The sequence below is a fragment of the Paraburkholderia sp. genome, from assembly GCF_047605525.1.
In the GTDB taxonomy this organism is placed as follows: Bacteria; Pseudomonadota; Gammaproteobacteria; order Burkholderiales; family Burkholderiaceae; genus Paraburkholderia.
The window spans coordinates 1-57,671 of record NZ_JASGFN010000036.1 but is presented as its reverse complement, the minus strand read 5'-3'; the positions used below and the strand labels follow the sequence as shown (position 1 = coordinate 57,671).

Below are 57,671 nucleotides of genomic sequence, written 5' to 3'. Positions count from 1 at the left end.
TCCAACAGGATTAAAGCTGATGCGGCGCCGCGCGCGATGCCGGACCCGCTGGCCCGGTTCCCGGCAAAGCGCCGCCTGAATCGGTTACGTCAACCGCCGCGGCATGCCGCGGCTCATCCGTGAACAGGCCACGACTGATTTCCGCGATTTACCGCGGCGGCTTACCGCGGCGATTTACTTCGGCTTGACCACTTCGGTCTGCTTGCCCGACGAACCGATCACGTCGTTCTTCCAGCGCGTGGTCCAGTCGGCCTTCTTCGCCATCACCTGATTCCAGTCGACCGGAATCAGCTTGACGCCGCTGATCGCCTGCTTGACGGTTTCGCCGTTCTTGCCGGCAAGCGGCACGTCGCTGCGGCCCGGAATGCCGAAGATGTCCGGCACCCTCGACTGCACTTCCGTCGACATCAGATAGTCGATCAGCTTCTTGCCCTCGGCCTGGTTCGGGCCGTTCTTGATCAGCGCGATCGCGTACGGCAACTGGAACGTGGTCGGCTGGCCGCCCGCCTCGGCGGCGAGGAACACCGGCTTCAGCGACAGGCCGCCGTTGGCCGCGTCGTCGAGATCCATCTGCAGGTCGCCGTTGGCGACCGCGATTTCGTTACGCGAGAGCAGCACGTCGAGATAGCCCGTGCCCTTGGTGTGGAACTTGGCGCTCTGCTCGAGCTTCTTCAGATAGTCGAACGCCTTGTCCTCGCCCATCAGCGACGAGGTCAGGATGATCACGGCCATGCCGTCGCCGGCGGTTGCCGGATTCGAGTAGGCGACCTTGCCGCTGAAATCCGGATGCAGCAGATCGGCGAAGGTCTTCGGCTGGGTCTTCGTGACTTCCGGGTTGATCGCAAACGAGAAGTAGTTGTTCACGAAGGTCGCCCACGCGCCGTTCGACGCCTTCGCGATGGCCGGCACGTTCTTGTAGTTGGCGCTCTGGTACGCCTGCAGCAGCCCGCTCTGATCAGCCTGCTGGATGAACGGCGGCAGCGTGACGAGCACGTCGGCCTTCGGCTGATCCTTCTCGATGGTCGCGCGGTTCACGACTTCGCCGCTGCCCGCCGTGACGATATTGACCTTCACGCCTTCCTTCTTCTCGAAGCCCGGCAGCACGTCCTTGTAGAGATTTTCGAGGCCGTCGGCGGTGTACAGCACCACCGCGTCGGCCGCGTGGGCTTGCATCGCGACACCGCCGAATGCGGCGGCGGCGACCAGCGTGGGCAGCAGTTTGCGCGCGAGACCGGCCGCGGCGTGAAGGGAATTCGTCTTTTTCATGTCGCTCTCTCCGAAAGGCAAAAAACCAGACGGTCGGGATAACCCATACCTGTAGTGATTGAACGGCGGCTCGCGCCGCGCCGCTTGCGTGTCGCCCGCGGCCGTTGCCGCGCCGGTCTGTCGTGAATTGCAGATTGCCAACAACTTCGCCGCTTCTCGTCCAGCCTGACTGACGGCGCGGCCTGCGAGACTCGCGCTGCCTGCCGCGCCTGAACGGGCACGGCAAGAATCACAGGTTTCGATGACAACGCCATGACTATTCTGTCGAATTCCAAAAAACGACACAATTCGCCAAATTAAGCCAACCCATGCGAGCGGCGTCGCGACCGGAATGCGCAGGCCGCGCGCCGATCCCATCTGGATCGTACATGGCGAAAATGACGATGTATGCAGGATGCGTCGGGGAAACTGCGTTGCATGCGGCGCGGGCAGTGGCGGGTGTCGGTGCTCGTGTGCACCGCCTCCTCAGGCGATCAGAATTTCCAGCCCGTGCGCGGTGAGCGCCTTGCCGAGCGCGCGCTCCGGCGCCAGCTCGGTCACCAGATAACGCGCCGACTCGATGCCGTTGATACGCACCGGCGTCACGCGTCCGAACTTCGAATGGTCGGCGACGATCACCACCATGTCGGCCGCGGCGATCATCCGGCTGCGCACCTCGGCGGCCATGCGGCTGTAGTCGCTCAGATAGCCGTCGGGCGAAATGCCGCCCGCGCCGATAAACGCGAAGTCCGCGTGGTACTGCGTGAGCTGGTGGACCGTGTCGAGGCCGAAGGTCGCGTCCTCGATATCCGACAGCTCGCCGCCGAGCAGCGTCACGCGGTTGTCGTTGCGCCGGCCGAGCAGCAGTGCGATGCGCCAGTCGTTCGTATAGACCGTCAGCCGGTGCCGGTCGAGCAGCGCCCGCGCGACCGCCTGCGTGGTGCTGCCCGAATCGACGATCAACGACGCGCCGTCCGGCACGAACTCGGCCGCGCGCTCGCCGATCGCGCGCTTGGCGCCGGCGTTCTCGGTTTCGCGCGTATCGAGATCGGGCTCGCGCCGGTCGTTCGACAACGCGCCGCCGTGCGTCGTCACGAGCAGGCCGCGGCCGGCGAGTGCGTTGAGGTCGCGGCGGATCGTCTCGCGCGATACGTTCAGTTCGCGCACCAGTTCGGCAACCGAGAGCGCGCCGTTCTTGGCGACTTGCGCGAGGATGTATTGATGACGTTGTTCTGCGAGCATCTGTGAAGGCCGGAAGCCGGCACGCTGGGGTTTCGCCGTGATTGAGGAAGGCCGGGCGTATTGTATTACGCGTCGTTGGTGTTGGTAGTGGCCCGCCCGCCGACCTGCTAACCTTGACGGTCCGGGTCCGCCGGCCTGGCCGCCGCCTCGCCACGCACACCGTCTCGCCCGTCAACCGAATTGCCGATGCCGCCACTGTTTCGCCGTCTACTGCTGCTGTTCCATGCGCTGCGTTACGGCGCGCGCCTGATCTGGCTCGCCGCCCCGCCCGACCACAAACTGCACTGGATGATCGAGCTGATCGGCCGCGTGCATGCGTCGGAACGCAGCGGCGCGCAGTTGCAGCGCGTGCTGCCGGCGCTCGGGCCGCTCGCGAGCCGCTTCGCGCAGACGCTCGCCGAGCGCCCCGAACTCGCCACCAGCACGCTGCACGACGCGATCGACGCGATCGATCACATGGAAGCGCCGCTGCCGCCGGCCGAGTCGGAAGAAGCGTTGACGCGCGCGTTCGGCAAACCGCTCGCCGAGCTGTTCAGCGCGGTCGACCTGGTCCCGGTGCGCAACGGCTTTGCCGAGCAGACGCATTTCGCGCGGCTCGCGACGCCGCTCAAAGGCCATCGCGAAGTGGCGATCAAACTCGTGCGCGCGCAGCAGCTACAACAGATCGGCGACGAACTCGCGCTGCTGCGCTGGGTCGCGCGCTGGCTCGAAAAGCTGTCACGCACCGCGCGCCGCCTGCAACTGCGCGCGCTCGCGCAAACCTTCACCGACGACATCCTGCGTCGCTTCGACCTGCGCGCCGAAGCCGCGAACCTGAGCCAGACCGGCCACCATTTCGACGGCGACAGACGCATCGTCGTACCGGACGTGATCTGGGAACTCTGCACCGACCACACGCTGACGACGCAGCGCGTCAATACGCTGCCGGCGAGCGACCTGCCGGGCCTGCACGCGCATCGGGTCAAGCTCGCGCCGCTCGCCGCGCATATCGTCGAGGTGGTCACCGAGCAGGCGTTCGAGCACGGCTTCTTCCACGCGACGCTCGATGCACGCCGGGTGCGTGTGAGCATCGAACCGGACACGCTCGGGTGTCTCGTGCTCGCGGAATTTTCGATCATGTCGACGCTATCGGGCGACGAGCGCGAGTTCTTCGTGCACGGTGCGACCGCCCTGTTCGACCAGGACTACGGTCGGCTGGCCGAGATGCATCGCGAGGCCGGCCACGTGCCGCACGACACCCGCGCCGAAATGCTCGAAGCCGAGCTGCGCACGCGCGCCGAAGCGCACTTCGCGGCCGACCCGGAAGACCGCTCGGCGGGTTCGCTGTTTCATCATCTGCTGCACGGCGTGCTGCCGTTCGACGGCCACGTGCCCGGCCGCCTCGCCACCGCGCAGCGCTCGTTCCAGCAGGCGGAGATGCTCGCGCGGGCACTGCATCCGGGCGTCGATACATGGAACATCGCGCGCGGCGTGCTCGCGGATATCGCGCGCCGCGACCTCGATCATCGCGGCTGGCTCAAGCGCCTGTCGCACGAACTGCCGCATCTCGCGCACATGCTGCCGCGCGTGCCGCAACTGGCGGTGCGTTATCTTCAGCAGCAGCACGATCGTGCGCGCACGCCGCAGCAGAACGCGCAACTGCTCGCCGATCTCGCGCGCGAATACCGGCGCACCCGCTGGCTGCTGTGGGGTTGCGTGGTGTGCGGCGGTGCGCTGGGAGCGGGGGCGATATTGCTGATGTGGTGGTGAAAGCTCCGCGCGTTGCCGTTGCTGTTGCCGGGCGACGCAAGCGCCACGGCTAACACTCATGGCCACTCGAACGCCGCGCCGATTGCAGATTCAAACAAGACGCGCGCCGTATCTACGGCCAGGATGGCGGCTTTGCTACGCCATACGTTTCAATGCTCGCTTCCTTTATCGCCGCCGTTTTCGTCGTGCTGTGGTCGACCGGCTTCGTGGTCGCCCGCGCGATCACGCCTTACGCCGATCCCAATCTCTTTCTGCTCGCCCGCTTCGGCGGCACCGCGCTGGTCTTCACGCTGGCCGCGCTGGTCGCGCGCGCGGCATGGCCGGCAAGCCGCGACTTCGGCAAGCATCTGGCCGCGGGCGCGCTGCTGCAAGGCGTGTATCTCGGCGCCGGCTACTGGGCGGTCGCGCAAGGCCTGAGCGCCGGTGTGATGGCGTTGCTCGGCGCGCTGCAACCGCTCGCGACGGCCGCCGTCGCCGCGCCGCTGTTCGGCGAACGGCTTTCGCGGCGCGGCTGGAGCGGAATGGCGCTCGGCCTTGCCGGCGTCGTGCTGGTGCTCACGCCGAAACTCGCCGCCGCGACACCGCCGACGCACGGCAACGCACCCGCATGGCTCGTCGTGCTGGTGTCGATCGCCGCGGTGGCGGCGATCACGGCGGGCACGCTGTTTCAGAAGACTTCGCTCGCGAAGGCCGACATCCGCAGCGCGAGCGCCGTGCAGAACGTCGGCGCGGCAATCGTCGCGGGCGTGCTGGCGCTCGCGCTCGGCGAGCATCGCTGGATCGCGTCGCCGACGCTGTGGGCATCGCTCGCGTGGGGCGTCGTGATGCTGTCCGGCATCAGCGTCACGCTGCTCGTCTGGATGGTCCGGCGCGGCGATGCGGCGCGCGCGACCGCGCTGATGTTCCTCGCGCCTCCGCTGGCCGCGCTCGCGGGGTACGTGGGATTCGGCGAAACGCTGCTGCCGGTGCAGATCGCGGGGTTTGCCGTGGCGTTAGCCGGGGTGTTGCTGGCGCGCTCGTGAGGCGCGCCAGGCGGCGCCGCTCATCCGCCGCTCATCCGCCGCTCATCCGCTGCTCAGTCCGCCGTATCCGCATGGGCCGGCATCCTCGCGCGCGCGACGCTGCCCGGCGCAGGCGACCACCCCGGACGCACCTTGCGCTGTGAATCGACGACGACGATAAAACGTCCCGCCCACGGCATGATCTGCCGATCGCTCTTCAGAACCCACAGCGATTTGCCCGAATCGACGAGCGCCGCGTATTCGGCGTCGAGAATGCCGTAATGGTCGAGAAACGTATTGAGCGACGCGGGAATCCGCACGCAGCCCTTCGAATGACGAATGCCGAGCAGCGGTTCGAGCCGCTCGGGATCGGTCGCGTGCATCTGGAAGCGCATCTGCGACATGCCGCCCTTGCCCCAGCCGCGTTCGCCCTGCGCCCAGCCGAGGTCGAAGATGCGCATGTCGCGCCGGCCGTAGCCGCGAATATGGTTTTCGTTCTGCGTGCCCTCGGAGCGGAAATCCATGTTCTCGGGCGTGTGTTCGAACACGCCTAACGGCGTGATGAAATGGTCGTACTCGCCGGGCCGTCCGGTCGACACCGGCGATGCGCCGATCATCTCCCAGGCGTCGGCCGGCACCGCCCGGAAATAGATGAAGAGTGCCTGCACGTTGGCGTTGCGATCCACGAGCACGACGTACTCGCCCGACAGATTGCCGAGCACGTGCGCGTCGAGCGCGGCCTCCAGACGGTCGGCGTAGGCGCGCTGCTCCGCGGCCGGCACCTTGAGCCGGCGGGTCACATCCTGCGCGAACACGTCACGCAGCAGGAAAGCGCGGCGCGGATCGACGACGCCGGCCGCATCGGGCGCGGCGACGGCCAGCGCGTTGATCGTGGGCAGCGGCCGGCTTGCGCGATCCACTGCGTACGGCGACGACGTCGGCGCCTTCGCTGTCCCTTGCGCCAACTCCATGGGCTCAACCTGCACCGCGAGCGCGCCCGCGCACCACGATGCGTAAAACGATACGCAAACCCATGCCCACACAGCCGCGCGAAGTGAGCGTGTCAGACGCAGCGCGCGGCGAGGCAACGCCTGCGTGCCGCGCCCCGCGCGCGGCGTCATGCATGAAAGCAGTATCCCCATCATCTCGCGCCGACGAACTACCGGGACGGAAATCAGACGGGCCAATCCAGGCTGGCCAGGCCTATCCGGGTAGTTCATCGCGTATCAGAGCAAACATGATTATTATTGATTGCCCGCGGGTTTTCCGCGGTGCTCGGAACGACGATATTACTCAGCGCATTGCGGCGTGTCGATGAAAATACGTCAGCCGTTGAATCCGTCTTAATAACAGACGATTTGCGACAATCCGCGCCTCGTCTAAAAATCCGGTTAATACGCGATTTAAAGCGGATACCGTCGATTAAAACGCCGTATAAGATCATCGGTTCATCCGGCAAAAAGTTTCGATGGGCCGCCGCCGCGCGGCCCGATTTTCAACCTGCTTGCGCGAGGAGACAGAAAAATCATGGCCCACCCCGATCCAGCCGTCCGTCAGGCAAGCATTGCAGCGGAGATGCACGTCGCCGCGGAATTCGACGCAAAACGCGAAATCGAGCGCCGGGTCGATTTTCTGGCCAGCTATCTGCGCGACGCCGGCCTGAAAACCTATGTGCTCGGCATTAGCGGCGGCGTCGATTCGACAACGGCAGGCCGTCTCGCGCAACTCGCGGTCGAACGTTTGCGCGCGAATAATTACAACGCACAGTTCGTCGCAATACGATTGCCTTACGGTGAACAACGCGACGAAGCGGATGCGCAGCAGGCATTGCATTTCATTCGCGCCGACGAAAATCTGACGATCGATATCAAACCCGCCGCAGACGCAATGCTCGCGTGGCTCGATAAAAGCGGCGTGTTATTCAAGGACGAAGCGCACCAGGATTTCGTGCACGGCAATATCAAGGCGCGCCAGCGCATGATCGCGCAATACGCGGTGGCCGGCGCGCGCGCGGGCGTCGTGATCGGCACCGACCACGCGGCCGAATCGGTGATGGGCTTCTTCACGAAGTTCGGCGACGGCGGCGCCGACGTGCTGCCGCTCGCCGGACTGAGCAAACGCCGCGTGCGCGCGGTTGCGAAGGCGTTGGGCGCGCCCGAAGCATTGGCGCACAAGGTGCCGACCGCCGACCTCGAAATGCTGCGCCCGCTTCGCCCCGACGAAGACGCGTACGGCATCCCGTACGACGCCATCGACGATTTCCTCGAAGGCAAGCCGGTCAGCGATGCCGCGCGCGACGTGATCCTGCAGTTCCATGAAGCGACGCGTCACAAGCGGGCGCTGCCATACACGCCGTTCGACTGGCCGGCGCGGACAGACGGAGAATGAAAAACCTCGAAAGAATCCTGCGAAAGCGTGAGTGAGCCGAAGCCGGCTAGCGCCCGGCGGGTGGTTCGTCGCTAAACAGATCGGCGCTCGCTTCGAGCGGCTGGCCGCCGAGGTGCTTGCCCTGAATCTGCCGGGCGATCACGTCGCCGACATACGGCACATTGGCGTCCAGTTGGACCGTCGCGTAGGCGCCAGGTTTGCCGGCGTCCACCACCTCGACGTTTTTCGCGTAATGCCCGAGTTCGCGCATCAGAAACTCCCGCACTTCCTGCTCGCTGCACGACTCGGCGATATTGCGCACGGTCAGGTTCATGTGGCCTACCCTTGCCGCGCGTCGCGGCCTGTCCGACGATGCGCGCTTTCGATACGCACCGGTCGCAACGCGGCGCGCTGCTTCGCCCGAGCGGCGGCGAGTTCGCGAATCGCGATCGCGCCGGCCGCGCCCAACGCGAGCAATGACAGATAGAACGCCATCATTCGAATCTCCTGTGCGAATTTCGTCCTGTTGTCAGGATAGCTCTCTCGACATCGGAAGCACTGTGACACGATGTCGTGGGGAAACGGCGAAACGTCGCCGTCAAGGCACTGTACCTGAACAAGCCGCGTCGACAATAGCAAAACATCGGCTCATTCAGCACGCTGCATGCCCAGCCGGCGCGCTGGCTGCCGATCGTGCGGATCAGTCCGCCGCCTGCACGTTCGCCGCGTTCACCCACCACGCGTTCTTGCCGTGCGGCAGCCGGATCAGCACCGCGGACGGATCGTCGACGCCGTCGTCGGCGATCTGGCATACCGGCAGGCCGTCGCGCAGATGCTTCACTTCGCCTGCCGCCTGAAACAGCGCGATGCGCTGCGCGTTCAGCGGACGCAGTTGCCGGTACACGTCGAAGCTGATCGCCGCGGGCACGTCGCCGCGGATCACGAGCGAATCGGCACTGGCGCAATGCGCGGACGCCGGCGTCGACGCAAGCGCGGCGGCGCTGCCGCACAGGCAGCCGATCGTGAGCGCCAGGGTGGCAAGAGGGGGATGGGTCATGCGTGTTTCTCCGAAAAAATGAGGGCGGCGGACTGCGAACTACCGATCGCGGACAACGCGCATCGCAGGTTCGAATGACTGCGCGCGCAACGAGCCGATGCGCGCCGCCAGCAACAACGCGCCGGACCGGCGCAGCCCACGTGGCTGCGCACGACGCCGCGTTCAATGCGCGCGCTCGTGCTCCCCGACGCGCCGATTGTCGTCGCTATTGTCGCTGTCGTCACTATCGACTGCGCCGCCGTCGCCGGTCGCGACGTCGAGCGGCCCGACGTCGCAGGACGTCTGGCCGAAGCCCGAATAGACGGTGGACCAGTTGCCGAGGATCGTGGCTTGCGCTTGCGCGAGACTCAGCTTGCCGTCGCACACGCAGCGCTTGAGCATCACCGCCGCGCGCGCCTTGCGGCGTTCGCCCCGCGGGCCTGCCCACGGCAGAAGATCGAGATTGGCGGGCGCGTCCGGCGAACCGCCGAGCACGATCGGCACGTGCCGGTCGAGCGCGAACGCGACGCCATTCCCCGCATCGATGCCGCGCGCGGCGAGCAGGCGATCCTTGTGCGCCATCAGTGCGTCGAACGGCGGCGCGACCGTGTCCGCGTATCCGGGACGGCAAATCGTTTCACCGATCGATTGCTGCGTGACCCGTTCATCGAGCATCCCGCTGTCCTGCGCGGCGGCGTCGCCGATGCGCAACGCCAGCAGCCCAGTCGCGCAGAGCAGAAGCGCACGGCGTGCGTTGCGCGCGGGGCGGGCGAAGCCCTCTTCGCGCGCGAGCGGCGGCGTACGGGTCTCGTCGGTGCTGCGGATTGTGTCGCTGGAAAGACGGGTGCGACGCGTGTCTGCGATGCCTGCGTTCATTCGTCGGCGCGCCGGCGGCGGCGCGCGGTAGTTCAATTCGCAGGGCAATTAAAACACATTCAATATGCGTGGGTACAAAAGCCGGGCATCGCGCAAAGCGCGGGAGACGGCCGGGAACGCCGAGCCCAACGCCGCGCGCGCGGCGTTGCGAGGGCGCTGGCGCCCTGCGCACCGGCCCTCTTCGCCTCTTCAAAGCGAGCGTTGCCAGCCTCGCCCCAACTTCCGTCGCGTCGCGGTCGTATCGACGCCCGCCGCTATTTCGCGACGCGCGCCTGCAACGCGCGAATCCGGCCGAGCGCCTGCGTGTTGGATACCGTCTCGTCGTACATATGCGCGAGATCGGCCTTCAGCGCGGTGCGCGATCCGCCGTCGAGATAGACCATATGCCCCGACGGATAGAACCGCGCGGACAGGTTCTGCCGCACCTGCTGGCTGAGCAGCGGCATCTGCTGAAGATCGAGCACGGTCTGATAGAACGGCGTGACGAAATCGTAGAAGCCGTTCGCCGACAACACCTTGAGGTCCGGATTGAGCGCCATCACCGCGGCGAGATCGCCAGCCGTATACAGAATGATGTTGCCTTTCGAGTCGATGCCTTTCTGCGCGCCGGTCGGATCGATATGGCTGAAATCCCAGTACTTGAATGCCTGGTCGTTGAGGTCCGTGAACGACGAATTCGACGTGTACTTCAACTGCTCGTTCAGATACACGTTCCACATCGTCGTGTAGACGCCGGTGACTGCCGTCATCGTCGGGTCGTTGCCGCCGGAGTTCGGATCGATCTTGCCGGCGATGCCCGTGCCGATCGCCGTCACGCGGCCGTCATATTCGCCGAGCGCGAGGCCCTGCGACTTCAGCAGCGTGGTCAGGAAAAGCGAATTGCCGCGGCTGTCGTAGCCGGCGATATCGAGGCTCCACGCGAGCAGCGTGGTCTTGTCGATGCCGGTGTATTCGCTGAGCTTTTCGACGGTTGCCGAATCGGTGGCCGGAAATTTCCGCAGCGCGGCCAGATAGTCGGTGCGCGCGAACTGCGCGACCTCCTCGGCGAACGTGCCGAGATCCGTCGGTCGCGGCGCGACACCGAGCTTCTTGTGATACCAGGCGTCCGCGGCCGCCGTGGGTAGCGCGCCGACCGGATTGCCGGCCTGCGTGTAGTCGAGAATCGACGATTGCAGTGTGACGCCGTTCAGATCGACGCCGTCCTCATGCAGCCGATACGCGAGCACGCAACTGCGCGCCGTGCCGTAAGACTCGCCGTACAGGTATTTCGGCGAATTCCAGCGGTTGTTCTTCGTCAGGAAACGTTTGATGAACTGCTTGAGCGAATCCGCGTCCTGATCGACGCCCCAGAAGTCGCGATTCTTCTTCGGCGCGATCGCCGCCGAGTAGCCTGTGCCGACCGGGTTGATGAAAACGAGGTCGCTTCTGTCGAGCAGACTGTCCGGATTGTCTTCCATCGAATACGGCGCGGGCGGCGTGAAGCCGGGCATCGACGTCTTGATACGGCGCGGCGCGAACGAGCCGAGCAGCACGAACACCGACGACGACCCCGGCCCGCCGTTATAGAAGAACGTGACCGGCCGCGTTTCCTCCTTCTGGTTGTCCTGCGTAAACGCGACGTAGAACATCCGTGCTTCGGGTTGAGAACTGCTCGGATCGACGATCACGAGGTGACCCACCGTCGCCGTGTAATTGATCTTGCGCCCGCCGATCGTGATGGCGTGATGCGTGATCGCGGCGCTCTCGTCGGTTGCGGTCACCGAGTCGTCCGGTCCGTTGCCGTAGGCGACCGGATCGAAGAACGGCTGGTCGCCGGCCTTGTGCGGCGTGCTCGTGGTGGTGGCTGCGCCCGCCGTGGCCGCGGCAGGTGCGTCGTGCGACGAATGCTGATTACCGGAAGCTGATTCTGTGTTCGTCATGATCGCTCCAAGGGTTCGTTTTTACGTGCCGTGCTTCCTCGTTCCTACATCCTCTGCATGCAGTGCCGCGTCTGTGCCATGTGTTGCAGACGTGTGTTGCTGACTATAGTGCGGCCGCCACCTTCGCGCCATCGGGACTGCCGAGTCCCGTGCAGGCGTCCCACCCCTTCGACGCCGCGAAGCTGCCATTGTTGCCCTGCGTGATGTCGTTGCACACGCCCGGCGCCTTGTAGAGCTTCGGATTGACGAAGCCGGCCGGCTGACCCTTCGCCGCGTTGATCCGCGCGATCAGCCCGGCCCATAGCGGCGCGACCGCGCTGGTGCCGCCGACCACCGTCTGCGTGCCGTCGATCAGCACGCTGTAGCCGGTGATGGGCGACGCATCGCCCGCGACGTCCGGTACGCCGCGCCCGCTGAGCGCCTTGCTGCCGCCGCCCGTCGACGTGGCCGACAGGCCCTTCTGCCACACGGGCACCGGAAACGCGCCGCTGACGCCGCCGCCGCTCGCGCCGCCCTGCTCGCCATCGTTCCACACCACCTCGCGTGAAATCGACGAGCCGGACGCGCTCAGGCTCGTGCCGCCGCACGCGAGCACATACGGGCTCGACGCCGGAAAGTCGACCTGATCGCCGCCGCCCGAACCGTCGCTGGAACCGCTGTCGCCGGACGCCGCGCAGATCGTCACGCCGAGCGCCGCGGCCGACTGCAGCACGCTGTTGAACGCCTGCATCGACTGGCTGGTCCAGACCGATTCCGGCGCGCCCCAACTGATCGAGATCACCGAGGGCTTGTTGGTCGTGTCGTGTACCGCGCGGTTGACCGCGTCGAGAAAGCCCGCGTCGCTGTTCTGCGTAAAGTACACCGCGATGGTCGCGCGCGGCACGAGCGCGCCGACGATCTCGACGTCGAGCGTGACTTCGCCGTCCGGCCCGTTCGGGTCGCCGCTCGGGCGGTTGCCGCTCTGATCGACACCGACCGCTTTCACTGTCGGCGCGGCCACGCCGAGGTTCGCGAAATAGGTCTTCAGATCGGACGTGTTGTAGCCGCCGCCGAGCTCGATGATGCCGACGCACTGGCCGTTGCCGTCGCTTTGCGGAAACTGGTACAGCGACGCGAGTTGCGGCGGCGTGAATGACTCCTGATGCGCGCGCGCCGCCGCGAACGGCGGCCGGATGCGGAAATGCGGCCGTGCCTGCGGCCGGTTGTCGAGCCCGAGCACCGCCTGGACGACGCCGTGCAGATCGTCCGGCACGCTGATCGTGCCGGTGCGGCCGCGAAACTGCCCCGCCGTGTGGTGCTGATAGTGCTCCAGCTTGACCTCGAACGCGTTCTGGAACTGCGCGATCGTGCCGCTCAGCAGCACCGAGCGCTCCGCCGCGTCTACGCGCGCGACCGTGAGTCCATGCGCGGCGGCGAACGCCTCGACCTTCGCGATGTCGTCCGCGGCGGCGCCATAGTCTTTGGCCAAGTCCTCGCGCGACAGCGGCTTCACGTTCGGGTCGCCCGCTTCGATCCGGCTCATCAACGCATCGAACTGCGCCTGCCGCTGGCGGCGCAGCATCACGAAAACGTCGATCCGCTCCGCCGGGTCGCATTGCCCGATAACCTTCGTGCCTTTCTCGATCGTTCGCTCGCTGCCTGGCAATGGGTGCTTGGTGATCATGGTGTCGACTCTCCTGTTAGCGTGGCGGCGCGCGATCATGCGCGACGACGCGCGATTCCCGCGGCGCGTGGGCTCGCCCGCCCACCCCGCGCCTGCACTCGCGCGTTGCGTGGCAATGCGCGGCAGGGTGCTGTTCAAGGACTTCGTCAACCGTCCGACCAGAGCATTCAAACACAGTTCCGGCGCGCGCGGCAGTCATCCGAATGGCTAATGCGCGACGCGCGCGCGGCGCGCTATGATGCTGGAGCGGCATTCCTGCCGTTTCATTGCCTCGCGCGCCGCCTGCGCGCACGATCGAGAAATCAGAGGAACCCATGTCAATTTCGATGTATCAAGCATCACTGCCTGTGCTGATTCGCGGCCTCACGAACCTGCAGGCCATTCTGGGCAAAGCCGAGGCGCATGCCGCCGCGAAGCAGATCGAGCCGTCGGTGTTCACGAATGCCCGGCTCGCGCCGGACATGCTGCCGCTCGTGCGCCAGGTCTATATCGCGAGCGATACCGCGAAGGGTTGCGCGGCGCGGCTGGCCGACGTCGAGCCGCCGAAGTTCGAAGACGTCGAGCAGACTTTCGACGAATTGCAGGCCCGCATTCAAAAGACGATCGATTATCTGAAGGAATTCAACGCGGCGCAGATCGACGGTTCGGAGAGCCGCGCGATCACGCTGAAATTGCGGCCGGGTCCGATCGAGTTTACCGGGCTGTCGTATCTGTTCGGTTTCGTGCTGCCGAACTTCTATTTCCACATCACGACCGCGTACGACATCCTGCGTCATAACGGTGTCGAACTCGGCAAGCTCGACTATCTGGGCGGCATGAAGTAAGGGGAACGGCCTGCCCGGTGGACGTCGGGTCGACCGGTTTTACCGTCGGCGATCCGCACCGCGCTGCTATACGTGGATGCGCGGCTGGAACGCGATCACCGCCATGCCGGCCAGCGTCAGCGTGACGCCCGCCGCATCCCACAGCGTGGGCCGTACCTTGTCCACGCCCCACAGCCACGCAATCGCCACCGCCACGTACACGCCGCCGTAAGCCGCATATACGCGGCCCGCGGCGGTGCCGTGCAGCGTCAGCAGCCATGCGAACAGCGCGAGACTGAGCGCGCCGGGCAGCAGCAGCCACGCGGAGCCGTCCTCCTTCAGCCAGCGCCACGGCAGGTAGCAACCCAGAATTTCGGCAATGGCGGTCACGACATACAGCAGGAAGGTTTTCATCGACGGATGGAAGAAAGTGGTTGTGGCGCCGCGCGCGGACATGGCGGCCTGTTCGGCTTTATTAACACAATCACCTGGCGCCGCGGATTACGCGACGATGGCCGCGGCAGGCCGGCGCACGCCTCCCCGCCAAACCCACTTCAATCCAGCGAAAGCCGCAACGCGAATCCGATCAGCGCGGCCGAAAACGTCCACCGCTGCAAGGTCTGCGCGAGCGGATGAGCGCGCATCCAGTCGGCGATGCGCGCGGCGCCGAGCGTGTACATCGCGTCGAAGCCCACGCCGATCGCGAGCAGCACGACACCGAGTTCGACCATCTGCAACGCGACCGGTCCCGCTGAAGGCCGCACGAATTGCGGCAGCAACACCGAACAGAACAGCAGCGCCTTCGGGTTGAGCAGATTCGTCAGCAAGCCTTTGACGAACGCGGCCCGCAACGGACGCGCCGCACCGGCCGCCTCGCCGCTCGCCGCGTTCGTCACCTTCGCCGTCACGGCCGCGCGCTGGTCGCGCGCATCGCCCGGCAACGCGAACCCCGGCGAGCGAAAGATCTGAATCCCGACCCACGCAAGATATACCGCGCCGACGTACCGCACCGCGTCATACAACCACGGTGCGTTGCGCAGCAGCGCCGCCATGCCGCACGCCGACAGCGTCACGTGCGTGGCGCGCGACAGCCCGAGGCCGGCGGCGGCCGCGAAGCCGCTGCGCACGCCGCGCGTAATACTGGTTTGCAGGATCAGCGCCATGTCCGGCCCCGGCACCGCATACACGACGACCAGCGCCGCCACGTAGACGGCCAGCAGGTGAGCGGAAATCATCGTAGCCTCCTTGTTTTTGGAGGATCCATCTTGCGCCAGAGCATGGAGCGTTTGCTGGCGAATTACTGACTATCCGATGCTATCGATAGGGGAATATGCTAATATTTTCACATTCAGAAGCGCTTTCCCCCAACCCCTAAATCACCACCTCAATCATGCCCGTGGACGACCTCGACAAAACCGACCGCGCGATCCTCTCCGCGCTGCAACACGATGGCCGCATGTCGAACGCACGACTCGCCGAAACGGTCGGCCTCAGCGAGACGCCGTGCGCGCGGCGTCTGAAGCGCCTCGAAAACGACGGCTATATCGACCAGTACCGCGCGGTACTGTCGCGCGCCGCGCTCGGCCTTGGGGTGATCGCGTTCGTGCTCGTGCGCTTCGCGGTGCATGACCGCGCGGTCGCGACCCGCTTCGAGCGCGAGGTGCAGGCGATCCCGCGCATCCTGTCGTGCCACAACGTGTCGGGCAGCGCCGATTACATCCTGCAGATCGTCGCGCGCGATCTCGACGACTACGGCGCCTTCATGCGCGACGAGCTACGCAGCCTGCCCGGCGTGACGTCGGTGGAGTCGGCGTTATCGTTGCGCGAAGTGAAGGCGTTCGGCGGCCTGCCGCTCTCCTGAGCCGGGCGCGAACGTGGCATAGTCACCCCTTGACGCGGCGCGAACCGCTCTGAAGAAACCCAGACGAACCCGGAGTTTTCATGGACCACGACAAGGCGCGAGCCGAAGAAGCCGCCGCGATGGAACGCGTGTTGAGCGCGACCCGACGCGTGCAGACGGCGTTTGCGTCGCTGCAATCGCAGTTCCCGCCCGCGGGCAGCGGCCAACCCTCGCAGTTTGCGCTGCAGACTTTCGACGCCGCGCTGCAGGAACTCGAAGACGCGCAGGCGGCGTTCGACGAAATGCTCGGCGACCTGCTCGACGGCAAACGTTGAACGACGGCCGGCGAACGCGCGTCAGCGAGCGTCCGTTTCGATCAGCGGCTCGCAGAGAATGGGAAAGTTGACCGAGTTCGCGATGTAGCACTTCTCGTGTGCCACGTGATGCAGATGCGCGGCCAGTTCGACATCGCCGCCCGCGCGGATCACGACGCGCGGCCGCAGCACGATCCGCGAGAAGCGGCCCGGCTGGGCGCTGTCGAGCAGCGTGCCTTCGGCGTCGTCGTGATAGTCGAGCACGACGATGCCCGCGTCGGAACACAGATGCAGATACCAGAGCTTGTGGCACGCGCTCGCCGATGCGACCAGCAGGTCCTCGGGATTCCAGCGCCGCGCGTCGCCGAGAAACGCCGGATCCGACGAGCCCGGAATAGCGGGCTTGCCGCCCGCGGAGATCACATGATCGCGGCCGTAATCGCGATACCCCGAAGTGCCGCTGCCACGGTTGCCGGTCCATTGCACCGATACGTGGTACTTGTGCTCGCCGTGCGCCATCCCCTTCTCCCTGTTGTCGGACCGGATCTGCATTCTATATACGGCATGCGGCGCGTCATACGCGAGTGGCACGCTAGCGGGACGGCGGCGCCCTGCCGGTCACATTCGGCGCGCGCGGATCGACGGGCATATAGAGGGCCGTGCCGTTGGCCCGCATGGTGTTGAGGGCCGGGCCCGAGCCGACCGAGCCCGCCGCGCCGGTGCCGTACACCGTGCCCGCGGACGTCCCCGCGCCCGGTAACGAACTGGACCCGCCGCCGGTCCCCGCCCCCACAGTCGAGCCTGCACTGCCGCCGCCCCCGCCCGACTGCACGCCGCCCACACCACCGGGATTGCCCAACTGCTGTGCCTCGACCCCACCCGTGGCGCCCACCGTCAGCACCGTCACAATCAGCGCCGACCGCGCGACGCCGCCCATTACGCTCCGCATGACTCACTCCCGACTCGATCGACCCACTCCCGCGTGACACCGGCTCAGCGCCGACGCCCATCACCCGCGCTACCGCCTATTCTGAGCCGATCGCCCGCCCGGTGCAGCGCCGCGCCGCACGGCGAGGCCCCCGCTTGCCCCGCTTCGCACCGGAGCGCGCCCGCGCGCGCTATGATCGATCGCTATACCAGAACGCCAGAACGCCAGAACGGCCGGTCGCGCACGATGGAGCACGCCTACATCCACCTTTTGCATCTGCTCGCCGGCCACTCGACGTGGATGCTCGCGATCGTGTTCCTCGCGGCGTTCCTCGAAGCCGTCGCGGTGATCGGCACCTTCATCCCCGGCAGCACCGCGATGTTCCTCGCCGGCGCGCTGACCGGCACGGGCGCGCTGAGCCTCGGCTGGGTCTTCGCATGGGCGATCCTCGGCGCGATCGCCGGCGACGGCATGAGCTTCTGGCTCGGCGAGCGCTACAAGGAGCGCATCGTCCATCTGTGGCCGTTCCGCACCCATCCCGAGGTGCTCGACGCCGGCCAGCGCTTCTTTATCAGGCACGGCGCGAAGAGCGTCGTGCTCGCGCGCTTCATCGGCCCGTTGCGGGCCATCGTGCCGGTCGTCGCCGGCATGATGGGCATGCGGCCGGTGCGCTTCTACGCGATCAACGTGCTGTCGGCGCTGATATGGGCGCCCGCGCACATCCTGCCGGGCGTCGTGTTCGGCGCGTCGGTGCTGCTCGCCGGCGCGGTCTCGTTCCGCCTCGTCGTCATCATCGCGATGCTCGTGTGCATAGTCTGGCTGAGCTTTCGCGGCGCGAGCTTTCTCGTGTCGCACGCGAACGCATGGTCGAGCGCGGCGGGCCGCCATCTCGGCAACTGGGCATGCCGCCATCCCGGACCGCTCGGCCGCATCGCGCGCAAGCTGCTCGATCCCGACACGCCGGACGCGACCCATATCCTCGGCACGTCGCTGGTCGTGCTGGTGGCGGGCGCCCTCTTTTTCGGGGTGCTCGAGGACGTCGTCAGCGGCGATCCGCTCACCACCGTCGACCTGTCGGTCTATCACTTCCTGCAATCGGTGCGCACGCCGTGGGGCGACACCGTGCTTGCCCATCTCGCGACGCTCGGCAGCGGCCTCACGCTGACCGCGCTGATCGTCACGGTCACGCTATGGATGCTGTGGGAGCGACGCTGGCGCACGATCAGCTACTGGCTCGCGGCGGTCGCGTTTTCGCAGTTGCTGATTCTCGGCCTGCAATTCGCGATGCGCCGCGCGCCGCCCAACGAGCTGATGAGCAGTCACTATGTGTTTCCGAGCAATCACGTCGCGGCGACGGTCATCGTCTACGGCTTCCTCGCGTTCCTGCTCGCGCGCCGCGTCGGCAAGCTCGAGGGCGTGCTGGTCGCGGGCGCGAGCATCATCGTCGTAATCGTGGTCGCGCTCGCGGGCGTCTACTTCGGCCGCTACTGGCTGTCCGACGCGATCGGCGGCGCGGCGCTCGCGTACGGGTGGGTGGCGATCGTCGCGCTGACCGCGATGTGGCGGCATCCGCGGCCGCCGGCGCGGCGCCGGTTCATGCCGTTCGTCGTGCTCGCGGTCGTGCTGGTCTGCGTGGCCATGCAACTCGGCGTCAGCACGCCCGCGCCGGCGGACAACGCGCTGCAGCCGCCGCCCGTGCTGTTCACGCAGGCCGCGTGGAAGCAGTCCGGGTGGCAACGCCTGCCGTGCTACCGCTCCGACATGGGCGGCGATCACAAGGAGCCGCTCACGCTGCAATGGGTCTCGGCGCCGGGTTCGATTCGCGACCAGTTGCGCGCGCAGGGCTGGGTCGAGGGCACCGACATGTCCGCGCACAGCCTGCTGTCGCTCGCGTCGCCCGACGTCGCGGCGGTGTCGCTGCCGGTCCTGCCGAAGCTGAACAACGGCGTGCCGTCGTCGCTGGTGTTCATGCGGCCGGGCGAATCGCGCAACGAACGCTACGTGCTGCGCTTCTGGCCGAGCGGTTATGCGGTGGACAACGGCACGTCCACCGCGCCGCTATGGGTCGGGGCGTTCGCGCACGAGCGGCTGTCCCGGCCATCGTGGCCGCTCAACATCCTGCGGATCGACAAGGAAACGGGTCCGTCCGGCACGCGCGCGAAATGGCGCAGCGAACTGGGCGCGACGATCGTCGCGGAAGTCGATTGTCATGGCGTGCCGGTGTCATTGCTGGTATCGCCGATGGAGTGAGCGGCACGTTCATCTGCTTGCCGGCGCCCCCGTCCAACGAAACGACCCGATGAAGGAGACAACCGTGACACGCTTCCCGAGCGCACGACTCGATGAATTCGCAACGGCATTCGAACGCGACGGCATGGTGGTTCTGCGCGGCCACTTTCCGAAAGCGACGCTGCTCGCATGGCGCGACGCTTTCGCGCCGTTGCTGCAACAGCGGATCGCGTCGAATGCGACCGCCGTGCGCGGCGAGAACCGGCACTACATCACGCTGCCGTTCACGGGCCTGTTCGCCGATCAGAGCATCTTCTGCGATCCGGACATCCTCGGCATCGTCGAACGGGTGGCCGGCGACGACCCGGTGATGTGCCAGCTCGCCACCGACACGCCATTAAAAGGCTCCGCCTACCAGGACGTTCATCGCGACACGCCCGCGCTCTTCGACGGCGAAGCGGAAACGCCGTCGTTCCAGTTGGCCGTCAACTTTCCGCTGTGCGACGTCACGCCCGACAACGGCCCGTTCGAAACGACGCTCGGCACGCACCGGATGCGCGCGGAAGACGCCCTCGCCGCATGGCGCGACGGCCGTCTGCCGTTGCATGCGATCACGATGGAGCTCGGCGACGTGATGATCCGCGACGTGCGCGCGCTGCATCGCGGCACGCCGAACCGCACCGATGTGCCGCGTCCGATGGTGGTGATCGGCTATAGCCGAAGCTGGTATTTCAGACCGGAGGTGCGCATCGACGTACCCATGGCCGTCCATGAACGGCTGACTCCGCGCGCGAAGCGGCTGCTGCGCTATATGCCGCGTGTGAGCGAACTCGAAAGCACGGCGGTGCCGGAGCAATATCAGAAGTTCGCGTATTGAAAAAGGGTTTTTCAATTGCCGTGAAATGTGAACTACGGGATGCGAAATGTGAATTGTGAATGCGGACGACGAACCGCAACGCATTGACGAATCCCGGGATTTACCTATGACACTGCCGCTATACACCGACCGCGGGAATCGCGCGTTGCGCAAATGCAACGGCAAGAATCCGATATCCGTTCTTTAAACGCTGGTTCTCCCTGGTACGGCTAATTCTTTTCCGCTCGCGCAATTCGTAACATGGCGGGCAGAATAGCCCAATCGAATAGCGGGACCCGCCACGTATTGGCGCTCCGGCAATGAAACACATGACCCTGATTTTTTACCCAATTACACGCTTTAACGTTATCTTCTCGTTGCGACCTGAATTCGTAGATCAATAGGAGTCCCGTGTGCGGAATCAATTGATGCTTCGCGTGGAGAAAGACGCTCAGTCCGCCGTACCCAGCCACCGCTCGCGTGTTTCCAGCCTGTCCTTCAGCCTGTTCCCCGGTTCGTTTCCCAACCCGTTTTCCAGTTCATTTGCCAGCGCATTTGCCGGCTCATTTGCCAGACTTCCTTCCCGGCTCTCCCTATGCATGAGCCTGCTGGTCGTCGGCGCCAGCTACTCGACCTATAGCGTCGCCGGCGTATCGGTATTGCGTCCGCCGCGCGAAGCGTTATCGAGCAGTCCGCTCGAAGTGACGATCGTCTATTCGGGCGATCAGCCCGGCGGCACCGAAGTGAACATTCCGCCGCAGTTGAACATCGCGATCAGCAACACGGACGTGATACCGAAGCCATTGGCGCTGACGCGCGAAAGCGGCGCGCCGGATCATCTGAAGCTCGCTCCGGGCGAACTGAAGGCGGTCCGCTATTTCGGCACGTGGCCCGAGTGGGCGCGCGGCGCGATGAAGATCGACGTGCCGGAACTCGACGTCTCACCGTCGTTCGTGCTGCTCACCCGTCCGCCGCACTCCGGCAAGGACACGGCGATCGCATCCGCCGACGGCAAGCCGGCGGATGCGACCGCCGCCACCGCGAACACAGCCGCGACCGAACCATCCTCGACCAGCCTGATCGCATCTTCACCGCCGCCGTCGCGGCCGGATGCGCCGGTGCCGGAAGTGAACAGCTTCCTGAGCCGCTTCTCCGCCTACGAGCCGATGTACTTCGCCGATGGCTCGAACGGCGAGAACCTTGCCAAATTCCAGTTGAGCTTCAAGTTCCGTCTCGTCGTACCGGACGACCCGCGCTCGCGAGGCTTCGGCGACAATATGTACTTCGCCTATACGCAAACCTCGCTATGGGATCTCGGCGAATACTCGGCGCCGTTTCGCGACACGAGCTATATGCCGTCACTGTTCTACTACCTCGAAGATACCGGGTGGAAGAGCAAGTGGTGGAGCAAGATGGGTTTGATGGCCGGCTACGAACACGAATCGAACGGGCGTGACGGCCCCGAATCGCGCGGTATCGACATCTTCTTCGTGAAGCCGATCTGGGATTTCGGCGACCTCAACGGCAACCATCTGACCGTCGAGCCGAAGGTGTACTACTATGCGCACATTGCCGGAGAGAACCACGATATCGCCGACTATCGCGGCTATATGGATCTGCGGCTCAAGTACGGCAGCACCGATAGCTGGCAACTGGCCACGACGCTGCGCAAAGGGATGAAGGGCGGCAAAGGCAGTATCGATACGCAATTTACCTATCCGTTGGCGAAGCTGATCAATAACCGCTGGGGCGGTTTTCTGTGGGTCGGCTTCTTCACCGGCTATGGGGAAGACATTCTCGACTACAACCAGCACCGCTGGATTGCGCGAATCGGCTACAGCATCACGCGATAGCACGGCGTTACCGAAGCACGCCAACGAAGGGCCGCGGGATCCGGCAAAAGATCCGCCCGGGCGGCCCTTCTCACCATCGATGACTGCGTGATTACCCGCATGAGCGCATCGTTGGCTTCTTCCGGATCCCTCGCCGGAATTCGCCCAAAGTTAATTCCAACTGCCGGGTGCGCCAGAGCGTTAAATAGCTTGTAAATTCTGTGTGCACGAACAGACGGGCACAACGGCGCGGATTTCTCTAGAGTTGAAGGGTCGCCGGTGGATCCGGGCTGACCACGCCGCGCGCTGACTTTTCTGGCGTTAATTCAAATCCAAAAGGGAAAATTCAATGAAAACCTCTCTCCTTAAAGACGTGTCGACCATTTCCAATGAGCAAAGCGGCCTTCTTTTGCATCGGAATAGTGCACCGCTGACGCTCAAGCACGAAATTCACCCGGAACAAATCCGGGACAGCCTGCCGGCCCGCCAGGGTGGGGTCGGCTTTCTGTTTCACGCGACGGACTGGGAAACCCTTTCATTTTCTTTTCACAACGTTCGCCATCGAAGCGAATCGTTTGAGGAAGAACTGTGGAATACCCGGCCTTTCATCGCGTCGCCGATCTATTCGGGATCGCAGGTGATCGGCGCCAATATCGCCTGCCCGGTGCCGCTCGAAATGTGGCTCGGCAGCCCGCGCGGCATCAAGCGTTTCCGCGAGACGCAATTTTTCCCGGCGCTGGAACTCGCAAGGCAGGCCGGGCTGAACATGGTCGCGATGGGCGCGTCCACGCCGTATGCGTGCAACTACGGCGCGCTGCCCCGTCCAATCAAGCCGCCTCACATCACGACCGGCCACGCGGCCACCGCGGCGATGCTGAAGGACTGGGCGATGCACTGCTGCGACCAGCTCGACCTCGAATTCGGCAACACGAAGCTCGCGCTGTTCGGCGCGGCCGGCCGGCTCGGCACGACGGTTTCCAAGTACCTGCTGTACAAGGATGCGCCGAAGGAACTCGTGCTGATCGACCTGCCGGACAAGATCAACCTGCTGATCGACCAGGCGAAGGAACTGCTCGCGTCGGACCTGCTCGGCAAATCGAAAGTGTCGGTGCATACGTTCAGCCCGGACACCCCGCTGCCGGATTTCGACGGCGCGATTCTCGCGAGCAGCACCAGCGTGCCCTACCTCACGGCCGCCGACCTCAAGCGCGCGCAATTCTGGATCGACGATTCCCACCCGCGCGCGGCAAGCGTGGAGGCGGAACTCGCGTCACGCGGTCATACGCTCTATATTGAATGCTTCGCCCGCGGCCCCGCTGGACTCGACACAGCCTTCCCGTTCCGGCTGCCGTCCACCCGCGACTGCTACACCTGCTTCGCCGAAGGCTATTCGGCCTGGCAGGAAGGCATCGCATCCGATTTCATCATCGGCAGCCCGCCCGTGTGGTCCGTCTCTTATACTCATGGTCTCCTGAAGAAATACGGTTTTTCGGTCGGACCGTTCCACGGCAAGAACGGCGATTCGATCGGCCTCGAAGGACTGGAAACTCAAAAATTCAATACGCATGAATTGATGGGTTCGTAACGACAATGGAGGCCCGATGGCACAACCGCGCGAAAGTATGCGGGACATGCTGGAAAGAAGCAGGTTTGCAATTCGATGGGGAGGCGCGCTTGGCCTCCTGTGTCACCCCATCTATTACGTCGTGTGGACCTACATCCTTCCGCAGCCCTACGACAACCTGCTGCTTCGGCTGAGCGCGGCGGCCGTCTGCGTGCCGCTGCTGTTCCAGTCGCGCTGGCCGAAACGCTACAACCAGTACCTGCTGATCTACTGGCATTGCTGCCTGATCTACGTGCTGCCGTTCGTCTGCACGTTCCTCACCGTCAGAAACGACTTCTCCACGATGTGGATGATGACCGAAGTCATGATGATCTTCATTCTGGCGCTGTGTATCGACAACCCGCTGCTGCTGATGACCTGCATCGGCATCGGCGTCTTCACCGGCGGCTTCGCCGCCGTCGTCAGTTCGCCCACGCCGGTCATCCTCAGCGCGGAAGACAAATCGAATATCGCGCTGCTGCCGGTGGTCGTCCTGTGCAGCATGGCGTTCAGTCATGCGATCAGCAAGGGGCGCATCTTCGTCGAAAAGAATCGCGCGCTGCAGGCGCTCGCGGGATCCATTGCGCATGAAATGCGCAATCCGCTGAGCCAGTTGCGGCACGTGCTCGACCGCGTGGAAGAAGCGCTGCCCGCGGTCACGGAGCCGGGCGAGGCGCCGACGCTGACGGACGGCACCGCCTCGGTGCTCTACAACCATCTCGCCCAGGGGCAATTGTCGATCGAGCGCGGCCTGCGCATCATCGCGATGACGCTCGACGAAGTCGGCGCGAAATCGATCCGCTCCGACAGCCTCAGCTATCTGCACGCGGCGGCCACCACCCGCAAGGCGCTCGAGGAATACGGCTTCGACAGCGACAAGGAACGCGCGAAGGTGAGGCTCGTCGTCAAGGAAGACTTCGTCTTCAAGGTCGACGAGACGGTCTATCTGTTCACGCTGTTCAACCTGATCAAGAACGCGCTCTATCACATCGCCCCGTATCCGCAGGCGACCCTCACGCTGACGATCGACCACGACGCGGTGATCGTGCGCGATACCGGCGCGGGCATCGCGCCCGAAATCGTCCAGCATCTGTTCGAGCCGTTTCGCACGGCCGGCAATTCGAGCGGCACCGGGCTCGGGCTCGCATACTGCCAGCGCGCGATGCGCGCGTTCGGCGGCAGCATCGAGTGCCAGTCGGAAGTCGGCAAGTTCACGGAGTTCACGCTGCGCTTTCCGCCCGTGTCGGCCGGCGAAGTCGCGGATCACGAGCGCCGGCTCTTCGAGCGAGCGATGCCCGCGTTCAAAGGCAAGCGCATTCTCGTGGTCGACGACGACAACACGCTGCGCGCCCGCACCCGCAGCGTGCTGACGAAGGCGGGCGCCTACGTCAGCGAGGCGGAAAGCGGAGAAATCGCGCTCGCGACGCTGCGGCGCGCGTCCCCCTACGACCTCGTGCTGATGGACATCAGCATGCCGGTGATGGACGGCTATGCGACCACCGAGCGGATCCGCGCCGAGCGCGAATGTCCGAACCGCAACGTGCTGATCGCCGCGTATACCGCCGAGCCCGGCAACGCGGTGCGGTTGCGCGCGCGCCGCGCCGGCATGGACGAGATCATCAGCAAGTCGTCGAGCGTGCAGGAGCTGATCACCGCGCTGCAGGCGCTGTTCGAAAACGGCGCGCGGCATCATTCGGGCGAGCAACCCGACGGCTTCATCGGCAAAACGATCGTCGTCGCCGACGACGACACCTATAGCCGGCTCGTCGCGAAGACGTATCTGGAGCGCTGCGGGGCAAACGTCATCGAGGCCGAGCATGGCCAGGCGGTGCTGACCCGACTGCAGGAAGACGGCTTTATCGATGCGATCCTGATGGATATGAACATGCCGGGCACGAGCGGCATCGACACGACGAAGTCGATCCGCGCGCGCACCGATGCGTATGCGACGGTGCCCGTGATCGCGCTCACCAGTCACTCGGACGTCGAATCGGTGCAGGCCTGCCTCGCCGCAGGCATGAACGAGGTAATGATCAAGCCGGTGCAGGCGGGTTCGCTCTACGCGTGTCTCGCGCGGCAATTCGGCACGCGGGGCGTGCCGGTCGTGGACGGTGCACAGGGGACGATGGGCGCGGCGGTCGTTGCCGCGCCGCCGGCGGCCCCAGCCCCGGCTTTGAGCCCGCTCGCGGCCATCGCCCAGGAAAGCCTGCTCGACGAGGAACATCTGGAGGAACTGGCCGCGCTCGATCTGCTCGACGAATCGTTCGTGAACGGTATCGAGCAGATCCGTTCGCTCGTGATGCGGCTCGCGGCGAGCACGGCGGCCGTCGACATCAAGGAGACCCACGTGGTGTTGCACGCGCTGCTCGGCGTCAGCGGCAACATCGGCGCAAAGGCGCTGCACCGCTTCGCGCGGCAGATCTATCCGCGCGTGATCGCCGGCGAATGGCCGCTGGAAACCGACTGGCTCACGCAGATCCGCGCGTTGAGCGCGCGCTCGACCGACGCGCTGCAGCGCTACTACGCGTCGGCGAAAGCGCGGCACGATCACCGGGATGCGCTAAGCGATTGAGGGGCGCGTTGGCGGCGCCCCTCTGCCGGCAATCTCCGCGCTACTACACGCGGCCTTTCAGATTCGGAAAGCCCATCGTGACCGTGGTGCCCTCCCCAACCGTCGATTCGATGCCGAGGCTGCCGCCGAACGACTGCATGATACGGTTGCAGAAGATCATCCCCATGCCGTGACCGCCCGCGCCCGCGTGCGTCGTAACGGGGTCCTGCAACAGCCGCGCCTTGACGTCGGGCGCGATGCCCGGACCGTTGTCGCGAATCCGGATCTCCGGATCGGGGCCGTCCACCACCTCGAGCCACAGCGACGGCGCGGGCATGTCGCCGAGCGCGCGCAGCGCATTGGACAGCAGCGACGACAGCACGAGCGCAACGCAATTGGGCATCGCGCGCACGACGAAATCGCCCTGCACGTCGACCCGGATCCAGTCGCGCTGCGCGCCGACGAACGGATAGGTGTCGAGCAGCGACGCAATCAGCCGCGTCGCCTTGATCTCGCGGGCACCCGCCTCCGCCACCGACTGCTGGCCGCCGCTCTTGTGCACGGTCGCCCAGAACGACGAGATCAGCGTCAGGCAATACTGCGCGTTGTTCAGCATCGAGCGCGCCGCGTCGCCGATCTCCTTCTGCCGCTCCGGATCGTACTGTTCGGCGACGTCGTTCTCGACAGAACGCGCGAACAGCGAGATCGCCGCGAGCGGCGTATTGAGCTCGTGCGCGAGGAAGGCGAGCGTTTCGTCCATCGCCAGCAGGCGCTGCTGACGCGTTTCGCGCTCGGCGTAGCGCGCGATCGCGAGTTGCAGCACCTCGCGCACCTTGTCCGTGCGCAACGGCTTTTCGAGTATGCGGAACACATCGCCGGTATTGACGGTTTGCAGCAGCATGTCCTTGTCGGCATAGGCGGTCACGAGGATGCGCACGATCTGCGGATACTCGTGCGCGACCTGGCGCAGCAGATCGTCGCCGTCGCGGCCCGGCATGCGGTAGTCGGTCACGAGCACGGCGATCTCGGAGCCATACTGGCCGAGCACCTCGATGGCTTCGTCCGCGCTCTGCGCGACGTGCACGCAGTAATCGGCGCGAATCGCGCGGGCGAAATGGTTGCGCGACATCTCCTCATCGTCGACGAACAGAACGGAAAACGGTGGCTGCGTTGTGTCACTCATGGCATTCCAGACGGATAACGGTTTTGCCCGCGATAAAAAGCGGCGTTCGCGACGATCATATACAAAGCGGCGGCAAGGCGGGGGTTCGCGTTCCGCGTTTTCCCGGCGCGCATCGGCGGCGTCCGCATGTCGATGAGGCCGCTGACCGTGCTCCTTGCTCACCGCGCGGACCATTTCCACGCGGGAATATCAAGTTCGTCGGCACCCACGATGCGAGTCGCGCCAAGCTGTTTTTCCAGCACGATCGACTGGCTCACGGCCTCACGCTCGAGCGCCGCGATGAGTCGTGTCGCATGTGACACGACGATGACCTGCGAACGTGTCGACGCATCGGCGATGAGCCGTGCCAGTGCGGGCAGCAGATCGGGATGCAGGCTCGTCTCGGGCTCGTTCAGCACAAGCAACCCGGGCGGGCGCGGCGTGAGCAGTGCGGCTACCAGCAGCAGATAACGCAGCGTGCCATCGGAGAGTTCACGAGCCTTCAGCGGTCGCAGCAGCCCGTGCTGCCGCATCGTTACTTCGAAGTGCCCGTCGCGATTCGCAACTGCAATCCGGCAGCCGGGGAATGCATCTTCAATAGCCGCGTCGAGCGCCACCGGATTGCCGATTTCCCGGATCGTCTGCAGCGCGGCCGCGAAATCCGCGCCGTCGTTGGACAGCACGGGCGTATGCGTGCCGATCTGGGGGCGGCGCGACGGCGCGTCGGTGTCGGTACGAAAGTGATCGTAGAAGCGCCACGAGCGGATCTGCTCGCGTACGGCGATCATCTCGGGTGCCGTTTTCGGGTCGGCAAACTCGGTCACCATGCTGTCGAAGCTCGCGATGGGCTGAGCGACCGGTGTCCACTTGCCTTCGTCGTCGCGCGTGCGCAGCGCTGCTCCCTGCCGGTCCACCAGCAATGCGGACGGCCGCAGCACGGGGCCGCTCCAGATGCACTCGCGTTTGACGACCGGGTCGAGCTGAAACTGCGAAGTGCTGTCCGGCGGCGGCAGGCCCAGGTCGATTGCGTAGCCCAATGCGTCACCGGCGAAACCAAGCCGCAGGCTCACCGGATCCTTGCGCACCGTTCCGTGCACCGGTTGCTCGCCCGCGAGCATGTCGCGCGAAAAACGCTCCGGACCGGCCCATAGCGTCGACTGCAGACCGCCTTCGCGGGCCAGCGACGGGATCAGCTCGCCACGCGCCGTTTCCGCGAGCAGACGCAGGGCGCGATACAGGTTCGATTTACCGCTGCCGTTGGGTCCCGTCACGATGTTGAGCGTCGTGAGCGGCACGATCAACTCGCGCAGTGAACGATAGCCGGCAATCGCGAGTGTGGTCAGCATTTCAGGCTCGGGTGCAAATCGCGAAATAGTCGAGGAAGCTGATTTTGACAGAATGATCTATTGAGCCGAAGGGTTGCATTGCAGACGGTCGGCGTCGTAGTGAGCGGAAAAAATCCGTACCCCTCGTATAGTGGACAAACTTGCGCAACCGCATACAGCTCGTATACTTAACATATAACTTCAGTGAGATCGCGTGAATACTAATTCCACCTCCAGTCCCGAGAAACTCGGCGAACTAGCCTATCAGACACTTCGCCGGATGATTCTGGACAAGGCGCTACGCAGCGGTGGCCCGGTGGTCGAAGGACGGCTTGCCGACGAACTCAGAATCTCCCGCACCCCTATGCGCGAAGCCCTGTTGCGGCTGGAGGGCGAAGGCCTGCTGGTACGCGCGGGCGCGCGCTCGTATTCCGTACGCTCCGTGAGCGCGCAGGAATACTTTCAGGCCATGAAAGTGCGCGAACTGCTCGAAGCGGAGGCCATCGGACTCGCTATCGGCAAGATCGACAAGAAGCTGGTTCGGCAACTGGTCAAGAAGATCAAGGCATTGAGCAGCGGCCAGCAGGAACAGGCTCACTGGCAGATCGACGATCAGGTCCACACGATGATGGCGCGCGCGAGCGGCAACGATGTGCTCGCGCGTATGATCGACCTGGTGCGCACGAACAGCCGGCTGTTCGAACTGGTCACGCCATTCAACCGCATCGAGGAAGATCGCGCGGAACATCTGGCGATTCTCGAAGCGTATCTGGCGGACGATACGGAAGCGGCGCGCACCGCCGTGCGCTCCCATCTGCAGAACCTGCGCCGCTTTGTGCTCGACCGGCTCGTCGAAGGCACTTACAGTTGATCGCTAACGCATCGCCCGCCGCGCGCGCCACACGTATTTGCCTACGCGCCGGCCAGCAGGTCGCTGAGCGCAAGTGCGACGGTCTTCGTCGCGACGCGCAGATCTTCGAGCGCGACGCGCTCGTCCGCGCGGTGTCCATTTGCTTCGAGCAGCGTACGCGGACCGGCGCCGTAAATGACGGTTGGTACACCCGCTTCGCAATAGAGTCGTGCATCGGTATAGAGCGGCACGCCTTCGGTCGGAATGTCCCGTTGCAGCGTGATCTTCGCGGCGCGCTGCAGGGCGGACGACAGACGCTGCGCGCCGTCGATCGCACGCAGCGGCGAAGTCACCAGCACCTCCCGTATCTCGACGCTGATGCCAAGCTGATTCGTCACGGACGCCTCGATCAGTTGCCTGAGTTGCATCAGCACCGCCTGCGGACTTTCTTCGGGCACGACACGCCGGTCCAGACGCAACGTCACTTTGTCCGGTACGACATTCGTATTGATTCCCCCTTCGATTAATCCCACGACGAGCGTCGGATGCTCGATACCGTTGGTTGCCGAGCGGATCTCCCGCAGCGCCGCCCGATGTTCATACAGTGCGTTCAGCACCGCCACCGCGCCTTCGAGCGCATCGTGCCCGGTATCCGGCCGCGCCGCGTGGGCAGACTTGCCGCGCACCGTCACTTCCAGGTGAATCGCGCCGTTGTGCGCCGTCGTGATGGCATAGGAAAAGCCCGCGCAAATCGCGTAGTCGGGTTTTACGATGCCCTGCTTCAGCAACCACGCCGGCCCGATCAGACCGCCGCTTTCCTCGTCGTAAGTGAGGTGCAGTTCGACGGTGCCCGAAAGCGGCGCCCGGGTGTCGATCAATGCCTTGAGTGCGAACGCGTAGGTCGCGAAATCGGATTTCGAAACAGCCACGCCACGTCCGTACATCCAGCCGTCGCGCACTTCGGCACCATAGGGGTCGAAGGACCAGCCGTCGCCCGGCGGCACGACATCGCCATGCGCGTTCAACGCGATGGTCGGTCCATCACCGAAACGATGCCGCACGACCAGATTCGTCACGCTGATCATTCCGGCCCGCGTGACGTCGTCGACAGGCACCGGATGGCGCTCCACCGTGAAGCCCAGCGCTTCGAGCGCAAGCGCGACCATCCCGGCATGCGCGGCGCAATCGCCGGGAGGATTATCCGATGGCGTGCGCACAAGCGCCGCGAGAAAATCGACTTCCGACGCGAAGCTCCGGTCGATTGCGTCGAACAACGCCGAGGTAGAAACAGGGGTAGTCATGCAGGCAAGCCTCAAGGTTTGAGAGGGGGTGAAACCGGTCTGACCCACAACAATGTCACGCTGCAGGTAATGACGATCGCCGCGCCAATCCAGGTCGTCAGTGCCGGCGCCCGCTGGAACAGAAACGCATCGGCTGCGCTGGCCCAGACGATCTGTACGTAGAGAAACGGCGCGATCCATGAAGCGCGCGCACCGCGCAGCGCGTTCACCAGAAGAAAGTGACCCGCCGCGCTACCGAGCCCCATCAGCGCCATCAACGCGATCTGGCGCGCGCCGAGCGCGGGCTGCCAGAACAGCCAGGCGAAGCTTGCAACCGCCAGACCGACGAGATTCGCGCAGAACAGGCTGACAAGCGGCGTGTCGCGCGACGCGACGTGGCGCGTCAGCAACTGATACGCGGCGTAGCAGAATGCCGAGACGAGCGGCAGAAATATCGCATAGCCGAATGCGGCGATATCGGGCCTCACGATCGTGAGAACGCCACAGAAGGCGATTGCCATCAGACCGATCTGCGTACGCCGCGGGCGTTCGCGCAAGAACGCGACGGACAGCACACCCACCAGCATCGGCGACGTGTATTGCACCGCGTAAGCGTCTGTCAGCGGCAGATAACGGACCGACATGAACATGAAGCCGGTCGTCCCCAACAGGCTCGCGCCTCGCAGAAGTTGCAGCGCGGGCGCATGGGTACCCCACAACGCGCGCGGGCCGTATCCGGGCAACAGCGCGAGCAGCACGACGACGCTCGATGCGTAGCGCCCCCATACCACGATGCCGGTCGGCAACTCGCTCACCAGCAGCTTGCCGATGCCGTCCACGCCGACGAACAGCAGCGTCGCGCAGACGACCTGCAGCGCGCTTCTGACAGGCGCGTCGCGCAGGCCGCCGCGGGTCGCCACGAACGTCGCCATCAGTGCCGCAGGATCTTGCCGACGAACTCCCGCGTGCGTACTTCCCGCGGTGCATCGAATACCTGCTGCGGCGTCCCCGTCTCGACCACGTGGCCGCTCGCCATGAACACGACCTTCGACGACACCTCGCGCACGAAGCTCATTTCGTGCGACACGATGAACATCGTGATGCCATCGGACGCAAGCTCGCGGATCGTGTCGAGTACTTCATTGACGAGTTCCGGATCGAGCGCGGCCGTCACTTCATCGAGAAACAGCAGCTTCGGTTTCAACGCAAGCGCGCGGGCGATCGCGACGCGCTGCTGCTGGCCGCCCGACAGCTCGTCGGGGTACGCATGCAAGCGGTGCGCGAGCCCGACGCGCGTCAGCAGACCGATCGCGTTCTGTTCGACCTCCTCGCGCGGCCAGCCCTTGATCCTGGTGGGCGTGATCATCACGTTGTCGATCACGGTCATGTTCTGGAACAGGTTGTACTGCTGGAACACGATGGCGATATCCGAGCGCAGCGCGCGCACGGCCGCCTTGTCGGCGTAGTTCACCACGCTGCCGTTCAGGCGAACGCTGCCGTGTTCGGGCGGCAGCAGACCCATCAGGACGCGCAGCAACGTGCTCTTGCCCGATCCCGACGGCCCGATCAGGCTGACGATTTCACCCTTCTCGACGGACAGGTTGATACGTTCCAATACCGTGTGCGGCCCGTAGGATGCTTTCAGATCAATGATTTCGAGTTGTGGCAAGCTTTTTCTCCACGCGCTTACCGAAGCGCGACAACGGATACGACATCAGGAAATACAGCGCCAGAATCGTCCCATATACCAACGTTGCGGAAAAACCCTTGTTGCTCAGCACCTTTCCCGCCGACGTGAGTTCCATCACGCCGATCTGCGACGCCAGCGCGGTGTCCTTGATAAACATCACGAAAAACCCGAAGGTAGGCGGCAGGATCACGCGCCATGCCTGCGGCACGATCACGTAGCGCAGCGTTTCCAGATAGCTGAAGTTCAGCGTGCTGGCGGCCTCCCACTGGTTGATGTGGATTGACTCGAGGCCGCTGCGCACGATCTCCCCGAGATACGCGGCGGCAATCAGGCATACGCTGATCAGCGCGACGGCAAACGTCGACAGGTTGGCGTTGATCGACTGGCTCGCGAAAAACACCAGCATCAACGTGACGAGAAACGGCACGCGCCGGAACAGCAGGCAGTACGCGAACATGAGCGCGCGCACCGGCGCCATCGCGCGTGAGCGGGTCACGCGCAGGATCGCGACCACGAAGCCCGAAACGAAACCCGCGAGGCAACCGATCGCCGAAAGCACGAAGGTCGCGACGAGTCCTTCGAGCAGCAACAAAGCGTTGTAGTACGAGAACAGGTGGGTGATTTGTGTCATCGTCGAGCCGGCCATCAGAACACCTTTATCTTCGCGCGGCACACCTTGCGGCCGAACATCGCCAGCGCGAAGGTCGCCAGCAGCGTGATCGCGATATACATGACCGCCGCCACGCTGAACGCCTCGACTGACAGATACGTCTGCGAACTCAGGTTGTAGGTGCGACCGGTCAGCTCCTCGACCCCGAAAATCGATGCCATCGAGGTACCCAGCGTCATCACGATGAACTGGTTCGACAGCGGTGGAAACATCACTTTCATCACGTGCGGAAAAATCACGTGTCGCACGATCTGCGGCGTCGAAAAGCCGAGTACCTCGGCGGCCTCGATCTCCGCCCAGCGCACCGACGCGAAACCGGCGCGCTGGATCTCGCACAAATAGGCGCCCGCATTGAAGGTGGCGCCGAGCAGAACCGCCGTGTACGGTGAGAGCGTGATGCCGATCGCGGGCAGCGCGAAGAACAGAAAGAAGATCTGCACGAGCTGCGGCGTGTTGGTCGCGAAGGACACATATGCGGTCACGAGCCGACGCATGAAAGCCGGCCCATAGCGCAGGAGCGACGCGCACAGCAGCCCGATCAGCATGCCGAAGGCAAACGCGAGCACCGCGATCTGGAGGCTGAGCCACGCGCCGCCGAGCAGATACGGCCATTGCTCGAGGATCGGCCCGAACTGAAGCGTCATTGAATCAGTACTCCCTGCAGCGAAATGATGCGGCGTACGTTGCCACGGGCTGCGACGCGCGCCGCCGGTGGCAAGGCCGGGTTACTGCGCGGGCAGCACGGGCGGCGCGGCGGTCGGATCGTACAGCATCGAGCTGCCGAACCATTTCTTCCAGCTTGCCGCGACGAAACCGCTCTTTTGCAGCGTGCCGATTTCCTTGTTCAGGCGCTCGGTCAACGCGGTATTGCCTTTCTTGATACCGATACAGTCGTAATCCACTTCAATGGGCGCGTCGACGACACGCCACTTCGTCGGATAGTTCTTCGTATAGCTCAGCATGAAGTCGAGCACGTCGATCAGCGCGTCGGAGCGCCCCTGGGCAATCGAGCGTACCGCGTCGGGATAATTGTCCAGCAACAACAGTTGCGCCTTGGGCAGCTTGTCCTGGATCAGCTTGACCGGCGTCGTGCCGCGCACCTGTACGAGGCGCACCGATGGGTCGTTCAGTTGCATCCAGTTCTTGTAGGGCTTGTCCTGCGTGGTCAACACACCGAGCACCTCGGTGTTCACCGGATCCGTAAAGTCGATCACTTTCATCCGGTCGGCATTACGCGTCATGCCGCCCATCGACGCGTCGATCTTGTCGGTCATCAGAAACGGCACCCGGTCATTCGACCCGACCGGCACGATTTCCAGCTTCACGCCCAGCGAGTCCGCAATCTTTTGCGCGATGCTCACATCGAACCCGTCGATATTGTTTTTCGCGTCGTACGTGCCGAGCGGCGGCAGGTTCGGGTTAATCCCGAACACGATCTTCTTCGACGCGAGAATTTCGTCCAGCGTGCGCGCGCTTGCACTGACTGAACCAAGCAGCGCGCATGCCGCGAGACCGACGGCAAGCATGCGACTCAGGATGATCGACGGTTTCATGCTGTAGCTCCGTGAGAGGACGTGAAAGTGCGGAAGTATTCGCACTCGCGTGAGGCATTCGCAGCGCCGTTTTTTTGTCGGCTTTGCGTATACGTATCGTATACGTTACTATCAAAACATCGCCTAAATTACTTGTCAAGCGAGGGTTGCGCCGATGTCTTCAGAGCATGCGATGCGTATCCACGATTCGGACCAGATCGTTGCCGTCGAGCTGTTTTTCGATGGCCGACGGTTTGCGGCGCGCACCGGTGAAAGCGTGGCAGCCGCGTTATTCGCATCCGGTGTCAAGACCTTGCGCGCGAGTCCGCGCCTGCACGAGGCGCGTGGCATGTTCTGTCTGATGGGCTCGTGCCAGGAGTGCCTGGTGATGGTCGATGGCCGCCGCACGCTCGCCTGCCAGACATCCGTCACCGCGGGCATGCGTGTCGAAACCGTGGCGGAGACTGGCGGCGATGTCTGAATTCGACGTAGTGGTGCTCGGCGGCGGTCCCGCTGGTGCGAATGCCGCGCTCGCGGCAGCATCGGCCGGGTTGAATGTCGCGCTGTTCGATGAAAATCGGAGCGCCGGCGGACAGGTTTATCGTGCGCCGATCCATCCCACGGCGGTTGGACACAGTGCCGACCAGCGCACGGGCGACGCGTTGCGGCGCGATCTCGCCGCCAGCAGCGTCACCACGTTCTTTGCGCATCCCGTGTGGGCGGTGACGGGAGACTACCGTGTCGACGCCATCGGCCCGAACGGCCCCGTCCATTGCACGGCGCGGGCGCTGATCGTTGCGTCCGGCACCACTGAACGGGTGGTTCCGTTCGAAGGGTGGACCACGCCGGGGGTCATCGGACTGGCCGCCGCGACGATTCTGCTGAAATCGCAGGGTATGTTGCCGGGCCGCTCGACGCTCGTCGCCGGTTGTGGCCCGTTGCTCGCGGCCGTGGCGGCAAAGACGATCGAAGGCGGCGGCAAGGTCGAGGCGATCGTCGATCTCGCCGGCACCGCCGACTGGGCCCGCGCGCTGCCCACGATGCTCGCGCGCCCCGACCTGCTGCGCCAGGGCTTGAACTGGTGGAACACGATTCGACGCGCGGGCACGCCACGTTATGCACGCCACACGCTGATCGGCGTCAAACCGGTGGACGATCGGCTAGCCGTGACGCTCGCCCGCTGCGACGCTGCCGGCCGCCCTGTCGGCGGCGAACGAAAAACGATACTGGCGGATTGCGTCGCAGTCGGTCACGGGCTCACACCTTCCACTGACGTTACCCGTCTGTTGCGCGCGAAGCACCGTTATTCGCGGGCGGCGGGAGGATGGATCGCTGTCGCCGATCAGGATGGGCGCACCTCGCGGCCACGCCTCTATGTCGCGGGGGACGGCGCCGGAATCGCCGGCGCCGCGGCGGCTGCCGCGTATGGCACGCTGGCTGGACTCGCGTGCGCGTTCGATCTCGGCGCATCCTGTGTTTCACGCCTGCAGCGCCGCATTGAGCCTGCACGCGACGAGCAGCGGCGCGCGGCACGCTTCGGACACGCGATGGCAAATCTGATGGCGCTGCGCCCCGGTCATGTCGACAGCATCTCACCGGACACCATCGTCTGCCGCTGCGAGGACGTGACCCGCGCCGAGATCGACGCAGCGGTCAATGCCGGCGCTCGCGATGTCAACCAGCTCAAGGCGTGGACGCGCTGCGGCATGGGACCATGCCAGGGCCGCACCTGCGGCGACGTCGTCGGCGAACTCCTGATGCGGCGCACCGGTGTCACGCGTGAGGCGGTCGGCTGCTTCTCCGCGCGCACGCCTTTGCGACCGGTAACGGTCGAAGCGCTCACGGGTAGCTTTACGTACGACGAGATCCCCATTCCGACGGCGGCTCCGCTATGAGCGCGGCGATCGAAGTGGAATACGGGCCATTCGACGTCCTCGTGGTCGGCGGCGGCGTGATGGGTTGCACGACCGCATTGTTCCTTGCCCGCGCCGGGATGCGCGTGGCGGTGATGGAGCGTGACGCGCTGTGCCGCGCGGCATCCGGCGTCAACGCCGGCACACTGACGCTGCATATGACGCGAGCCGCACTGGTTCCGTACGCAATCCGGGCGTGGCGGATGTGGATGGAGACCGACCGATGGCTCGGTGAAAGCGTCCTCGCGACCGCGGCGCCCGGCCTTTCGCTCGCCTTCACCGAGGCCGAACGCGATCTGCTGCGCACGCGCGCCGCCGCGCGACGCGAATACGGCGCGCGGATCGACCTGCTCGACCGCGATGCGGCGCTGGCCGTCGAGCCGGGGCTCAACCCCACGATGCTCGAGGCCGCGTTCTGCACGACCGACGGATTCGCCAGCGCCTATCTGACCGGCCGCGCGTATCGCGCGGCACTCCTTGCGGCGGGGGTGCAGATCTTCGAGCAAACGCCGGCCACGCGCATCGAACGGACGAACGGACATTACCGCGTGCACGGTACGCTGGACTCAGGCGGCGCCGCGGCATCCATTCGCATCAACGCGACGCGACTGGTGATGGCGGGTGGTGTCTGGCTCGAACCGTTGCTCGCGATGCTCGATATCCGCATCCCGGTGAAGACGCTCGTCAATCAATTGATCGTCACCGAGCGGATGCCGCCCGTGATGCGCTCGGTACTGAGCATCGCGAACGGGCTGCTTTCGATGAAGCAGTTCTCCAACGGCACGGTGCTGATCGGCGGTGGCTGGCAGGGCGTCGGCGACCGGGCGCTCGGCCCCGTCGAAACCATTCCGCAAAACCTCATCGGCAACTTGCGGCTTGCCCAGCACGTGATCCCGGCGCTGGCGAAAGCCCGCGTGGCGCGCATCTGGCTCGGGCTCGAGTCGGAAACAGCCGATGCGATGCCGATGATCGGCCCGCTGCCGGGTCTTCGCGATGCGTGGGTCATCGGCTGCGTGCACTCCGGTTATACGAGCGGTCCTTATATGGGCAAACTGCTCGCCCAGACGATGCTCGGCGAAACGCCCGAGCTGCCGCTGTTCGATCCCGGGCGGCTCATGACCGCCGCGCCAGAACTTCCTCATCGAGAACAGATCCCATGATTCCCTCGCACGATGCTCCCTTCAACGGCATTTATGCCGCCACGCTGTGTCCGCTCGACGCACACGGCCGCCATCTCGACGAAGCCGCGCTCGCGCGCCACCTCGAAGACGTGGTGGCGGTCGACGGCATTGTCGGCTTACTGATCAACGGCCATGCCGGCGAGAACTTCGCGTTGTCGCGCGACGAAAAGCGGCGAGTGGTCGAGATCGCGCACAGCGTGGCCGGCGACCGCTCGATCATCGTGGCGGGTGTGAACTCGGAAGACAGCTATGAAGCCCAGGCGCAGACCGACGACGCGAAACGCGCGGGGGCCGATGTTTTACTGCTGTTTCCACCCTATTCATGGGCACTTTCCACCGATCTGCAAACGGTTATCACCCATCACAGGATTGCCAACGAGAACGCGCGACTACCGATGATGCTGTATCAGGCGGGTGTCAGTACCGGCTCGATGGCCTACACGCCCGCCATGCTGACAGCGCTGGTCAGCCTGCCCGAGGTGGTCGCGATCAAGGAAGGCAGTTGGGAGACCAGCGCCTATGAAGCCAATCGCAGACTCGCGAAGTCCGTCGCGCCGCATGTGGCCGTGATGGCCTCCGGCGACGAGCATCTGTTCTCCTGCTTCGCGATCGGCACCGAAGGCAGTCTCGTGAGTCTCGCGGCCGTCGTGCCGGAACTGATCGTCTCTCTTTATCGCGCGGTGAAGCACGGCAATCTTCCGCGAGCGCAACAGCTCCATGCCCGCATTTATCCGCTTGCGAAGGCCATCTATGGCACGGCGCCCGGTTCTCACGCGAATGCGCGCCTGAAGGCCTGCCTGCATCTGCTCGGCAAGATTCCCTGTCCGTCGATGCGCCCTCCGGTCCCGCCGCTTCTCGCCGCGGAAGTCCGCCGCCTCGAAGACGCCCTCGCCTTTGCGCTAGACATTGACCACGAACGGAGCGATTCATGACTCACGCCACGACCCGCACATTGATCCGGGGCGGACGCCTGATTACGGCCGTCGACGATTACGTCGCCGATATCGTCGTCGAAGGTGAACGCATCGTCTGTATCGGACAGCAGCTCGAAGCCGGACCGGACACCCGCGTGATCGACGCGAGCGGACTGCTGGTATTTCCCGGCGGCGTCGATGCGCATACGCATATGGAGAATACGTTCGGGCCGTCGGTGACCTGCGACAACTTCGCTTCCGGCACCCGCTCGGCCGCCTTCGGCGGCACCACCACGATCATCGACTTCGCGCTGCAAACCGCGGGGACCAGCCCCCTCCATGCGATTGCGCGCGCGCAGTCGAAAGCGGCGTCCGTCGCCAGCATCGACTACAGCTTCCATGTCATCGTCACGCAGGTCGACGACGCCGTGCTCGGCGACATGCAATACGCGATCCGCCACGAAGGGGTGTCGAGCTTCAAGATGTTCATGGCGTATCCGGGCACCGTGATGTCCGACGATGCCGCGATCTTTCAGGCGATGCGCATGGTGGGCCAGCATGGCGGGATGATTGCGCTGCACGCCGAGAACGGCACCGTGATCGACCTGCTGATTCGCGAAGCGATCGCGCAAGGGCATACCTCACCGCGCTATCACGCACTCACGCGTCCGGCCATCATGGAAGGCGAGGCGACACATCGCGGCATCAAGCTCGCCGAACTCGCCGGGGCGCCGGTTTACTTCGTGCATCTGTCGGCGAGAGAGGCGCTCAAGCATGTGATCGAAGCGCGCGACCTCGGCATTCCGGTGTTTGCGGAAACCTGTCCGCACTATCTGTTCTTCGACGAATCCGCGTACGCCGACGAAAGCTTCGACACCGCACGCTATGTGATGAGTCCGCCGCTGCGTTCGAAAGACGCGCAGAACGCGCTATGGACCGCGCTGAAGACCGACGACCTGCAACTGATCTCCACCGATCATTGTCCGTATTGCATGAAGGAAGGTCACCGCGGCAATGTGAACCAGAAGCCTCTCGGCCGCGACGACTTCTCGAAGATTCCAAACGGGGTGCCGGGCGTCGAAACGCGCATGACGGTGGTCTATGACGGCGGCGTGCGAACCGGCCGCATCTCGCTGAACCGCTTCGTCGAGCTGACGTCGACGGCGCCTGCGAAGCTGTTTGGTCTATTCCCGAAAAAAGGCACGCTTGCGGTCGGCAGTGACGCCGATATCGTGCTGTTCGATCCGGGCGAATCGCATACGATCAGTGCCGCCACCCAGCATAGCGATTGCGATTTCACGCTATTCGAAGGCCAGCAGGTCACCGGGCGCGTGAAAAAGGTGCTGCTGCGCGGCGAATTGCTCATCGACGATGGTCAGTGGGTCGGCCATACAGGACACGGACAGTTTGTGCCGCGCGGCGAACTGGGCGCGCACTGGTAAGAAAAGAACCATGCCGATCCATGCCGATCTATAGCTACCGGTGCGCAACGTGCGGCCCGTTCGATCTGATGCGCCGCGTCGACGCGCGTGATCTGCCGGCTGATTGTCCGGCGTGCGGCACGACCATGCACCGGATTCCGAATGGCTTGCCCGTGTTGCCCGATCACGCAGACGATCAGTCGGCCGGCAGCGAGGGCTCGTATCTGGCGAAGCATCGACGCGGGTGCGGGTGTTGCGGCTGACAAGGCGCCACTCGCCCCTTCGCCGGTGTCAGCTATCCTGCCTGAAATCTTCCACCGAAATCCGCAGCCTGCGGAGCTTGTCATACAGGGTGGGCTTGGGCAAGCCCAGCGCCTTGGATGCAAGCGTCACGTCGCCGCGATGGCGCCTCAACTCCTCGGTAATCATCGTCCGCTCGAAATGCTCGACCTGTTGCGGCAGGCCGCTGAGCATTTCGTGAGTGTCCGTCGTAGCGGTCAAACGATCGCCGAGCAGGCCCAGCACGAAGCGGTCCGCCACGTTTCGCAATTCCCGGACGTTGCCCGGCCACGCATGCGCCATCAGTTCGGCCAGTTGCGCACTATTGAGCATGGGCGCGGGGCGCTCGTAGCGCGTCGCAGCCAGCAGCGTAAAGTGCTCGAACAACAGCGGTATGTCCTCTCGCCGCTCGCGCAGCGGCGGCAACTTAACGAAGGCGACGCCGATGCGGTAATACAGATCCGAGCGGAATTTCTGCTGGTCGCTCAGCACTTTCAGGTCGTCCTTCGACGCGGCGATCACCCGGCAATCCACCGGAATAGCCTTGTTCGACCCGATGCGCTCGATGCTGCGCTCCTGCAGCGCGCGCAGGAATTTCACCTGCACGGCCATCGGCATGCTTTCGATCTCGTCCAGAAACAGCGTGCCGCCTTGTGCGTACTCGAACTTCCCGATGCGCACCTGGGTGGCGCCGGTGAAGGAGCCCACTTCGTGGCCGAACAGTTCGCTTTCGGCCAGCGACTCCGACAGGCCGCCGCAGTTGAGCGGCACGTAGTTCGCGCGGCGCCGGCCGCTGTGATCGTGAAGACACCGTGCAATCAGGTCCTTGCCCGTGCCGGTCTCGCCGTAAATGACCACGTCGGCCGAGGTGCCGGCGAGCGTCAGAACCGTTTCGCGCACGTGTGCCATCTGCGCGGAGTGGCCGAGGATCGCGGACTCGATGCCTCGCGAGTTTTCCAGCCGTTCGCGCAACGCCTGTACCTGCAGCGTCAGGCTGCGTTTTTCGGCGGCGCGGCGGACCACCACGACCAGGTGTTCCGACGGAAACGGTTTCTCGATGAAGTCGTAGGCGCCCTGGCGCATCGCCTGAACGGCCATCGCGATGTCGCCGTGGCCCGAGACGAAGATGACCGGCAGATTGGCGTCGATGGCCCGGATCTCTTCCAGCCACTCCGTGCCGTCCATGCCGGGCAGTTTGACGTCGCACAGCACGACCGCCGGCACGCCGGCCCGAACGTGCGGCCGCGCCTCCTCGACACTCGCAAAGGCATCGACCTCGAAACCGGCCAGCTCCAGCGCCTGCTGGCTGCCCATGCGCACATCGGGTTCATCCTCCACGAAGATGACGCGAATGGCCTGTTTGTCACTCATCGACATTTGTCTCCGATGCTGCCGCAAGCGGCAATTCGATTGTGAAGCACGCGCCGCCGCCGTCGATATTGCGGCCCAGCAGATTGCCGCCCAGTTCGCGCACGATGTGCGCCGAGATCATCAGCCCGAGCCCCAGTCCCGCGCCGGCCGGCTTGCTGGTCGTAAAGGGCTCGAATAGCCGCAGCAGGATGTCGGCCCGGATGCCGGGGCCTGTATCACTGACCTCGATCACACAGCGCGCCCCGCTCCCGTCGGCCACCTGTGCCGTCACACGCAGGAGCCGCCGCGGCGAGGCCGCCATGGCATCGATGGCATTGCCGAACAGGTTGACCAGCACCTGTTCGAGCCGCGCCTCTTCGGCCAACGCACAAAGCGTGGCGGGATGAACGTGCACTTCCAGCTCGACGTTGTTTTCCTGAAGACGTTGCCGCACCAGAAACTCGGCGCCGCTGACGGCCTTCGCGACCGCGACGGGCACCCGGATCGGACTGGCTTTGTGCGCGAATGCCTTGAGTTGATAGGTCAGGCGCCCAAGGCGATCCACCAGATGCGCAACGCGGTGCAGATTGCTGCGTACGTCGTCCAGCCGGGATTTTTCCAGCAGGACACACGCGTTGTCGGACAAAGTTCGCAACGCGGCGAGAGGCTGATTGAGTTCGTGGACCATGCCGGCCGACATCTGCCCCAACGCCGCCATTTTGCCCGCATGAACCAGTTCGGCTTGCGTGACGCGCAGATCGGCCTCGATGGCCTTGCGGACTTCCACCTCGTTGCCGAGCTGGCTCACCGCGCTGCGCAACTCGGCCGTGCGCTCCGCAACCTTGGATTCGAGACTGTCATGCGCGGCTTGCAGGGCGGCCTGGCCGGCCAGCCGGTGACGCAGCGCGCGCTGGCGCTGCAGGAAGATCATCGCCAGCAGCAACAGGACGGCCGCCGCCAGCGCGGCAATGATGGCCAGGTCGCGCGCGTTCGCGCCAACCGGCGCCACGTCGTCCAGCACGATCAGGCTCCAGCCATTCTGCCCGAGAGGCCGCGTCGTTCCCAGAAACCGCCTGTCGTCGAGGGTAATCAGCGATGCGTCGGGCGCCAGACGCTTCATCACGTGCCAGTTCAACGGGTTGAGCGTGGCATCCCCATAGGGCCGCGTCGCGGCGATTTCCCCGAGCATCCGGGGGGTGAGCGGCGCCAGCGGCCTGAAGTTCCATTCTTCGCGCGACGACAGGATCACGACACCGCGCTGGTCGATCAGAAGCACACTCCCGGGCAGCTTCTTCCAGCCGAGTTCGGTTTTCTCGAGATCGACCTTGACGGTAGCCACGCCGCTCATTCGCCCCTGATGGTAAAGCGCATATGAAAGGTAATAGCCTGCCCGCTTGCTGGTGAAACCCATGCCATAGAAGTGGCCGCGGCCGTGTGCGAGCGCGTCCTTCACATAAGGGCGAAATGAGAGATCCGTTCCGATCGGCGTACTGGGCTCATTCCAGTCCGACGCGGCGACACCGACGCCGGCGAGATTCAGTACGTAGAGGCTGGAAGCGCCGGCCGTCGCGTTGACGCCCTGCAGATAACGATTGACTCCGTCACGCAAGCTGGCGTCCCCTGGCGAAGCGAGCAACGCAAACACACTGGGCGTCATTTCAAGCAACGACGGCAGGTAATCGAGACGCGCGAGATCGCTTTGCAGCCCAGCGCTGACCAGATCGAGACGGTGCTGGGCCGCCTCGCGCATGCCCGCGAGACCTGCGCGCATCCCCACCGCATGCCCCATCGTCGCGGCGGCGCCAATGAATACCAGGGCGGCACACCCGCTCAGCGCGCGCCGTATGCCGACGCCCACACCGTCTCGCACCCTGGGCGGCTGGCTCATGATCCGGCGAGCCCGCGCCCGCGCCGAACGGCGCCGCACCGTTGCACTCTGATCCCGGACGTGAACGGCGTCACGATCGTGTCTCCTCTCAGGGGTCAGCCGGATGCCGGTTGCGACGCATGCCCCTGGGTTCGAAAGCCTGACTGAAGTCACTCGACTGCGGCAGGAAGCACTCGCGCGTGGGCGCCTGAGGAGATCGCCACCGCATGCGGCACTTTCGTCCATGATACCTGCGTCATGGCCGGCGGGGGACCGGGACACCACCTAATCGCGAGGAGGATGTGGCTCGTGCGCGGCGCCCGGCTGCAACCCCTCCGACATGCCGATCAGCACACCGCTTACCAGCGCGGCATAGCTGTTTATCATGGCCTGGACCGCGCGCACGCCATTCACGCGGCCATCGCGCACGGCCTTGCGCGCCTGCTCCAGCAACTGTTCGAGCGCCGCATTCGCCTCCTCTCCCGTCTCGGTGCCTTCGAGTTTCATCGCCTGAAGCAGGTGTAGCCACGGCGTTCGCAGGGTATTGCCGCTGTGCTGCGTCGCCTTCGTGACCGCGGCGAAAAAAGTATCTTCGATCAGTTCCAGATTGGCCAATGCGCCCTTCATCTGCCTGTTCTCGAGATGAGCGCCCTGGGCGACGAGCCGCTCCAGTGCCTTGTGATGCGCCTCGACGGTTTGCAGCAAAGCGGCATCCATTCCCTTGAACGCACGCGCGAGCAATGCCTCGATGTCGACAGGCTCGGCCTGATTCCGAGCGGCGCCCGCGGACGCAGCCTGGGTCACGACTTTCAACACCTTGCCGATATTGTCCAGCGTCAGTTCGCGCCCCTGCAATGCCCTCAGGGTCGCCTCGCGCACCGCGTGCCCCACCGCCTCACCCTGCTTCGCCGTAGCTTCGGAAAACATTCTGATCAACGCTTCCTGATCGATTCCCGACTTGATCATGCCTGTCACCTTATATGGTAGAAGTGCGGTACCCCATGTTTGTCCGCGAAACGCCCGCTCGGCGCGGGCGCTCCGCTGTGCTCCTTCACTGCATGTGCTGGCCGCCGTTGATGGCGATGTTGGCGCCGGTCACGAAGGCGGCTTCCTCCGAAGCCAGGTAGATGATCAGACCGGCCACTTCCTCCGGCTTGCCGAGACGGCCGACCGGAATATTCGGCAGGATCTTGGAATTCAGCACCTCCTCGGGAATGGCCGTGACCATCTTGGTGCCGATGTAGCCGGGCGAAATGGTATTGACGGTCACCCCTTTCTTCGCGACTTCGAGCGCGAGCGCCTTGGTGAAACCGTGTACCCCGGACTTGGCCGCCGAATAATTGGTCTGTCCAAAGGCGCCCTTGGAACCGTTGACCGACGACACATTGATCACGCGTCCCCAGTTGCGCTCGACCATGCCGTCGGCAACCTGCTTGGTCATGTTGAACAGGCTGTCGAGGTTGGTGCGCAGTACCGCGTCCCAGTTGACCTTGTCCATCTTCTTGAACGTCATGTCGCGGGTAATGCCGGCGTTGTTGACCAGCACGTCGACCGGGCCGAGCTTCTCCTGCACCTGCGCGACGGCCTTCGCGCAGGAGTCGATGTCGGTCACGTCGCAGGGCACGGCGAGGATGTCATAACCCTTCTCCTTCATCTGCGCGACCCATTCCGCGTGCTTCGTGTTGCCGGGCGAATAGGTCACGGCCACCTTGTAGCCGGCGTCCACCATCTTGGTGGAAATCGTTTCACCGAGGCCGCCCATGCCGCCCGTTACCAGTACCACGCGTGCTTTCGTCATGTTCCGTCTCCATATCGGTAGATATCGTCGTTCAGGCTCGTTCGACGGCGAGCGCCACGCCCATGCCGCCGCCGATGCATAGCGACGCCAGCCCCTTGTTGGCGCCGCGGCGCTTCATCTCATGCAGCAGCGTCACGAGGACCCGGCAGCCGGACGCGCCGATCGGGTGGCCGATGGCAATCGCGCCGCCGTTGACGTTGATCCGGTTCGTGTCCCAGTCCATTTCCCGGTTCACCGCGCAGGCCTGCGCGGCGAAGGCCTCGTTGATTTCCATCAGGTCGAGCGCATGCGCCGACCAGCCCGCCCGCTGCAGACACAGGCGGGACGCGGGCACCGGACCCATGCCCATCAGCGTCGGATCGAGACCCGCGGACGCATACGCGCGAATCACCGCGAGCGGCTGCAGGCCGAGCGTCGCCGCGCGCTTCGCGGTCATGACCAGCACGGCGGCGGCGCCGTCGTTGAGACCGGACGCGTTGCCGGCCGTCACCGATCCGGCCTTGTCGAAGGCCGGCCGCAAACCGGCCAGCCCGTCGGCGCTGGTTTTGCGATTGATGAACTCGTCGGCGGCGAACACGATCGGATCGCCTTTCCTCTGCGCAATGGAGAACGGCAGGATCTCGTCGTTGAAGCGGCCCGCGTCCTGGGCGGCGGCGGCCTTCTGCTGCGACGCGAGCGCCAGCGCATCCTGCATCTCGCGCGTAATGCCGTAGGCCTTGGCCACGTTCTCGGCCGTGATGCCCATGTGGTACTGGTTGTAGACGTCCCACAGGCCATCGACGATCATGCTGTCGACCAGCTTCGCGTCGCCCATGCGGAAACCGTCGCGCGAACCCGGCAATACGTGCGGCGCGGCGCTCATGTTCTCCTGGCCGCCCGCCACCACGATCTCCGCGTCACCGCATTTGATGGCCTGCGTCGCCAGCATCACGGCCTTCAGGCCCGAGCCGCACACCTTGTTGATGGTCATGGCCGGAACGCTTTGCGGCAGTCCCGCCTTGATGACGGTCTGCCGCGCCGGATTCTGGCCGGCCCCGGCGGTCAGCACCTGGCCCATGATGACTTCGCTGACGGCGTCGGCGGGCACGCCGGCCTGGGCCAGCAATCCCTTCACGACATGAGCGCCGAGATCGACCGCGGGCGTTCTGGCGAGCGTGCCGCCGAATTTGCCCACGGCAGTGCGGGCAGCGGCAACGATGACGATATCGGACATGTTCACTCCTTCTCGATGGATGGATGAAAAACCACAAAACCAGCGGCCTCGGGCCGTCTTCTCCCTGATCTCACCGTCCGCCGCCGGCTCGACGACAAACCGTTCGCGCGGATCGGCATCAGCCTTCCCCGTGTCAGCTTTTTTTGACTCGATTCACCGGGCCGTCACGCGTGCAGCGAGGCTTCCCGCCTTGCCACCGCGCCGCGTCGATAGAGCACCCAGGTACCGATCAGACCGCAGCAGGCGGCAAAACTCATCCACAGGCCCGGCGCCCCTTTGTTGCCCGTCGTCTCGATCAGGAAAGTCGAAACAACGGGCGTGAAGCCGCCGAAGATGGCCGTGGCGAGGCTGTAGGCCAGCGAGAAGCCCGAGGTTCGCACGTTGACGGGCATCACCTCGGTGAGCGCCACCACCATCGCGCCGTTGTAACTGCCATACAGGAACGACAGCCAGAGTTCGGCGATCAGCATCTTCTGGAAGGTGGGCGCGACCACCAGCCACGCCATCACCGGATAAGCGGTGAGGATGGTCAGCACGGTAAAAAAGATCAGCAGCGGCTTGCGTCCGACCCGGTCGGACAGCGCGCCCATCACCGGCAGCCAGAACAGGTTCGACAAGCCGATGCAGAAGGTCACGACGAGGCTGTCCCGTGCCGACAGCTTGAGCACGCTGCGTCCGAAGGTCGGCGTGTAGACGGTGATCAGGTAGAACGACACGGTGGTCATCACCACCAGCATCATGCCGGCGATCACGATGCCCCAGTTCTGCACCATCGAGCGCAGGATTTCGCGCGCGTTCGGCCTGTGCGTGCGGGCCATGAACTCCTCGGTTTCCTGCAGCGAACGGCGGATCACGAAGATGAACGGCACGATCATGCAGCCGATGAAGAACGGGATTCGCCAGCCCCACGCGACGATCGTTTCATGCGCCATCGTGGAGTTGATCACGTAGCCGATGAACGCGGCAATGATGATCGCCACCTGCTGGCTGGCCGATTGCCAGCTCACGTAAAAGCCCTTGTGACCCGGTGTCGCCATTTCCGCGAGGTAGACCGAGACGCCGCCCAGTTCCACGCCCGCTGAAAAGCCCTGCAGCAGCCGGCCGATCAGCACGAGCAGCGGCGCGAACAGGCCGATCGTCGCGTAACCCGGCACGAACGCCACCAGTATCGTGCCCATCGCCATGATGGACAGCGTCGTGATGAGCCCTTGCCTGCGGCCCACCTTGTCGATATAGGCCCCCAGCACGATGGCGCCCACCGGCCGCATGATGAAGCCGGCGCCGAAGGTGCCGAACGTCAGCATCAGCGAAGCGAATTCGCTGTCCGCCGGGAAATAGGTTTTGGCGATGTAGGTCGCGTAAAAACCGAACAGGAAGAAGTCGAACATCTCCAGGAAGTTGCCGCTCGTCACCCGGATAACCATTCCGACCTTGGACTGTGTTGCGCTTGCGTTCGACATTTTCGTCGTCTCCTCTGATTCTCATGTTCGACCGGCGCGGCCGGCTGCCGCCGGGCCTGCCGGTCCGGACCTCCCGCCGCCGTCGCTCAAGCGACGAACTGGCACTGCGATGCCGGCGTGCGGGTGTCCATGTTGCGGCCGCGATTCATATGGTCGTCGACCTCGGCGGCGCAACCGAGCATGCGCGGGTACAGGAAGATCGTGAAGGCCGCCGTCTCCAGCGCGGCGCTGTCGTATTCGCCGCGGCGGTACGGCTGCCACAGCATCTTCAGCAGCAACGCGGCAATGACCGCATCGACGTTCACGCAGTAGACGTTGCGCGATACCCCGGCCTCGAACAGCGTCTCCACCAGGATGCCGTAGAAATCGTGGAAGACGTTGTATTCCTGGTGCTCCGCCATCAGCTTGCGGATGAATACTTCGCGCGGGTCGTGATTGACCGGCTTGTCCTTGAACACGGGGTGATTGACGCCCGGAATCTTCTGGATGTCGAGGCTGCCGCTGTTTTTCCTGTCCGATTTGTAGCGGGCATAAGCCTCGACGTATTTCAGGGCGAGCGCCTTCAGGTCGATGCCGTGATTCGGGTCGCCGGGGTCCGTCAGACCGGTATCCCTGAACTGCTCGATCAGGAACGCGATACCCTCGTAGCCGTTGCCGCCGTGCGTGTAGCCCGTGTGAGTAAGAAAACCGACGAGACCCTTGTTGAGCTGCACCCGTTCCGGGTCTTCCGGACCGTCGGCCGACACCGCGCCTTTGGCGCCCTGCGCCGAGATCGTGCCTGGACCGTTGGACAGCAGCAGCCCGACCAGCACCTGAAACGACAGCAGGTCGGCCGGCGTCGGCGGCACGCCGAGCAGCGCGGCGAAGGCGACCTCGCTGATCGGCCGCTGCTGCAGGATGTCCGCCGTCGCGATGCCGCAGAAACTGTCCGGCCGATGCTGTTCGGCCGAGACCGACGCGCCGATCAACGCGCCGAACAGCCGCATCCACCACGGCAGGCTTTCGGCCGTCAGCCGCGAGATGCGCTTGCGCATCAAGGGGCCCCACGCGAGCGTGGTGGTAATGGCGGCGAGCACGGCGTCCGCGGTGGGATGACCCGGCAAGGTTTCCAGGTAACGCACGAAAATCGACTTCACGCCGCGGGCACGCAGACCGGCGAGCATCGCTTCCGCGCGGGGATCGGAATCGACGCCCACGAAGAGCGCCGGGTCCTCGATCCCGATGCGGCCGGTATCGAAGCTTTCGTCCAGCGCGTCGCTCACGCCGGCCGCCACGAAGCTGTCGATCAGCACGTGCACCGCCTGGCGCGCCTGTCCCTGGCTACGCGGCCCGAGAATGCTGGCCGCCGCGGCCAGCACGCTGTTGGGGGCGTTGCCGGCCTCGCGCGCGGCCTGCGCCGCGGCCAGCGCCGGGTGGCCGTGCAGGTTGAGCCCAGCGCCGATCGCCACGTTGATCAAACGCTGATCGTTCGCGCCGCCGGGTTCGTGCAACAGCGCCAGACTGACGTTCGCCTCCAGCGGGTATTGCGCGGCGTCGAGCATCGAAACGCCATACAGGCTGGTGACCTGGGTCCGCGCGTCCATCTGCGACGCGCCCGACGCATCCTTGAGCGTCTGGCGCGGCGGCACGGCGCCGATCTGCCGGTTGAGCGCCGCGATCTGTTCGTTATAAGGAGCCGCGGCCTCGACGACTGGCAGGTCGAGTTCGGGCGGCAACGTCAGGCCGTGGTTTGCGCCGAACCACGGCTTGAGCGCGAGGTTGCCCTCCGGTTCGAAGTCGGGACGGCAGGCATTCTCGCGCATCACCGCGGTCAGGGCCGCCGGAATGTGCGCAATGTTGGTCACCACCGCGCCTTTGGCCGAGAACACCGGCTGCTCGGGCGTGAAGATGCCGTCCACGCCGAACTTCTCCATGAACCAGCCTTCCTTGCTCATCGCGTCGTCGGCGCCGCCGGCCATCGCGCCGGCATGTCCGACCGAACGGGTCAGCTTGGACTTCCAGCGTCCCACCACGCACGCCACCACGGGCTTGGTGAAGTTCGCGTCCAGTTCATAGTAGCCACCGGGCTCGACATAGAGCACAGCCGCCTTGCTGCGGGCATCGTTGGACAGCGCAAAGGCGAACTCGGGCGCAGCGAAGTGAATGTAGACATCCTTGCCGCTGGAAATCGACGTGGTCGTGCCCCAGCCGGCCATGCGCAGATAGGTTGCAATGGTCGTGGTGAAGTTGCCCGAGTTCGAGAAGATCGCAATCGAACCGCGCCGCAGTGCTTCCTCGGGATGGTCGCCGCCCAGCGCGCCGCCGATGCGCACCTGGTTCCACGTATCGGCCACGCCCAGGCTGTTGCCGCCGAAAATGTCGATGCCGTTGGCCTGCCCCATCGCGCGGATTTCGCGCGAATCGTGTACCGCCAGTTTCTCGGTGACGATGAAGATCTTCCTGAGCTCCGGATTGACCCGGATCAATTCAGCCACGCCGTCGCGAGCGGCTGCCGGCGGCAGATAGATCACGCCGCAATTGAAGCGGTGACCGTCGTTGATACCCTCGAGCACGTTGTTGTAGACGGGAACGTTTCCCAGCGCCGTCTCCAGCACCTGGCCGCGCTTGCCCGGCGCGGTGCCGAACACCACGTTGCCGCCCGAATAGGCATGGCCCACCGGGGTCACGTCGCTCGATTCACCGCCCAGGATATTGAGCACGCAGACCCGGTCCTCGCGCGTGGCCACCTGAGCGAGGGAACTGGTGCCGACGAAATATTTGAAATCGCCTACGCCTTGTTTGTACATGACACTCTCCTAATGCGCGATTGCAACGTTCAGGTAACAGTCAGACAACCAGGCTGGGCACGATGCCGAGCTGCGCCGCGATCTGCTCGCGGCCGCCGGCTTTCATCCACGCGTCGACCTGCTTCGCGTGCAGCACCACTTCGCTCATGTCGGAGTCGAACCCGAAGAACCGGTACGGCAGGCCCAGCGCATCGAGCGTGTCGCGCATGGCGCCCATGCCGCGCACCAGGTTCGGACCGCCGCGGCCGATCACCACGTACAGCGGCGTGGCCCCATGCCGGCTGAAATGCTCGCGCAACGCATCGGCCATCGCGCGGAAAGTCTCGAAGATGTCCGTGTTGTTCGACTTGCCGCCGATGATGAACAGCACGTTGCTCTGCTTGAGCCAGTGCTTGAAACAGATGCGCGCCACCTCCTTCATCTTTTCGTAAGGCGGGTTGCCGCCGAAGTCCGACGAGATGATCGCGTCGTCGCCGAGCATCTGGGTGACGAGAGAATTCGCGCCGCCGCCGAAGGTCGGCGCGAGAATCGTGCCGCTGGAATTGATCACGTAGACGTCGCTCTGCCCCTGGTAGGTACGCAACTGGTTGATCTCCTGCTCGAAGTCGGAGTAGTCGACCGCGAACAGGCTGGCCGGCAGATTCAGGCGGCGCCAGCGCGGATCGTCGCGATCGAAACCGCATTTGAAATCGCAGGCGACGGGCGTCATGCGGCCTTTCTTGTCCACCCGCATGCGGATCGGATTCAACTCGAGCGTGGTCATCCCGTAGTCGTGGTACAGCTCCCACAGCTTGGGCAGGTGCTGCACCAGCGGCGAGATGATCTGCCGGGGCGCGCCGAGCGCGGAGAGCGCATTGGCCACCACGAACGCTTTCAGGCCGGTGAGCGGATCGAACGGCACCTGCGCCACCATGCTCCTGTCGAGCTCCTCGATGTCCATGCCGCCGTGGTGAGTGAGCGTCATCGTCGGCGCACGAAAATGGGTCGAGTCGGTAATCGAGAAATAGACCTCGTGCTCGGCGGGTACGCCGGCCTCGAAGGTCACTCCGTTGGCCTTGGCCACCGTATTGCCGACGCGGTGCTCGACGAAATACAGACGCTCCTTTTCCTTCAACGCGGTCTTCAGGTCGGTGGCCTTGCCGATCAGTCCGGCCTTGCCCTTCTTGCCGACGCCTCCCTTGAACACGGGCTTGATGAAAATCAGGCCGTGCCTGTCGATCAGCGCGCGAATCTCCTCTTCGCTCGCGCTGGGCCCGAGTACTTCGGTGGTGGGGAAATCGACGAACTGGAGCATCCTCGCGCCATGAAACATACCGGTGACTTGCATGATGTGCCTCTTAAGAAGAGCATTTCGCTAGCGGTCAAAAGACGACGGGTACAGGCAGATTCAGATTCGGCAGGGCTGGCTCGCGGCACGGCCTGACACGCCGTGCCGCCGTATAGGGATGGACGTGGCGAAACCCGGCGCGCTCCGGAGTCGGGCCGCTACGCGGGGTGTCGTGAAAAGGGATGTGAGCGAATGACTTGCAGACGCGGCGTGACGTCGCGCGCCCGTTGCCGCACGGGCGCCGGGCCGCTGGACCCGCTCGCTGCCGCGACGCGGTTGAACAGAGCGTGAAAGGCCTTTCAGCTCGCCGGTCGCAACAACCGGATCGAGCCTGTCACTGGCGTTCATTCCGTCTCCTCCTGGCGGCCCGCATCAAAGGCGGCGCCGCGCGTTTTGACCTGAAAAGAGCAATGGCTATGCCAATTTCGCACCGCCATACGGCCCTGACCAAACCGTTGATTTGACTTATTTTTCGATGAACCAGACCCGGGCGGTGGAACGGAATGCCGTAATGGCGCGACGCGCGGAGTATGGTTTTCCGTGCGGGCCGATCCGGGCAAACGCGCGCCGGCGCGACAAGCCCGTCCCGGCCTTCAGGCAGCCATCACGCAGCCATCATGCGGCCGCGCGAGACACACCGGCATCGACGGCGGCCAGCGCGGTCATGTTGACGATCCGGCGCACGGTCGACGACGGCGTGAGGATATGCACCGGCCGCGCCGCGCCGAGCAGAATGCCGCCCACCGTGATGCCCCCGCCCGCTGCGATCCGCAGCAGGTTGTAGGAGATGTTGGCCGCGTCGACGTTGGGCATCACCAGCACGTTGGCTTCGGTGTTCAAGCCCGATTCCGGGAACTCGTGTTCGAGGATCTCGCGCGAGAGCGCCGCGTCGCCGCGCATCTCGCCGTCGACCGCAAGCTGCGGATCGAGCCCCCTGACGATCGCCAGCGCCTCGCGCATCTTGACGGCACTGCGAACGTCCGAGCTGCCGAAGCTCGAATGCGACAACAGCGCCACGCTGGGCGTAATGCCGAAGCGTCGCACCTCGTCGGCTGCCAGCAGCGTGATCTCGGCGATCTGCTCAGCCGTCGGGTCGGGATTGACGTGCGTGTCGCAGATGAACAGTTGACGCCCGGGAAGCATCAGCATCTGCATCGCCGCGAAAGTCCGGGTGCCGTGTTTCAGGCCGATCACGTCGCGCACGTAGCGCAAGTGGTCCTGATACCGGCCGAACGTGCCGCACAGCATCGCGTCGGCGCGGCCCTCGCGCAGCGCCATGACGCCCACCAGGGTGCCGTGACTGCGCATCTCCGCCTGCGCCTGCGCGCTCGATACGCCCTGGCGGCGCACGAGCCGGTAGTACGCGTCAGCGGTCTTGCCGCAAGCGGCTGGATCGAACGGATCGATGCACTCGAAGTCGGTGCCGGGCCGCAGGCGCAGACCGTATTGCGCGATGCGCCCGGCAATCACGTCCGGACGGCCGGCCAATAGCGGGTAGGCGATCCCCTCGTCCACCGCCACCTGCGCGGCGCGCAGCACGCGCTCGTCTTCGCCTTCCGCATAGATGACCCGCTTCGGCGCGCGCTTGGCGGACGCGAACACCGGCTGCATCGCGCTGCCCGACTGGTAGACGAACTGGCCGAGACGCTGCCGGTAAGCGGCCATGTCGTCGATCGGCCGCGTGGCCACGTTGCTGTCCATCGCCGCCTGCGCCACCGCCGGCGCCACCACTTCGATGAGGCGTGGATCGAACGGCTTCGGGATCAGATACTCCGCGCCGAAGCGCAGGCCGACCGCGCCATAGGCCCGCGCCACCACTTCGGGAATCTCGACGTGCGCAAGCCCGGCGATCGCGCGCACCGCGGCCAGCTTCATCGCCTCGTTGATCGTCGTGGCGCCGACATCGAGCGCGCCGCGGAAGATGAACGGAAAGCACAACACGTTGTTGACCTGGTTCGGGTAGTCCGAGCGGCCGGTGCCGAGGATCGCGTCGGGCCGCGCGGCGAGCGCTTCCTCGGGCATGATCTCGGGAACCGGATTGGCCATGGCGAGGATGATCGGCGCGCGCGCCATGCGCTTGACCATATCGGCTGTGAGCACGCCGGCAGCCGACAGGCCGAGAAAAATGTCGGCCCCCTCGATGACTTCGCCCAGCGTGCGCGCCGGGGTATCCTGCGCATAGCGCGCCTTGTTCGGATCCATCTGCTCCTTGCGGCCGGCGTAGACGATGCCTTTGCTGTCGGACACGAACACGTTGTGCCGCGGCAGCCCGAGGCTCACGATCAGGTCGAGGCAGGCGAGCGCCGCGGCACCCGCGCCCGACGCCACCAGCCTGACCTCGGAAATATCCTTGCCGACATGTTCGAGCGCGTTGAGGATGGCCGCCGCGGCCACGATCGCCGTGCCGTGCTGGTCATCGTGGAAGACCGGAATCTTCATGCGCTCGCGCAGTTTCTGCTCGATGTAAAAACACTCGGGCGCCTTGATGTCCTCGAGGTTGATACCGCCGAAAGTCGGCTCCATGCGCGCGATGGTGTCGATCAGCAGATCGGGGTCGGTCTCGTCGAGCTCGATGTCGAATACGTCGATGCCGGCAAACTTCTTGAAGAGACACCCCTTGCCTTCCATCACCGGCTTGCCCGCGAGCGCGCCGATGTTGCCGAGACCCAGCACCGCCGTGCCGTTGGTGACGACAGCCACGAGATTGTTGCGCGCCGTCAGGTTGCCGGCCTCGCGCGGATCGTCGGCGATCGCGAGACAGGCTTCGGCCACGCCCGGCGAATAGGCCAGACCCAGGTCGCGCTGGGTCGCCATCGGCTTGGTCGGCGTGACCGAAATCTTGCCCGGCGTCGGGTAGCGATGGTAGTCGAGAGCATCTTCGCGCAGATTATCCGTCATGGTTGTCTCCAGATATTTTTTAAAGCGGCAACGCGGCGCAAACGCGGGGGTGGAACAACGGACCTGTCGCGCCTATTTCTTCCTCTGCGGCGGCAGATCCGTGCAATGGCCTTCGAAGAGTTCGGCGCTCATGCCGATCGACTCGCCGAGCGTCGGATGCGGGTGGATGGTCTTGCCGATGTCGGCCGGCTCGCATCCCATCTCTATCGCGAGGCACACCTCGCTGATGAGGTCGCCCGCATGGGTGCCGACGATGCCGCCGCCGATCACGCGACGGGTCGCCTCGTCGAAGATCAGTTTGGTGAAGCCTTCGTCACGGCCGTTGGCGATCGCGCGCCCCGACGCGGCCCACGGAAATACCGCCTTGCCGTATTTGATGCCTTCGGCTTTGCACTGCTCCTCGGTCTTGCCGGCCCAGGCCACTTCGGGATCCGTATAGGCCACCGAAGGAATCTGCCGCGCATCGAAGAAGCTCGCGTCGCCATGCGCGGCCTCGGCGGCCACATGCGCTTCGTGCACCGCCTTGTGCGCGAGCATCGGCTCGCCGACGATGTCGCCGATCGCGAAGATATGCGGCACGTTGGTGCGCATCTGCCTGTCGACGTGGATGAAACCGCGCTCCGTCACCGCCACGCCGGCCTGGTCCGCGCCGATCCGCTTGCCGTTCGGGCTACGCCCCACGGCCACCAGCACCAGGTCATACACCTGCGGCTCGCCGGGCGCGCTGGCGCCCTCGAAGCCGACTTCGATACCGGCCTTCGTCGGCTTCGCGCTGACCGCCCGGGTCTTCAGCATCACGTGGCCGAAGCGGTGCGTGTTCATCTTGTCCCACACCTTCACCAGATCGCGGTCGGCGCCCTGCATCAGGCCATCGAGCATCTCGACGACGTCGATGCGCGCACCGAGCGTCGAGTAGACGGTCGCCATCTCCAGTCCGATGATGCCGCCGCCCACGACCAGCATGCGCTTGGGGATGGACTTGAGCTTCAGTGCGCCGGTCGAGTCGACGATGCGCTCGTCGTCCGGCATGAAGGGTAGCTTCACCGCCTGCGACCCCGCCGCGATGATCGCTTTCGCGAACTTCACGACGCGCCTGGCGCCGTCGGACGCCACGACTTCGAGATGATGTGCGTCGACAAAGCTGCCTACGCCGGTGACGACCTCGACCTTGCGGGCCTTCGCCATGCCGGCGAGACCGCCGGTCAGCTTGCCGACCACGCCGTCCTTGAAAGCGCGCAGCCCGTCGAGATCGATCTCGGGTGCGCGATAACGGATGCCGTGATCGGCCAGATGAGCCGCCTCGTCCATCACGGAGGCCGTGTGCAGCAACGCCTTGGACGGGATGCAGCCCACGTTCAGACATACGCCGCCCAACGTCGGATAACGTTCGACCAGCACCGTCTTCATGCCCAGGTCGGCGCTGCGGAACGCGGCCGAGTAGCCACCGGGGCCGGCGCCGAGCACCAGCATCTCGCACTCCACGTCGACCTTGCCGCCGTAGCTCGAGGCCGGCAACGGCGCGGCGGCGGGCGCGGGCGCGGGCGATGGTGATGGCGCCGCGGCCGATGCGGCCGGCGTCGCCGCGGGTACGGCCGCGGCAGCCGCCGCATCCGCGGCCTCGACCACCAGAATCACCGAGCCCTCGCTCACCTTGTCGTCGACCTTGACCTTGATTTCCTTGACCACGCCGGCATGCGTGGACGGAATCTCCATCGAGGCCTTGTCGGACTCCACCATGATCAGGCCGGTATCGACGGCGATCACCTCGCCCACCTTCACCATCAACTCGATGACGGCGACATCCTTGAAGTCGCCGATGTCCGGCACTTTCACATCCACGAGATTGGTCATTGCAGTACGCCCATCAGAACAGCGCGCGCCGCAGGTCGGCGAGCAGGTTGGCGAAATGGACGTTAAAGCGCGCGGCGGCGGCGCCGTCGATCACGCGGTGGTCCCAGGACAGCGACAGCGGCAGCGCGAGCCGCGAGGTCCAGTTCCTGCCATCGCTGGAGTGCTGCTTCCAGTAGCTCTTGCACACCCCCATGATGGCCACCTCGGGGGCGTTGATGATCGGTGTGAAATAGATGCCGCCGATGCCGCCGAGCGAACTGATCGTGAAGCTGCCGCCCTGCATCTGCTCGGGCTTGAGCTTGCCTTCGCGGGCCAGCTTCGCCAGCTCGGCCATCTCCTTCGCGATCTCGGGCACGCTCTTGCGATCCGCGTCGCGGATCACCGGCACCACCAGTCCATTCGGCGTGTCGGCCGCGAAGCCGATGTGGTAGTACTGTTTGAGGACGAGCACGTCGCCGTCGGCGGTCTTCTCGAGGCTCGCGTTGAACTCGGGAAACGCCTTGAGCGTGGCCACCGCCGCCTTCATCATGAACGGCAGCATGCTGATCTTCACGCCCGACTTCTCCAGCTCCTTGTTCATCCGCACGCGAAACTGCTCGAGGTCGGTGATATCGGCCTCGTCGTGCGTGGTCACGTGCGGAATCATCACCCAGTTGCGATGCAGGTTCGCCGCCGAAATCTTCTTGATGCGCGACAGCTCCTTGCGCTCGACGGGGCCGAATTTCGCGAAGTCGACCTTCGGCCAGGGCAGCAGGTCAAGGCCGCCGACACCCGCGCCGGCCGCCGGTGCCGCGGACGCCGCCCTGGCCGAAGGTCGACTTCGCGAAATTCGGCCCCGTCGAGCGCAAGG

General features: G+C 64.9%; 50 protein-coding genes. 18 read left to right on the top strand and 32 right to left on the bottom strand.

Annotated elements, in window-relative coordinates:
• Positions 1-174: 174 nt before the first annotated feature.
• Positions 175-1,266: a 2-aminoethylphosphonate ABC transporter substrate-binding protein gene (gene phnS / locus QM685_RS33855; protein ID WP_415123607.1), complete on the bottom strand. Its 1,092-nt coding sequence runs from the start codon at positions 1,264-1,266 to the stop codon at positions 175-177.
• Between the two features lie 465 nt (positions 1,267-1,731).
• The gene (locus tag QM685_RS33850; RefSeq protein WP_415123606.1) at positions 1,732-2,487 is read right to left on the bottom strand and encodes a DeoR/GlpR family DNA-binding transcription regulator; all 756 of its coding nucleotides are present in this window, start codon (positions 2,485-2,487) and stop codon (positions 1,732-1,734) included.
• A 186-nt stretch (positions 2,488-2,673) separates the two neighbouring features.
• On the opposite strand from QM685_RS33850, the gene QM685_RS33845 reads away from it, so the two are divergent.
• The gene (locus tag QM685_RS33845; protein ID WP_415123605.1) at positions 2,674-4,236 is read left to right on the top strand and encodes an ABC1 kinase family protein; all 1,563 of its coding nucleotides are present in this window, start codon (positions 2,674-2,676) and stop codon (positions 4,234-4,236) included.
• 152 nt (positions 4,237-4,388) lie between these two features.
• Complete coding sequence (locus tag QM685_RS33840) at positions 4,389-5,258, top strand: DMT family transporter (protein ID WP_415123604.1); 870 nt, start codon at positions 4,389-4,391, stop codon at positions 5,256-5,258.
• 53 nt (positions 5,259-5,311) lie between these two features.
• Here the strand turns inward: QM685_RS33840 and QM685_RS33835 are convergent, their stop codons facing one another.
• Positions 5,312-6,208: a L,D-transpeptidase gene (locus QM685_RS33835; protein WP_415123617.1), complete on the bottom strand. Its 897-nt coding sequence runs from the start codon at positions 6,206-6,208 to the stop codon at positions 5,312-5,314.
• 556 nt (positions 6,209-6,764) lie between these two features.
• Here QM685_RS33835 and nadE point away from each other — a divergent pair.
• Positions 6,765-7,625, top strand: coding sequence for an ammonia-dependent NAD(+) synthetase (nadE, locus tag QM685_RS33830; RefSeq protein WP_415123603.1), 861 nt, complete (start codon positions 6,765-6,767; stop codon positions 7,623-7,625).
• 46 nt (positions 7,626-7,671) lie between these two features.
• Here the strand turns inward: nadE and QM685_RS33825 are convergent, their stop codons facing one another.
• The 6 genes from QM685_RS33825 to QM685_RS33800 all read right to left on the bottom strand — a co-directional run bounded on the left by QM685_RS33825 (position 7,672) and on the right by QM685_RS33800 (position 13,098).
• Positions 7,672-7,938: an RNA-binding protein gene (locus QM685_RS33825; protein WP_415123602.1), complete on the bottom strand. Its 267-nt coding sequence runs from the start codon at positions 7,936-7,938 to the stop codon at positions 7,672-7,674.
• Positions 7,939-7,943: 5 nt separating this feature from the next.
• Complete coding sequence (locus QM685_RS33820; RefSeq protein ID WP_415123601.1) at positions 7,944-8,102, bottom strand: hypothetical protein; 159 nt, start codon at positions 8,100-8,102, stop codon at positions 7,944-7,946.
• Positions 8,103-8,304: 202 nt separating this feature from the next.
• On the bottom strand, positions 8,305-8,661 hold the full coding sequence (locus QM685_RS33815; protein WP_415123600.1) for a hypothetical protein: 357 nt from the start codon (positions 8,659-8,661) through the stop codon (positions 8,305-8,307).
• A 162-nt stretch (positions 8,662-8,823) separates the two neighbouring features.
• A complete protein-coding gene (locus QM685_RS33810) occupies positions 8,824-9,516 on the bottom strand; it encodes a hypothetical protein (RefSeq protein WP_415123599.1) in 693 nt (230 codons plus the stop codon).
• Between the two features lie 254 nt (positions 9,517-9,770).
• Entirely contained in the window at positions 9,771-11,435 is a 1,665-nt protein-coding gene (locus tag QM685_RS33805) for a S10 family peptidase (protein WP_415123598.1), read from the bottom strand.
• Between the two features lie 103 nt (positions 11,436-11,538).
• Positions 11,539-13,098 carry a S53 family peptidase gene (locus QM685_RS33800; protein WP_415123597.1) on the bottom strand — a complete coding sequence of 520 codons (1,560 nt, stop codon included), beginning with the start codon at positions 13,096-13,098 and terminating at the stop codon, positions 11,539-11,541.
• A 314-nt stretch (positions 13,099-13,412) separates the two neighbouring features.
• Here QM685_RS33800 and QM685_RS33795 point away from each other — a divergent pair, with 314 nt between their 5' ends.
• Positions 13,413-13,922, top strand: a complete 510-nt coding sequence (locus tag QM685_RS33795) for a DUF1993 domain-containing protein (RefSeq protein WP_415123596.1) — start codon at positions 13,413-13,415, stop codon at positions 13,920-13,922.
• A gap of 66 nt (positions 13,923-13,988) precedes the next feature.
• On the opposite strand, the gene QM685_RS33790 is transcribed toward QM685_RS33795, so the two are convergent.
• Positions 13,989-14,315 carry a YnfA family protein gene (locus QM685_RS33790; protein WP_415123616.1) on the bottom strand — a complete coding sequence of 109 codons (327 nt, stop codon included), beginning with the start codon at positions 14,313-14,315 and terminating at the stop codon, positions 13,989-13,991.
• Between the two features lie 140 nt (positions 14,316-14,455).
• Positions 14,456-15,136 carry a LysE family translocator gene (locus tag QM685_RS33785; RefSeq protein WP_415123595.1) on the bottom strand — a complete coding sequence of 227 codons (681 nt, stop codon included), beginning with the start codon at positions 15,134-15,136 and terminating at the stop codon, positions 14,456-14,458.
• A 155-nt stretch (positions 15,137-15,291) separates the two neighbouring features.
• On the opposite strand from QM685_RS33785, the gene QM685_RS33780 reads away from it, so the two are divergent.
• The gene (locus QM685_RS33780) at positions 15,292-15,762 is read left to right on the top strand and encodes an Lrp/AsnC family transcriptional regulator (protein WP_415123594.1); all 471 of its coding nucleotides are present in this window, start codon (positions 15,292-15,294) and stop codon (positions 15,760-15,762) included.
• Between the two features lie 80 nt (positions 15,763-15,842).
• Positions 15,843-16,076: a hypothetical protein gene (locus tag QM685_RS33775; RefSeq protein ID WP_415123593.1), complete on the top strand. Its 234-nt coding sequence runs from the start codon at positions 15,843-15,845 to the stop codon at positions 16,074-16,076.
• Positions 16,077-16,097: 21 nt separating this feature from the next.
• Here the strand turns inward: QM685_RS33775 and QM685_RS33770 are convergent, their stop codons facing one another.
• On the bottom strand, positions 16,098-16,574 hold the full coding sequence (locus QM685_RS33770; RefSeq protein WP_415123615.1) for an OsmC family protein: 477 nt from the start codon (positions 16,572-16,574) through the stop codon (positions 16,098-16,100).
• Positions 16,575-16,647: 73 nt separating this feature from the next.
• Positions 16,648-16,992 carry a hypothetical protein gene (locus QM685_RS33765; protein WP_415123592.1) on the bottom strand — a complete coding sequence of 115 codons (345 nt, stop codon included), beginning with the start codon at positions 16,990-16,992 and terminating at the stop codon, positions 16,648-16,650.
• A gap of 237 nt (positions 16,993-17,229) precedes the next feature.
• Between QM685_RS33765 and QM685_RS33760 the strand changes: the two genes are divergently transcribed.
• The 5 genes from QM685_RS33760 to QM685_RS33740 all read left to right on the top strand — a co-directional run bounded on the left by QM685_RS33760 (position 17,230) and on the right by QM685_RS33740 (position 26,075).
• Positions 17,230-19,233 (top strand): VTT domain-containing protein, encoded by a 2,004-nt coding sequence (locus QM685_RS33760; RefSeq protein WP_415123614.1) that lies wholly within the window; start codon positions 17,230-17,232, stop codon positions 19,231-19,233.
• Positions 19,234-19,282: 49 nt separating this feature from the next.
• On the top strand, positions 19,283-20,089 hold the full coding sequence (locus tag QM685_RS33755) for a phytanoyl-CoA dioxygenase family protein (RefSeq protein WP_415123591.1): 807 nt from the start codon (positions 19,283-19,285) through the stop codon (positions 20,087-20,089).
• Positions 20,090-20,667: 578 nt separating this feature from the next.
• Complete coding sequence (locus QM685_RS33750; protein ID WP_415123590.1) at positions 20,668-21,921, top strand: phospholipase A; 1,254 nt, start codon at positions 20,668-20,670, stop codon at positions 21,919-21,921.
• A 328-nt stretch (positions 21,922-22,249) separates the two neighbouring features.
• Positions 22,250-23,485 (top strand): hypothetical protein, encoded by a 1,236-nt coding sequence (locus QM685_RS33745; RefSeq protein WP_415123589.1) that lies wholly within the window; start codon positions 22,250-22,252, stop codon positions 23,483-23,485.
• A gap of 16 nt (positions 23,486-23,501) precedes the next feature.
• Entirely contained in the window at positions 23,502-26,075 is a 2,574-nt protein-coding gene (locus tag QM685_RS33740; RefSeq protein ID WP_415123588.1) for a hybrid sensor histidine kinase/response regulator, read from the top strand.
• Positions 26,076-26,118: 43 nt separating this feature from the next.
• Here the strand turns inward: QM685_RS33740 and QM685_RS33735 are convergent, their stop codons facing one another.
• Both QM685_RS33735 and QM685_RS33730 read right to left on the bottom strand, forming a co-directional pair.
• Complete coding sequence (locus tag QM685_RS33735) at positions 26,119-27,237, bottom strand: ATP-binding protein (protein WP_415123587.1); 1,119 nt, start codon at positions 27,235-27,237, stop codon at positions 26,119-26,121.
• Positions 27,238-27,395: 158 nt separating this feature from the next.
• The gene (locus QM685_RS33730; protein WP_415123586.1) at positions 27,396-28,562 is read right to left on the bottom strand and encodes an AAA family ATPase; all 1,167 of its coding nucleotides are present in this window, start codon (positions 28,560-28,562) and stop codon (positions 27,396-27,398) included.
• A 193-nt stretch (positions 28,563-28,755) separates the two neighbouring features.
• On the opposite strand from QM685_RS33730, the gene QM685_RS33725 reads away from it, so the two are divergent.
• On the top strand, positions 28,756-29,412 hold the full coding sequence (locus QM685_RS33725) for a GntR family transcriptional regulator (RefSeq protein WP_415123585.1): 657 nt from the start codon (positions 28,756-28,758) through the stop codon (positions 29,410-29,412).
• Positions 29,413-29,453: 41 nt separating this feature from the next.
• Here the strand turns inward: QM685_RS33725 and QM685_RS33720 are convergent, their stop codons facing one another.
• From QM685_RS33720 to QM685_RS33695, 6 genes are all read right to left on the bottom strand, one after another.
• Positions 29,454-30,692 (bottom strand): ArgE/DapE family deacylase, encoded by a 1,239-nt coding sequence (locus tag QM685_RS33720; protein WP_415123584.1) that lies wholly within the window; start codon positions 30,690-30,692, stop codon positions 29,454-29,456.
• A gap of 11 nt (positions 30,693-30,703) precedes the next feature.
• Positions 30,704-31,591 (bottom strand): DMT family transporter, encoded by an 888-nt coding sequence (locus QM685_RS33715; RefSeq protein WP_415123583.1) that lies wholly within the window; start codon positions 31,589-31,591, stop codon positions 30,704-30,706.
• An 11-nt stretch (positions 31,592-31,602) separates the two neighbouring features.
• Positions 31,603-32,340, bottom strand: coding sequence for an amino acid ABC transporter ATP-binding protein (locus QM685_RS33710; RefSeq protein ID WP_415123582.1), 738 nt, complete (start codon positions 32,338-32,340; stop codon positions 31,603-31,605).
• On the bottom strand, positions 32,318-32,992 hold the full coding sequence (locus QM685_RS33705) for an amino acid ABC transporter permease (RefSeq protein WP_415123581.1): 675 nt from the start codon (positions 32,990-32,992) through the stop codon (positions 32,318-32,320). Before QM685_RS33705 ends, QM685_RS33710 begins: the two co-directional genes overlap by 23 nt.
• A 14-nt stretch (positions 32,993-33,006) precedes the next feature.
• Positions 33,007-33,675, bottom strand: coding sequence for an amino acid ABC transporter permease (locus QM685_RS33700; protein WP_415123580.1), 669 nt, complete (start codon positions 33,673-33,675; stop codon positions 33,007-33,009).
• A gap of 81 nt (positions 33,676-33,756) precedes the next feature.
• Positions 33,757-34,584, bottom strand: a complete 828-nt coding sequence (locus tag QM685_RS33695; protein WP_415123579.1) for a transporter substrate-binding domain-containing protein — start codon at positions 34,582-34,584, stop codon at positions 33,757-33,759.
• Positions 34,585-34,738: 154 nt separating this feature from the next.
• On the opposite strand from QM685_RS33695, the gene QM685_RS33690 reads away from it, so the two are divergent.
• From QM685_RS33690 to QM685_RS33665, 6 genes are read left to right on the top strand one after another with little or no spacing between them, the layout of a single operon-like run.
• Complete coding sequence (locus QM685_RS33690; protein WP_415123578.1) at positions 34,739-35,044, top strand: (2Fe-2S)-binding protein; 306 nt, start codon at positions 34,739-34,741, stop codon at positions 35,042-35,044.
• Entirely contained in the window at positions 35,037-36,458 is a 1,422-nt protein-coding gene (locus QM685_RS33685) for an FAD-dependent oxidoreductase (protein ID WP_415123577.1), read from the top strand. Before QM685_RS33690 ends, QM685_RS33685 begins: the two co-directional genes overlap by 8 nt.
• Positions 36,455-37,636 (top strand): NAD(P)/FAD-dependent oxidoreductase, encoded by a 1,182-nt coding sequence (locus tag QM685_RS33680; protein WP_415123576.1) that lies wholly within the window; start codon positions 36,455-36,457, stop codon positions 37,634-37,636. The genes QM685_RS33685 and QM685_RS33680 overlap by 4 nt, the downstream gene beginning before the upstream one ends.
• Positions 37,633-38,589, top strand: a complete 957-nt coding sequence (locus tag QM685_RS33675; protein WP_415123575.1) for a dihydrodipicolinate synthase family protein — start codon at positions 37,633-37,635, stop codon at positions 38,587-38,589. The genes QM685_RS33680 and QM685_RS33675 overlap by 4 nt, the downstream gene beginning before the upstream one ends.
• Positions 38,586-40,013: a dihydropyrimidinase gene (gene hydA / locus QM685_RS33670; RefSeq protein WP_415123574.1), complete on the top strand. Its 1,428-nt coding sequence runs from the start codon at positions 38,586-38,588 to the stop codon at positions 40,011-40,013. Before QM685_RS33675 ends, hydA begins: the two co-directional genes overlap by 4 nt.
• A gap of 20 nt (positions 40,014-40,033) precedes the next feature.
• Entirely contained in the window at positions 40,034-40,255 is a 222-nt protein-coding gene (locus QM685_RS33665) for an FmdB family zinc ribbon protein (RefSeq protein ID WP_415123573.1), read from the top strand.
• Between the two features lie 28 nt (positions 40,256-40,283).
• Here the strand turns inward: QM685_RS33665 and QM685_RS33660 are convergent, their stop codons facing one another.
• The 11 genes from QM685_RS33660 to QM685_RS33610 all read right to left on the bottom strand — a co-directional run.
• Positions 40,284-41,642: a sigma-54-dependent transcriptional regulator gene (locus tag QM685_RS33660; protein ID WP_415123572.1), complete on the bottom strand. Its 1,359-nt coding sequence runs from the start codon at positions 41,640-41,642 to the stop codon at positions 40,284-40,286.
• Positions 41,635-43,509 carry a sensor histidine kinase gene (locus QM685_RS33655; RefSeq protein WP_415123571.1) on the bottom strand — a complete coding sequence of 625 codons (1,875 nt, stop codon included), beginning with the start codon at positions 43,507-43,509 and terminating at the stop codon, positions 41,635-41,637. Before QM685_RS33655 ends, QM685_RS33660 begins: the two co-directional genes overlap by 8 nt.
• A 264-nt stretch (positions 43,510-43,773) precedes the next feature.
• Positions 43,774-44,454 carry a DUF6781 family protein gene (locus QM685_RS33650; protein WP_415123570.1) on the bottom strand — a complete coding sequence of 227 codons (681 nt, stop codon included), beginning with the start codon at positions 44,452-44,454 and terminating at the stop codon, positions 43,774-43,776.
• An 85-nt stretch (positions 44,455-44,539) separates the two neighbouring features.
• Entirely contained in the window at positions 44,540-45,286 is a 747-nt protein-coding gene (gene phbB / locus QM685_RS33645) for an acetoacetyl-CoA reductase (RefSeq protein WP_415123569.1), read from the bottom strand.
• A gap of 31 nt (positions 45,287-45,317) precedes the next feature.
• A complete protein-coding gene (locus QM685_RS33640) occupies positions 45,318-46,499 on the bottom strand; it encodes an acetyl-CoA C-acetyltransferase (RefSeq protein WP_415123568.1) in 1,182 nt (393 codons plus the stop codon).
• Between the two features lie 164 nt (positions 46,500-46,663).
• The gene (locus QM685_RS33635; RefSeq protein ID WP_415123567.1) at positions 46,664-47,959 is read right to left on the bottom strand and encodes an MFS transporter; all 1,296 of its coding nucleotides are present in this window, start codon (positions 47,957-47,959) and stop codon (positions 46,664-46,666) included.
• An 86-nt stretch (positions 47,960-48,045) separates the two neighbouring features.
• Entirely contained in the window at positions 48,046-50,745 is a 2,700-nt protein-coding gene (locus QM685_RS33630; RefSeq protein ID WP_415123566.1) for a CoA-binding protein, read from the bottom strand.
• Positions 50,746-50,785: 40 nt separating this feature from the next.
• A complete protein-coding gene (locus QM685_RS33625; RefSeq protein WP_415123565.1) occupies positions 50,786-52,072 on the bottom strand; it encodes an ATP citrate lyase citrate-binding domain-containing protein in 1,287 nt (428 codons plus the stop codon).
• Positions 52,073-52,687: 615 nt separating this feature from the next.
• Positions 52,688-54,970, bottom strand: coding sequence for an NADP-dependent malic enzyme (locus tag QM685_RS33620; RefSeq protein WP_415123564.1), 2,283 nt, complete (start codon positions 54,968-54,970; stop codon positions 52,688-52,690).
• Between the two features lie 72 nt (positions 54,971-55,042).
• Positions 55,043-56,821, bottom strand: coding sequence for a dihydrolipoyl dehydrogenase (lpdA, locus tag QM685_RS33615; protein ID WP_415123563.1), 1,779 nt, complete (start codon positions 56,819-56,821; stop codon positions 55,043-55,045).
• A gap of 13 nt (positions 56,822-56,834) precedes the next feature.
• Positions 56,835-57,671, bottom strand: an 837-nt coding sequence (locus QM685_RS33610; protein ID WP_415123562.1) for a 2-oxo acid dehydrogenase subunit E2, incomplete at its 5' end; no start/stop codon positions are given.

Coding starts and splice junctions, on each gene's coding strand:
- QM685_RS33755 (WP_415123591.1), top strand. CDS start 19,283: ATGAAGGAGACAACCGTGACACGCTTCCCGAGCGCACGACTCGATGAA.
- QM685_RS33835 (WP_415123617.1), bottom strand. CDS start 6,208: ATGGAGTTGGCGCAAGGGACAGCGAAGGCGCCGACGTCGTCGCCGTAC.
- QM685_RS33780 (WP_415123594.1), top strand. CDS start 15,292: ATGCCCGTGGACGACCTCGACAAAACCGACCGCGCGATCCTCTCCGCG.
- QM685_RS33665 (WP_415123573.1), top strand. CDS start 40,034: ATGCCGATCTATAGCTACCGGTGCGCAACGTGCGGCCCGTTCGATCTG.
- QM685_RS33640 (WP_415123568.1), bottom strand. CDS start 46,499: ATGTCCGATATCGTCATCGTTGCCGCTGCCCGCACTGCCGTGGGCAAA.
- nadE (WP_415123603.1), top strand. CDS start 6,765: ATGGCCCACCCCGATCCAGCCGTCCGTCAGGCAAGCATTGCAGCGGAG.
- QM685_RS33660 (WP_415123572.1), bottom strand. CDS start 41,642: ATGAGTGACAAACAGGCCATTCGCGTCATCTTCGTGGAGGATGAACCC.
- QM685_RS33695 (WP_415123579.1), bottom strand. CDS start 34,584: ATGAAACCGTCGATCATCCTGAGTCGCATGCTTGCCGTCGGTCTCGCG.
- QM685_RS33805 (WP_415123598.1), bottom strand. CDS start 11,435: ATGACGAACACAGAATCAGCTTCCGGTAATCAGCATTCGTCGCACGAC.
- QM685_RS33765 (WP_415123592.1), bottom strand. CDS start 16,992: ATGGGCGGCGTCGCGCGGTCGGCGCTGATTGTGACGGTGCTGACGGTG.
- QM685_RS33650 (WP_415123570.1), bottom strand. CDS start 44,454: ATGATCAAGTCGGGAATCGATCAGGAAGCGTTGATCAGAATGTTTTCC.
- QM685_RS33750 (WP_415123590.1), top strand. CDS start 20,668: ATGAGCCTGCTGGTCGTCGGCGCCAGCTACTCGACCTATAGCGTCGCC.
- QM685_RS33785 (WP_415123595.1), bottom strand. CDS start 15,136: ATGATTTCCGCTCACCTGCTGGCCGTCTACGTGGCGGCGCTGGTCGTC.
- QM685_RS33620 (WP_415123564.1), bottom strand. CDS start 54,970: ATGACGGATAATCTGCGCGAAGATGCTCTCGACTACCATCGCTACCCG.
- QM685_RS33800 (WP_415123597.1), bottom strand. CDS start 13,098: ATGATCACCAAGCACCCATTGCCAGGCAGCGAGCGAACGATCGAGAAA.
- QM685_RS33635 (WP_415123567.1), bottom strand. CDS start 47,959: ATGTCGAACGCAAGCGCAACACAGTCCAAGGTCGGAATGGTTATCCGG.
- QM685_RS33625 (WP_415123565.1), bottom strand. CDS start 52,072: ATGCAAGTCACCGGTATGTTTCATGGCGCGAGGATGCTCCAGTTCGTC.
- QM685_RS33730 (WP_415123586.1), bottom strand. CDS start 28,562: ATGCTGACCACACTCGCGATTGCCGGCTATCGTTCACTGCGCGAGTTG.
- phnS (WP_415123607.1), bottom strand. CDS start 1,266: ATGAAAAAGACGAATTCCCTTCACGCCGCGGCCGGTCTCGCGCGCAAA.
- QM685_RS33840 (WP_415123604.1), top strand. CDS start 4,389: ATGCTCGCTTCCTTTATCGCCGCCGTTTTCGTCGTGCTGTGGTCGACC.
- QM685_RS33745 (WP_415123589.1), top strand. CDS start 22,250: ATGAAAACCTCTCTCCTTAAAGACGTGTCGACCATTTCCAATGAGCAA.
- QM685_RS33845 (WP_415123605.1), top strand. CDS start 2,674: ATGCCGCCACTGTTTCGCCGTCTACTGCTGCTGTTCCATGCGCTGCGT.
- QM685_RS33770 (WP_415123615.1), bottom strand. CDS start 16,574: ATGGCGCACGGCGAGCACAAGTACCACGTATCGGTGCAATGGACCGGC.
- phbB (WP_415123569.1), bottom strand. CDS start 45,286: ATGACGAAAGCACGCGTGGTACTGGTAACGGGCGGCATGGGCGGCCTC.
- hydA (WP_415123574.1), top strand. CDS start 38,586: ATGACTCACGCCACGACCCGCACATTGATCCGGGGCGGACGCCTGATT.
- QM685_RS33850 (WP_415123606.1), bottom strand. CDS start 2,487: ATGCTCGCAGAACAACGTCATCAATACATCCTCGCGCAAGTCGCCAAG.
- QM685_RS33760 (WP_415123614.1), top strand. CDS start 17,230: ATGGAGCACGCCTACATCCACCTTTTGCATCTGCTCGCCGGCCACTCG.
- QM685_RS33735 (WP_415123587.1), bottom strand. CDS start 27,237: ATGAGTGACACAACGCAGCCACCGTTTTCCGTTCTGTTCGTCGACGAT.
- QM685_RS33810 (WP_415123599.1), bottom strand. CDS start 9,516: ATGAACGCAGGCATCGCAGACACGCGTCGCACCCGTCTTTCCAGCGAC.
- QM685_RS33630 (WP_415123566.1), bottom strand. CDS start 50,745: ATGTACAAACAAGGCGTAGGCGATTTCAAATATTTCGTCGGCACCAGT.
- QM685_RS33720 (WP_415123584.1), bottom strand. CDS start 30,692: ATGACTACCCCTGTTTCTACCTCGGCGTTGTTCGACGCAATCGACCGG.
- QM685_RS33795 (WP_415123596.1), top strand. CDS start 13,413: ATGTCAATTTCGATGTATCAAGCATCACTGCCTGTGCTGATTCGCGGC.
- QM685_RS33655 (WP_415123571.1), bottom strand. CDS start 43,509: ATGAGCCAGCCGCCCAGGGTGCGAGACGGTGTGGGCGTCGGCATACGG.
- QM685_RS33675 (WP_415123575.1), top strand. CDS start 37,633: ATGATTCCCTCGCACGATGCTCCCTTCAACGGCATTTATGCCGCCACG.
- QM685_RS33705 (WP_415123581.1), bottom strand. CDS start 32,992: ATGACACAAATCACCCACCTGTTCTCGTACTACAACGCTTTGTTGCTG.
- QM685_RS33815 (WP_415123600.1), bottom strand. CDS start 8,661: ATGACCCATCCCCCTCTTGCCACCCTGGCGCTCACGATCGGCTGCCTG.
- QM685_RS33700 (WP_415123580.1), bottom strand. CDS start 33,675: ATGACGCTTCAGTTCGGGCCGATCCTCGAGCAATGGCCGTATCTGCTC.
- lpdA (WP_415123563.1), bottom strand. CDS start 56,821: ATGACCAATCTCGTGGATGTGAAAGTGCCGGACATCGGCGACTTCAAG.
- QM685_RS33685 (WP_415123577.1), top strand. CDS start 35,037: ATGTCTGAATTCGACGTAGTGGTGCTCGGCGGCGGTCCCGCTGGTGCG.
- QM685_RS33740 (WP_415123588.1), top strand. CDS start 23,502: ATGGCACAACCGCGCGAAAGTATGCGGGACATGCTGGAAAGAAGCAGG.
- QM685_RS33680 (WP_415123576.1), top strand. CDS start 36,455: ATGAGCGCGGCGATCGAAGTGGAATACGGGCCATTCGACGTCCTCGTG.
- QM685_RS33690 (WP_415123578.1), top strand. CDS start 34,739: ATGTCTTCAGAGCATGCGATGCGTATCCACGATTCGGACCAGATCGTT.
- QM685_RS33775 (WP_415123593.1), top strand. CDS start 15,843: ATGGACCACGACAAGGCGCGAGCCGAAGAAGCCGCCGCGATGGAACGC.
- QM685_RS33790 (WP_415123616.1), bottom strand. CDS start 14,315: ATGAAAACCTTCCTGCTGTATGTCGTGACCGCCATTGCCGAAATTCTG.
- QM685_RS33820 (WP_415123601.1), bottom strand. CDS start 8,102: ATGATGGCGTTCTATCTGTCATTGCTCGCGTTGGGCGCGGCCGGCGCG.
- QM685_RS33825 (WP_415123602.1), bottom strand. CDS start 7,938: ATGAACCTGACCGTGCGCAATATCGCCGAGTCGTGCAGCGAGCAGGAA.